48 protein-coding genes (1 of these 48 running past the window's edge) are annotated in these 57,671 nt (G+C 59.6%); 28 read left to right on the top strand and 20 right to left on the bottom strand.

Going from position 1 to position 57,671, the window contains the following annotated elements; translation table 11 throughout:
* The 5 genes in view from H7A77_RS10745 to H7A77_RS10725 are tightly spaced (at most 19 nt apart) and all read right to left on the bottom strand, a layout consistent with a single transcriptional unit that may run on beyond the window.
* Window positions 1-45: the 5' portion of a hypothetical protein gene (locus tag H7A77_RS10745; protein ID WP_046898354.1), read on the bottom strand. It extends 408 nt beyond the left edge of the window; 45 of the gene's 453 nt are visible here — the first part of the coding sequence; the start codon lies at window positions 43-45; the stop codon falls past the left edge of the window.
* A 1-nt stretch (window position 46) separates the two neighbouring features.
* Window positions 47-1,429, bottom strand: coding sequence for a DUF3131 domain-containing protein (locus H7A77_RS10740; RefSeq protein ID WP_182074159.1), 1,383 nt, complete (start codon window positions 1,427-1,429; stop codon window positions 47-49).
* Complete coding sequence (locus H7A77_RS10735) at window positions 1,414-2,982, bottom strand: DUF3131 domain-containing protein (protein ID WP_182074158.1); 1,569 nt, start codon at window positions 2,980-2,982, stop codon at window positions 1,414-1,416. Before H7A77_RS10735 ends, H7A77_RS10740 begins: the two co-directional genes overlap by 16 nt.
* Before the next feature lie 19 nt (window positions 2,983-3,001).
* Entirely contained in the window at window positions 3,002-4,366 is a 1,365-nt protein-coding gene (locus tag H7A77_RS10730) for a DUF3131 domain-containing protein (protein WP_182074157.1), read from the bottom strand.
* A gap of 2 nt (window positions 4,367-4,368) precedes the next feature.
* Window positions 4,369-6,201, bottom strand: a complete 1,833-nt coding sequence (locus H7A77_RS10725) for a glycosyltransferase (protein WP_182074156.1) — start codon at window positions 6,199-6,201, stop codon at window positions 4,369-4,371.
* Window positions 6,202-6,508: 307 nt separating this feature from the next.
* Here H7A77_RS10725 and opgC point away from each other — a divergent pair, with 307 nt between their 5' ends.
* Window positions 6,509-7,711 carry an OpgC domain-containing protein gene (opgC, locus tag H7A77_RS10720; RefSeq protein ID WP_142075542.1) on the top strand — a complete coding sequence of 401 codons (1,203 nt, stop codon included), beginning with the start codon at window positions 6,509-6,511 and terminating at the stop codon, window positions 7,709-7,711.
* A 53-nt stretch (window positions 7,712-7,764) separates the two neighbouring features.
* Here opgC and H7A77_RS10715 read toward each other — a convergent pair whose 3' ends face one another.
* Complete coding sequence (locus H7A77_RS10715; RefSeq protein ID WP_182074155.1) at window positions 7,765-8,634, bottom strand: LysR substrate-binding domain-containing protein; 870 nt, start codon at window positions 8,632-8,634, stop codon at window positions 7,765-7,767.
* Between the two features lie 181 nt (window positions 8,635-8,815).
* On the opposite strand from H7A77_RS10715, the gene H7A77_RS10710 reads away from it, so the two are divergent.
* The 5 genes from H7A77_RS10710 to H7A77_RS10690 all read left to right on the top strand — a co-directional run bounded on the left by H7A77_RS10710 (window position 8,816) and on the right by H7A77_RS10690 (window position 15,298).
* On the top strand, window positions 8,816-9,988 hold the full coding sequence (locus H7A77_RS10710) for a nitrate/nitrite transporter (protein ID WP_255443860.1): 1,173 nt from the start codon (window positions 8,816-8,818) through the stop codon (window positions 9,986-9,988).
* Window positions 9,989-10,005: 17 nt separating this feature from the next.
* Window positions 10,006-11,976, top strand: a complete 1,971-nt coding sequence (locus H7A77_RS25705) for an FAD-dependent oxidoreductase (RefSeq protein ID WP_182074154.1) — start codon at window positions 10,006-10,008, stop codon at window positions 11,974-11,976.
* A gap of 233 nt (window positions 11,977-12,209) precedes the next feature.
* Window positions 12,210-12,527 carry a cupin domain-containing protein gene (locus tag H7A77_RS10700; RefSeq protein WP_033643078.1) on the top strand — a complete coding sequence of 106 codons (318 nt, stop codon included), beginning with the start codon at window positions 12,210-12,212 and terminating at the stop codon, window positions 12,525-12,527.
* Between the two features lie 357 nt (window positions 12,528-12,884).
* Complete coding sequence (locus H7A77_RS10695) at window positions 12,885-13,676, top strand: helix-turn-helix domain-containing protein (protein WP_033643079.1); 792 nt, start codon at window positions 12,885-12,887, stop codon at window positions 13,674-13,676.
* 86 nt (window positions 13,677-13,762) lie between these two features.
* On the top strand, window positions 13,763-15,298 hold the full coding sequence (locus H7A77_RS10690; protein ID WP_182074153.1) for a phospholipase D family protein: 1,536 nt from the start codon (window positions 13,763-13,765) through the stop codon (window positions 15,296-15,298).
* Here H7A77_RS10690 and H7A77_RS10685 read toward each other — a convergent pair.
* Both H7A77_RS10685 and H7A77_RS10680 read right to left on the bottom strand, forming a co-directional pair.
* On the bottom strand, window positions 15,279-15,635 hold the full coding sequence (locus H7A77_RS10685; protein ID WP_182074152.1) for a thioredoxin family protein: 357 nt from the start codon (window positions 15,633-15,635) through the stop codon (window positions 15,279-15,281). The two genes, H7A77_RS10690 and H7A77_RS10685, sit on opposite strands and share 20 nt — an antisense overlap.
* Window positions 15,632-16,048: an MAPEG family protein gene (locus tag H7A77_RS10680; protein ID WP_232091360.1), complete on the bottom strand. Its 417-nt coding sequence runs from the start codon at window positions 16,046-16,048 to the stop codon at window positions 15,632-15,634. The genes H7A77_RS10685 and H7A77_RS10680 overlap by 4 nt, the downstream gene beginning before the upstream one ends.
* Before the next feature lie 192 nt (window positions 16,049-16,240).
* On the opposite strand from H7A77_RS10680, the gene H7A77_RS10675 reads away from it, so the two are divergent.
* Window positions 16,241-16,555 carry a helix-turn-helix transcriptional regulator gene (locus tag H7A77_RS10675; RefSeq protein ID WP_042784504.1) on the top strand — a complete coding sequence of 105 codons (315 nt, stop codon included), beginning with the start codon at window positions 16,241-16,243 and terminating at the stop codon, window positions 16,553-16,555.
* A 24-nt stretch (window positions 16,556-16,579) separates the two neighbouring features.
* Here the strand turns inward: H7A77_RS10675 and H7A77_RS10670 are convergent, their stop codons facing one another.
* Both H7A77_RS10670 and H7A77_RS10665 read right to left on the bottom strand, forming a co-directional pair.
* Window positions 16,580-17,965 carry an MmgE/PrpD family protein gene (locus H7A77_RS10670; protein WP_182074151.1) on the bottom strand — a complete coding sequence of 462 codons (1,386 nt, stop codon included), beginning with the start codon at window positions 17,963-17,965 and terminating at the stop codon, window positions 16,580-16,582.
* A 2-nt stretch (window positions 17,966-17,967) separates the two neighbouring features.
* On the bottom strand, window positions 17,968-19,509 hold the full coding sequence (locus H7A77_RS10665) for an MFS transporter (RefSeq protein ID WP_227711507.1): 1,542 nt from the start codon (window positions 19,507-19,509) through the stop codon (window positions 17,968-17,970).
* A 178-nt stretch (window positions 19,510-19,687) separates the two neighbouring features.
* On the opposite strand from H7A77_RS10665, the gene H7A77_RS10660 reads away from it, so the two are divergent.
* Window positions 19,688-20,296 (top strand): TetR/AcrR family transcriptional regulator, encoded by a 609-nt coding sequence (locus H7A77_RS10660; protein ID WP_033643085.1) that lies wholly within the window; start codon window positions 19,688-19,690, stop codon window positions 20,294-20,296.
* 4 nt (window positions 20,297-20,300) lie between these two features.
* Here H7A77_RS10660 and H7A77_RS10655 read toward each other — a convergent pair whose 3' ends face one another.
* Window positions 20,301-21,440 (bottom strand): ABC transporter substrate-binding protein, encoded by a 1,140-nt coding sequence (locus tag H7A77_RS10655; RefSeq protein ID WP_182074150.1) that lies wholly within the window; start codon window positions 21,438-21,440, stop codon window positions 20,301-20,303.
* Window positions 21,440-23,581 carry a TonB-dependent siderophore receptor gene (locus H7A77_RS10650; protein ID WP_182074149.1) on the bottom strand — a complete coding sequence of 714 codons (2,142 nt, stop codon included), beginning with the start codon at window positions 23,579-23,581 and terminating at the stop codon, window positions 21,440-21,442. The genes H7A77_RS10655 and H7A77_RS10650 overlap by 1 nt, the downstream gene beginning before the upstream one ends.
* A gap of 137 nt (window positions 23,582-23,718) precedes the next feature.
* Between H7A77_RS10650 and H7A77_RS10645 the strand changes: the two genes are divergently transcribed.
* The 11 genes from H7A77_RS10645 (at window position 23,719) to H7A77_RS10595 (ending at window position 34,609) form a co-directional block, all read left to right on the top strand.
* Entirely contained in the window at window positions 23,719-23,943 is a 225-nt protein-coding gene (locus H7A77_RS10645; protein ID WP_033643087.1) for a hypothetical protein, read from the top strand.
* Between the two features lie 300 nt (window positions 23,944-24,243).
* The gene (locus H7A77_RS10640; RefSeq protein ID WP_182074148.1) at window positions 24,244-25,848 is read left to right on the top strand and encodes an AMP-binding protein; all 1,605 of its coding nucleotides are present in this window, start codon (window positions 24,244-24,246) and stop codon (window positions 25,846-25,848) included.
* Complete coding sequence (locus H7A77_RS10635; RefSeq protein ID WP_033643089.1) at window positions 25,845-26,573, top strand: thioesterase II family protein; 729 nt, start codon at window positions 25,845-25,847, stop codon at window positions 26,571-26,573. Before H7A77_RS10640 ends, H7A77_RS10635 begins: the two co-directional genes overlap by 4 nt.
* Window positions 26,574-26,615: 42 nt before the next feature.
* A complete protein-coding gene (locus H7A77_RS10630; protein ID WP_182074147.1) occupies window positions 26,616-27,644 on the top strand; it encodes a PLP-dependent cysteine synthase family protein in 1,029 nt (342 codons plus the stop codon).
* Window positions 27,645-27,666: 22 nt separating this feature from the next.
* Window positions 27,667-28,224 carry a hypothetical protein gene (locus H7A77_RS10625; RefSeq protein WP_050440105.1) on the top strand — a complete coding sequence of 186 codons (558 nt, stop codon included), beginning with the start codon at window positions 27,667-27,669 and terminating at the stop codon, window positions 28,222-28,224.
* Between the two features lie 40 nt (window positions 28,225-28,264).
* On the top strand, window positions 28,265-29,440 hold the full coding sequence (locus tag H7A77_RS10620) for an FAD-binding oxidoreductase (protein WP_033650390.1): 1,176 nt from the start codon (window positions 28,265-28,267) through the stop codon (window positions 29,438-29,440).
* 13 nt (window positions 29,441-29,453) lie between these two features.
* Window positions 29,454-32,333 (top strand): type I polyketide synthase, encoded by a 2,880-nt coding sequence (locus H7A77_RS10615; RefSeq protein ID WP_182074146.1) that lies wholly within the window; start codon window positions 29,454-29,456, stop codon window positions 32,331-32,333.
* Between the two features lie 16 nt (window positions 32,334-32,349).
* Window positions 32,350-33,171 (top strand): Glu/Leu/Phe/Val dehydrogenase, encoded by an 822-nt coding sequence (locus tag H7A77_RS10610; RefSeq protein ID WP_182074145.1) that lies wholly within the window; start codon window positions 32,350-32,352, stop codon window positions 33,169-33,171.
* Between the two features lie 44 nt (window positions 33,172-33,215).
* Complete coding sequence (locus H7A77_RS10605) at window positions 33,216-33,428, top strand: hypothetical protein (RefSeq protein ID WP_182074144.1); 213 nt, start codon at window positions 33,216-33,218, stop codon at window positions 33,426-33,428.
* Window positions 33,429-33,832: 404 nt separating this feature from the next.
* Entirely contained in the window at window positions 33,833-34,213 is a 381-nt protein-coding gene (locus tag H7A77_RS10600) for a DUF4440 domain-containing protein (RefSeq protein ID WP_182074189.1), read from the top strand.
* 6 nt (window positions 34,214-34,219) lie between these two features.
* Complete coding sequence (locus H7A77_RS10595; protein ID WP_182074143.1) at window positions 34,220-34,609, top strand: hypothetical protein; 390 nt, start codon at window positions 34,220-34,222, stop codon at window positions 34,607-34,609.
* Window positions 34,610-34,849: 240 nt separating this feature from the next.
* Here H7A77_RS10595 and H7A77_RS10590 read toward each other — a convergent pair whose 3' ends face one another.
* On the bottom strand, window positions 34,850-35,065 hold the full coding sequence (locus tag H7A77_RS10590) for a hypothetical protein (protein WP_072627643.1): 216 nt from the start codon (window positions 35,063-35,065) through the stop codon (window positions 34,850-34,852).
* A gap of 24 nt (window positions 35,066-35,089) precedes the next feature.
* On the opposite strand from H7A77_RS10590, the gene H7A77_RS10585 reads away from it, so the two are divergent.
* A complete protein-coding gene (locus H7A77_RS10585; protein WP_182074142.1) occupies window positions 35,090-35,467 on the top strand; it encodes a VOC family protein in 378 nt (125 codons plus the stop codon).
* Between the two features lie 81 nt (window positions 35,468-35,548).
* Here H7A77_RS10585 and H7A77_RS10580 read toward each other — a convergent pair whose 3' ends face one another.
* Window positions 35,549-36,007, bottom strand: coding sequence for a YbaK/EbsC family protein (locus tag H7A77_RS10580; protein ID WP_182074141.1), 459 nt, complete (start codon window positions 36,005-36,007; stop codon window positions 35,549-35,551).
* Window positions 36,008-36,175: 168 nt separating this feature from the next.
* Between H7A77_RS10580 and H7A77_RS10575 the strand changes: the two genes are divergently transcribed.
* Together H7A77_RS10575 and H7A77_RS10570 are read left to right on the top strand one after the other, a co-directional pair.
* Window positions 36,176-36,601 carry a DUF2231 domain-containing protein gene (locus H7A77_RS10575; protein WP_033650381.1) on the top strand — a complete coding sequence of 142 codons (426 nt, stop codon included), beginning with the start codon at window positions 36,176-36,178 and terminating at the stop codon, window positions 36,599-36,601.
* 10 nt (window positions 36,602-36,611) lie between these two features.
* Complete coding sequence (locus tag H7A77_RS10570; protein ID WP_147837931.1) at window positions 36,612-37,913, top strand: sorbosone dehydrogenase family protein; 1,302 nt, start codon at window positions 36,612-36,614, stop codon at window positions 37,911-37,913.
* Window positions 37,914-37,952: 39 nt separating this feature from the next.
* On the opposite strand, the gene H7A77_RS10565 is transcribed toward H7A77_RS10570, so the two are convergent.
* Entirely contained in the window at window positions 37,953-38,561 is a 609-nt protein-coding gene (locus H7A77_RS10565) for a class I SAM-dependent methyltransferase (protein WP_182074140.1), read from the bottom strand.
* 228 nt (window positions 38,562-38,789) lie between these two features.
* Here H7A77_RS10565 and H7A77_RS10560 point away from each other — a divergent pair, with 228 nt between their 5' ends.
* The 4 genes from H7A77_RS10560 to H7A77_RS10545 all read left to right on the top strand — a co-directional run bounded on the left by H7A77_RS10560 (window position 38,790) and on the right by H7A77_RS10545 (window position 42,395).
* Entirely contained in the window at window positions 38,790-39,197 is a 408-nt protein-coding gene (locus tag H7A77_RS10560; protein WP_072627642.1) for a DUF2946 domain-containing protein, read from the top strand.
* Between the two features lie 223 nt (window positions 39,198-39,420).
* A complete protein-coding gene (locus H7A77_RS10555; protein WP_182074139.1) occupies window positions 39,421-41,487 on the top strand; it encodes a TonB-dependent copper receptor in 2,067 nt (688 codons plus the stop codon).
* Between the two features lie 141 nt (window positions 41,488-41,628).
* Window positions 41,629-41,790, top strand: coding sequence for a hypothetical protein (locus tag H7A77_RS10550; protein ID WP_182074138.1), 162 nt, complete (start codon window positions 41,629-41,631; stop codon window positions 41,788-41,790).
* A gap of 125 nt (window positions 41,791-41,915) precedes the next feature.
* A complete protein-coding gene (locus tag H7A77_RS10545) occupies window positions 41,916-42,395 on the top strand; it encodes a GNAT family N-acetyltransferase (RefSeq protein ID WP_072627640.1) in 480 nt (159 codons plus the stop codon).
* 101 nt (window positions 42,396-42,496) lie between these two features.
* Here the strand turns inward: H7A77_RS10545 and H7A77_RS10540 are convergent, their stop codons facing one another.
* On the bottom strand, window positions 42,497-43,051 hold the full coding sequence (locus H7A77_RS10540) for an NAD(P)H-dependent oxidoreductase (RefSeq protein ID WP_108680746.1): 555 nt from the start codon (window positions 43,049-43,051) through the stop codon (window positions 42,497-42,499).
* Window positions 43,052-43,152: 101 nt separating this feature from the next.
* Between H7A77_RS10540 and H7A77_RS10535 the strand changes: the two genes are divergently transcribed.
* Window positions 43,153-43,512, top strand: coding sequence for a helix-turn-helix domain-containing protein (locus H7A77_RS10535; protein ID WP_182074137.1), 360 nt, complete (start codon window positions 43,153-43,155; stop codon window positions 43,510-43,512).
* A gap of 4 nt (window positions 43,513-43,516) precedes the next feature.
* Here H7A77_RS10535 and entS read toward each other — a convergent pair whose 3' ends face one another.
* From entS to fes, 4 genes are read right to left on the bottom strand one after another with little or no spacing between them, the layout of a single operon-like run.
* Window positions 43,517-44,800, bottom strand: a complete 1,284-nt coding sequence (gene entS, locus H7A77_RS10530; protein ID WP_033640276.1) for an enterobactin transporter EntS — start codon at window positions 44,798-44,800, stop codon at window positions 43,517-43,519.
* A gap of 58 nt (window positions 44,801-44,858) precedes the next feature.
* Window positions 44,859-53,369, bottom strand: a complete 8,511-nt coding sequence (locus H7A77_RS10525; RefSeq protein WP_182074136.1) for a non-ribosomal peptide synthetase — start codon at window positions 53,367-53,369, stop codon at window positions 44,859-44,861.
* Between the two features lie 51 nt (window positions 53,370-53,420).
* Entirely contained in the window at window positions 53,421-53,645 is a 225-nt protein-coding gene (locus tag H7A77_RS10520; RefSeq protein ID WP_033643114.1) for an MbtH family protein, read from the bottom strand.
* A 29-nt stretch (window positions 53,646-53,674) separates the two neighbouring features.
* Entirely contained in the window at window positions 53,675-54,982 is a 1,308-nt protein-coding gene (fes, locus tag H7A77_RS10515) for an enterochelin esterase (RefSeq protein ID WP_240290470.1), read from the bottom strand.
* A 202-nt stretch (window positions 54,983-55,184) separates the two neighbouring features.
* On the opposite strand from fes, the gene H7A77_RS10510 reads away from it, so the two are divergent.
* Window positions 55,185-57,374: a TonB-dependent siderophore receptor gene (locus H7A77_RS10510; RefSeq protein ID WP_182074135.1), complete on the top strand. Its 2,190-nt coding sequence runs from the start codon at window positions 55,185-55,187 to the stop codon at window positions 57,372-57,374.
* Window positions 57,375-57,671 lie beyond the last annotated feature (297 nt).

Below are 57,671 nucleotides of genomic sequence, written 5' to 3'. Positions count from 1 at the left end.
GCGGCTGTAGCTGTTATTGAACAGCTCTTCATAGTTAATCCCCATGTCATTCTCCTTTCGCACTGGGGAGCGGATGACGCTCCTGCGGCAGACAGTGACGAGGCCAGTTGAAAACGTCTTGCATGCGAGCGCCGAGGTAGCCGTCGTTGAGCGGCGCCTGCAGCAGCGGGCCGCGATTCTGTTTGAACAACAGCGCCTCCAGCACGACGGTGTTGGTGGTGAGCGTGAAGGTGGTGTTATAGCCGCCGTTCGCTTCATAGCGGCCTTCGAACCAGCCGCGTTTGTCATCCTGATGCAGCCGCCCCAGTTGCATGAGCGCGTCGGTGTAGCGGGTATCCCACAGCACCCACAGACCGAAAATGGCGCGGGTCGAAAGCAGCGCCAGCTCGGGGGCGTAGCGGCCGTCGTCTGTGAGGGTATTCCAGGTGTAACCATTGGCGAACAGGCTGTCATATATCTCCCACGGCGCCGTGCTGCGTGAATATTGCGCCCGCGCAGTGAGGATTTTCTCCCGGTGCCAGCGCATTTCCTGCGCCTGGTAAAGACGTTGGGCTCGTTGCGCCATGCTGACGTCGGCCGCATCGCCGGCATTGGGCGCCGGCCATCCCATCTCGATCCCGGTCAGCAGATACGGCGTGCTTTCGATGCCGGCGGGGGTGCCGGTGAGGCGCGGATCGCGGGCCGTCACGGCGATGGGCTCACCATAGACGATAGCCGTTTTGAACGGCGCCATTCGGGGGGACGAGCGTTGAAACCCCCACAGTCGGAAAGCCGCGCTGTTGTAGTCGGCATAGCCGACGTCGCTGGCTGTGGCACTGCGCCAAGCGCCGTTTTGCTCTCGTCCGTCGAGCGGCTGACCGTCTTGGGTCAGCAGGTTGCAGAAGTTCCAGCGCAGCGCGATTCGTTCGAGAAAGGTGCGATATTCGGGGAAGCTTTGCGCCGTGAAACGCATGCCGGTGAGCAGACGGGCCATGCCTTGCGCTTCGCTGACGGCGCCGCCGTTCTGGCTGAACGCGCCGCTGGCGGCGTCATACAGCGCACCTGGCGCGCCAATGCGGGTTACCGGTAAACGATCGAGCGTCGTCAGCAGTGCCGCCAAACGGGCGTCGAATTCCCGTTGCGGGAGCAGGTTCAAACGCCGCGCGGCGGTCAGCGCGATCAGGCTGTCGCCAATGTTCCACAGCGAGACCACCGGATAACGATCTTTGCCGTTCACCAAACCGGAGCCGGGCTGCGTGTTGTTCTGCACGTAGCGCCAGGCGACGTCGGCCCATTGCCGTTGCTCTTCGGTCAACGCGCCGTCGCGAGGCTGTTGCCGCCAACGCTCCCACAGGGCGCCGGCGCTGTCGGGGCGCGCCATGACGCCCAGCAACACGACCAGCGCAAGGGCGATGACGACGGAGGCGATCAGCGTTAGGGTTTTAAGCATGATGTCGCTACCGGGGGCAGTTTCACGGGCGCGTCATTTTGACACTGCGGGCATTTGCAGGCTTTGCAGGATGGCGCGTTGCGCAGTGCGATCCCCGTTTGTTGGCACCAGCTCTTCAGGTTAGCGTCAGGCGTGATAAAGGGGCGGTTAAACGGCGTGTTTTTGTCGTCAAACACGTTCACCAGCGTTTTATCCCACAGCGCCGGCGCGTATTTGCCGTCGCTCTGGTCATTGGTATTGAATTTCAACAGGCGCCCCTGTTTTTTAAACAGCAGGGCTTCGAGCATGATGCCATTGTTGTTGGCGGTGAATTCACGGATCGGGCCGGCGCCGTTTTCATACAACCCTTCATAGAAGCCTTTGTCTTTTTCGCCGGCATTCTCAATCACGTCGAGTAGCCGATCGGTATACGGAGATTGCCACAGGCTCCACATGCCGAGCGCCGCTTTGAGCGAGATGGCGGCGGTATCGGGCACATACTCGCCCTTATCCGTGATGGTGTTCCAGTCAAACCCGTCGGAATAGACGGTGTCGTACACGAAGTACGGCGCGCGGTCGAGCTGATGTTCGGAACGCGCCGTCAGGCGGCCGGTAATCTGGTAGCGATTCTCCTGCGCCTGATAGACGCGATTGGCGAAGTCTTGCATCCAGGGATGGCTGTGTTTAGCGAGGTCGGCGCTGCGATCGTCGCTGGTGTTCCAGCCCATCTCCAGCCCGTGCAGCACATAGGGTTCGGTGGCCACATAGTTATGCTGACTGGTGGTGCGCGGATCGCGTGAATCATAGGGCACCAGAACACAATAAATGTCCGCCAACTGGTAAGGCTCCGCGCGGGCGGCCTGGCAGGTGGAGAACCCCCACAGCTGGAAACCGCTGGCGGCGTACTCTTCATAACCCAGCCGGCCTTCTTGGACGTAAACCGGCTGTTTATTGGCATCCAGATTGGCGCCATACAGCGTGCCGCAGTCGTCGATGATATGACTGAAATCCCAACGCAGCACGACGTTATCGACGTCGTTGGCAAATTCGGGATAGCGCTCTTTGATGATTTTCAACCACAGCAGCATTCTGCCGATGTCGATGGATGAAAAGCCGATCTCGCCGGGCTTGTTGAGGTAGTCGACCTTTTGCGCCGTGATGGTGTTGTACGCTTTGTTGGGCATCTGATTTTGGAACAGCGGCACGGTATTGAGCGTGGCGAGAAACTTGATCAGACGCTGATCGAACTGTTCCTTGTCGATGATGCCGAGTTCACGCGCGGCCGTCAGCGCGGCCAGATAGGAGGCGCTATCCCACATGGTGGTCGAGGGATAGTTGTTGACGGCGTTGACCAAACCGGTCGCCGGTTGATAGTTGGTGACGAAATATTGCCAGGCCTTGACCGCCATCGCCTGTTCACGCGCCGTCAGGTCGCCGTGGCGCTGAGGGTAGGCGGCGGCGGGCAACTGGGTGTCGCCCACGGCCGCGGGCGACATCAGCAGCAGTAGCAGGCAACCGCACAGCACGCGCCTAACTAGCGTGATAAACGGCCTGGTGAAATAATGATGAGGCATAGTGGCTCCTTATAACTGATTACGGCCGTTGATCGTCGGCAAGATTCGCGGCGGGCGCGGAGGCGCAGTTTTGGCAAAACAGCGGACCTTGCGCGATGTAGACCAGGCTTTCCAATATCAGGGCATTGGTATTGGCGCCGATCACCCGACTCTGCTGCCCATTGGCGGCGATGATGCCGTCATACCAGCCGCGTCCCGGCTCGAACAGGACGCCGGCGCGCTGCCGCATTTCGTCACTCCACGACGTACGAAACAGCGCGTACCAACCGAATGCCGACTTGGTCGACAGCTGCAGCGCCGCCTCTTTGATTTCCGCACGCGACTTGTCGATCTGCGCCGGGAATCGACTGATGACCGCGTCGTCGATAAAACGCGGCAATTGCTCTTCATTGTCGGTATTCACATAGGCGTCACCGCCGCGGCTGCGATAGCGGCTTTCCTGTACTTTCATCACTCGCCAGCTGATTTCCGCCGACCGGATGTCGAACCCGACCTCCAGACCGGTCAGTAAATAGGGCATGGTAGTGACGACCGGGTGATCGACCTTGCCGATTTTGGCCAGGCTGTCGTAGGGAATACGCAGGCCGTCAATGCTGATGGTGCGGGCTGATGGCGGTTGGGTGCCGAGAACGATGCCGGCCAGAGGGCTGACGCGGCGCAGTCCGTGGGCGGCGTAAAGCTGGTAACCATAGCTGTCACGGTTGCTTTGAGTGACGAGCAGCCATTTTTTTGCCGCCCGGAAATTCAGCGGCTGTCGCTGCTCCTGCTGCATGAACAGGGCGTCGAACTGCCAGGGGGCGATTAAACGGGCGATCGCGCCGGTCTGTTCCGGGTACAGCCAGGCGACGATATCCAGCGCCATCAACAGACGGCTGAGGTCGACGGCAGACCAATCGGATTGGCTTTCGTTTTGGCTCAGGCTATTCAGCCTGATAGGGCGCTGAGTATGGTAATACAGCGACGGCAACTGACCGTCGGCCAGCGGTAACGAAGACAACGCTGTCAAAACGGCATTCACGCGCGCATTCAGCTCGTCCTGCGTAATGATCCCGAGGCGTTGTGCGCTGATCGTCGCCATCAGATAACTGCCGGTGTCCCACATGGTGGTGTAAGGCTGGTTGTCGATGGCATTCGCCAGCCCGCTGGATTGGGTGTTGTTGACAAAATATTGCCAGGCGATGCGCGCCCAGACGGCCTCGTCGAAGGTCAGCGCACGTGGCGCGGGCAGCGTGGGGAAATCGGCGCTCAGCGTCAACTCGGCGCTTTCCGCCGGGGCGGGGGGCATCTTCATCTCAACATACACTACGACGCTGAAGGCCAGCAGGAAGCCGAGGATGACCGCAATATAGCTGCGCGCCTGCAACAGTGAGTGTTTCCACGCCATGTCTATCCGGCCTCCTGCTGTTCGGAAGGGGGCTCCGACTCAGGGCGCCACAGCGCGGCGAACACCATCGGCAACATGGCCATCACGTTTACGCCGCCCCAAAAGATATTGATCACATAGCCGGCCGGATCGTCCACCTTGCCGAGATACAGCTGCGCGCCGCCCCATAACAGCCCCAACAGCGTTAGGGCGATAATGGCCAACTGCGGTTTGACCAGCGTCAGAAAGTTGCCTTGCTGGCGCTCTTTGGGCGTAACGTGGAACTTGATCTTTTCACCGCGCAGCACCGTATCCAGCGCGCGCAGATTCATCGAGAAAAGCGAAAGGTAGGACGCCTTTCCGTCCCAGGCAGAGATCCCCCAGGTGCCGAACATGAAAGCCAGCTCAGACAGCAGGAAAAACGGTAAAAAGTGCAGGTAAAAGGGCAACGAGTAAGCGGATACCGGCGGAATGCCGGTAAACAGATAGATCAACGGCGAGATCAGGAACACCGTATTCCACAGGCAGGCAAGATATGACCAGAACGTGGTGCCGTACATCAGCTTTTGCGCCAGACTCAGCCTGAAGTTTTTCGCGCTGAAGACTGCATCATGCAGCGCAATGTCCAGCGATCCCGCCGCATATTTGAAACGCTGAATCATCCAGGTCAACAAATCCTGCGGCGACAGCATTTTCGATTCCACCTCGGGATGCATGACGGAACGCCAGCGTCGCTCGGGATCGCCGTGCAGCACGATCGAGGTGTAAATATCTTCCGATACGTGGAATTTATACGGCGTCAATTCGGTATCGAACGCAATCTGGGGTTTCATCGCCCGGCCAAGATCGTCGCGCAGGCCGGCATCCGTGACGTCGCGGGTATAGCGATCGATTTCATTTTCGACGGCGCGCGCATAGCTGCGCAATGCGCTCTGCATGATAGCCTCGCGCCGATGAATTGACGCCGCGCCGCAACAGAAGGCGGCGTTGGCCGCATTGCGGCGGCGCAATATCACGTCGTAAAACATCTTGGGATCGTTGAAAAAGGGATCTTGGCCGACGGTGAGGGGCCCAACCACCCCTTCAAACGCGCGCCCGACGACATAGCCCGGCTGCCCCAGCTTGTCCTTCAACCAGTGCGGCAAACGCTTTCCGGCGGGCAGATCGTAAAACCATTGCGGCGTTTGCACCCAGGCCACCAGGGGATCGCGAAAATAACCCAGCGTGTCGGTCAAGATGGACGGGAATACACGGGTATCGGCATCGCAGATGACGATAAAATCCCCGTCCGTGTGTTCCAGTCCATTGCGCAGATTGCCGGCCTTAAAACCGATGTTGTTCTCGCGCGACAGATAATTTACGCCTTCTTGTTCGGCGACGCGTCGCATCTCGGGGCGTTTGCCGTCGTCCAGCACGTGAATGCGGTAGTCCAGCGGGAAGGGATAGGTGACTCGTTTGGCATCCTGAATCGACAACCGGACCAGTTCGGTATCTTCGGAATAAGTGGCGATAAACAGGTCGACTTTGACCGGGCGCGGTGCGATCGCCTCATCCGAATCGAGACATTGACGGATGTCGCGCGGCGGGGGGCGGCGTTTGACATCGCGCACTTGCCACAGGTTGATGGTAAACAGAATTGTGCCGCAATAGGCCAGGGTTTCCGCTATCACCAAAGGAACGGCATACCATAAGGCGTCATAATTGAGTGACGCCATCCAACGCCAGCGAATGTAATTGGCGCCGACCAACAGAGCGGCCACGGCGAGGATTTGCCAAAGGAACTCTATTGCCCGCGAGGTTTTTAGCGGTGCAGGGGGGCTCCTTTTTTCAAAAGATGAAAAATAAAAATGCGCCATGCATTTCATTCCCGGCAAGGAGGTCATGATATAGATAGAGAGTTTAGTTAAGCATGGAAGATTAGCAAGATGGTGGATTTAAAATTAAACAGACATTCTGTTGTTTTTTATATGATTGCAATAATGAGGATTTCCTCATCAAAAAATACGTGATGTGCGGATAAATTTATTTTTTCATCTAAAATTCCTATACGCCCGCTTAAGGCAAAAATGATTAGTAAGTTATATATTTTAATTTAAATTAATTACAAATTAAATAAAACCACATGGCGCTGTCTTTTGAACCGATTTATCATGAGATAACCGAATGAATTTACAGCAAGTTAGTGAATCTTCTACGGCAACGCTTCACTATGTCGCCATTGGGAAACGTGATTTGCGTATCGACATGCTGCGCGGCATCGCGCTGGTGATGATGGTGGTGGCGCACGTAGAGGTGATGTCGGTTTTGAATGTTTTTACCTGGGAGCGGTTCGGTTTGACTACCGGCGCTGAAGGTTTTGTTATCTTGTCGGGTTTTATTCTTGGCAATATGAAACGGCGACAGTTACAAACTGAATCCATGTTGACGGTGGCCTATTCGTTGGTGCGGCGCGCGGCTAAACTATATATTGTTAATATCGTTATCATTATAAGTATTTTGCTGCTGCAAATGCTGGATTTTATCGATACCTTTGAAGTGACACATTTCGTTGACCGTTTTTCAGGGGCGGTATATTCGATGTATCCGGTTAATGAACAAGTCAAAGAGGCCTGGTTCAACGAGATTATTTTTTTGCAGATAGGGCCGCATCAAACGCAAATTCTGGGGCTCTATTTTTACCTGCTGTTGTTTAGCCCGCTGTTCCTCTGGCTATTGAATACGGGCAGGGGCGCCGGGCTGTTGGCACTGTCGCTCATCGCTTACGGCTATTACCAAATCAGCGGCATGCCGATGACTTCGGCGGAGTTCGAGTTCGCTTTTCCTTTCCTGGCGTGGCAATTGATCTACATACTTGGCCTGTGCTGCGGATGGTACAAAGAGGAGATCGCGTCGTTGGCCCGCACTCAGGCAGGCAAGATTGCGCGCTATGGCATGGCGGCGGTGGCGCTGATAATGCTGTTCGTCGCGCAAAACCATACCAATCCCTTTATGCCGCCGGCGTTAATGCTGCACGTGATCCCGGCGGCGGAATTCAATGGGTTTTATCAACACCTGGCCGCCAAGAATGCGTTGGGGCCCGTGCGCATTCTGAATGATTTTTGTCTGATCGCCAGCGTCTATTGGCTGCTGACCGTCTGCTGGCGGCCCATCAACAAAGCCATCGGCTGGTTCCTGATCGTGCTTGGGCAAAACTCGTTGTATACCTTCATCATTCACGTCTATCTGGTGCTGTTCATCAGTCAGTTCGTGACCTTCGATCTCTGGACGCAACATTGGCTCTTCAGTACGGCGGTGCATGTGACCGGGCTGCTTGCGCTCTGGGTAATGGCACGTTACGGCCTGTTGAAGAAGATTGTTCCCAACTAATCGAGCCCGAAGAACGCGGTGGCTAAGGCGATAACCGGCCTGGCGCTCCACGGTCAGGCCAGGTAAGTGCGCAGCCAGGCGGCGAATGTTCTCACGACGTCATCGTCCCGGTCGCGCAGCAGCAGAGAATAGACGCCGGTTCGGATGGTCAGCGTCGGGAAAGGCGACACCAGTCGGCCGGACGACAGGTGTTTGGCGCAGAACAAATAAGGCACAACGGCCAGCCCCAGGCCGTCTTCGGCCGCCTGAATGGCGGCGAAGGTATGATCGAGCGTGAGCGGCGGCGGCGAAGCGTCCAGCGCCGTCGGATAAGCATTCAGCCAGCTGCGCCACAAATCTTCCCGGGCGCGGATGCGGATGGCGGTATGCTCGCCAAGCGTGTCCGGCGCAATGACCGGTCTGGCGTGCAAATAGCTCTGGCTGCAGACCAGCAGGCTGTCTTCCTGCAGGAAAGGGATCGCTTTCAGCCCTGAGAAGTGCGCGGGATCGCGTCGGATCGCCACGTCAAACGGCGTATTGCGATCGACGGCGCCGATGCCGGTGGTGATATCAATCGCGACCCCCGGATGACGCTCATTGAATGCCGCCAGCTTCGGCATCAGCCAGTGCATGGTGAACGTCGGCAGGCTGTGCACCACCAGCCGCTGCTGGCCGGCGCTCGCTTTCAGCGCGCTCTCCGCAGCAAACAGTTCGCCGATGACCCGGGACGCGGTGCGGGAAAAGTTCTCACCGGCCTGCGTCAGCCGCACGGATTTGTGTCCGCGATAAAACAGCGTGATCCCCAGCTGTGCTTCGAGACTGCGAATATGGCGGCTGACCGCGCCGGTGGTGAGAAACAGCTCATCCGCAGCGGCGCTGAAGCTGCCGAGACGGGCGGCGGCTTCGAAAGCGGACAGGTGCGGCAGGGAGTGGATTTTTTTCATAGGTTGAGTCTAGCTCAACCAAATGGGGGAAGAAAGATCGTTTGTCAGCCTTTGATTTTGCTCACTATGATGAGGCATCTCCTTCTGATTGCTGAGTTTATGATGCGGATCTTTTGGCTATCGGTCATGCGTGTTAATGGCGTTATTCTCCCCCTGCGGTTGGCAGGGAGGCGGCGCTGAAATGCGGGCTTTTTATCTGCTTTGCGTGAGCCGGGCGGGTCTGTGTCTGGGCACCATGATGTTCGCCGGCGCGCTGCCGACCATCAGGAGCGAGTGGCAGCTCGACGCCGCTTCCGCCGGCACGGTGCAGACGGTGTTCAGCCTGACCAACGCCCTGGCGTTGCTGGTGGCCTCCTGGTGGTGTGATTCGTTGGGCGCCCGCCGGGTTTATCTGCTGTTCTCCTGGCTGGGCGCCGCTGCGTTGATGCTGTTCGCCGTATTTGCCCATTCTTATTTCGGCGCGTTGGTGTTGATGGCCTTCGTCGGTTTGACGCAGGGCGGGGCTTATACACCGGCGCTGCTGTTGGCGATGGGGATGAACGGTCCGGCGCGGCGCGGTTATGCCATCGGCATGGTGCTGGCGGCGAGTTCGTTGGGGTATTTTCTGTCGGTTTTCATCGCCGGTTGGAGCGCCATGCGCTGGGGCGCCGGCGTGGCGTTTTCTCTGTGCGCCGCCGGTGCGTTACTGGGAGCGTTGGCGGGATCGTTGGCCTTGGTCGGTTATCGGGAACCGCAGCCGCGCACGCTGGGGAGGAAGACGAAACGCGAGAGCTACGCTATCACCTATGCGACCCTGCTGTTGCTGATCGGGTATATCGCCCACAGTTGGGAACTGCTCGGCAACTGGGCCTGGGCGCCCAGCCTGGTCAGCGAGGCGTTGAGCGGTTTCTCTCTGGATCCGCTCAGCGCCGGATTGATCGTCGCGGCGGTGATCCACCTGGCTGGCATGATCGCCACGCTGATTGTCGGCACCGTTTCCGACTATTTCAATCGCGCGTCGGTGCTGATGTTTATGGGCGCCGCCGGCGCATTGGGTTCGCTGCTGATGGGAGGGTCGGCGAACTGGGGGCCGGGCTGGACGCTGCTGCTCGTCAGCATCGGTAGTTTCTTTATTCTCGGCGACTCCGGCGTGCTGTCGGCCGCGATGGCGGACAACGTACCGCCGCAACAGCTCGGCAGCGTGATGGGCTGGCGATCGTTGCTGGGGTTCGGCATCGGTTCGTTCGCCCCTTTCTCCTTTGGCGTGGTGATGGATACCACCCACAGTTGGGGCGCGTCTTATGCCGTATTGGCCTGCGGCGGCGGGGTAGCCTGTCTGGCGGCCTGCTTGCTTTGGCGACAACATTTGAAATGAGGTACGGACATCATTAAATGAATGGAACATCATCACGCATTGTTATCGTGGGCGCCGGGATTGTCGGGGCATCGATCGCCTATCATCTCGCGCGTCAGGGGCAGCGCGTTATCGTCGTTGAGCAGACGCATCCCGCGGCGGGGGCCACAGGCAGCTCGTTCGGCTGGATCAGCGAAGGCGTGCCAGAGGGCGCTCCCGACGCGTTTCTGCGGCGCGAGATCGTGGCTGACTGGGTGCGGCTGACGCAGGAGATCCCGGAATTGTGGGTGAATTGGTCCGGCGCGCTCAGCTATGGTCAGGCGCCGGCGACGCAAAACCCCGACAATCGGCGTCTGTCCTCCGCCGAGGTGATGGCGCTGGAGCCGGCGCTCGGGCTGCTCGATAGCCAGGCCTATTTTGCGGCGCGCGATGGCGCGGTCGATCCGCAAGAAGTGACACAGCGGCTGCTCGAACGAGTAGGCGCGTTGGGCGGCGAGTTGCTTCTGGGACGTGCGGTCAGCGGATTTCTGCGCGAGGCCGGTGGTCAGATAACCGGCATCGTTACCGAGGAGGGCGCGATCGCCGCCGAACGGGTAGTGCTCGCCTGCGGTACGGGGATCTCGGCGCTGCTGGACGGCAGCGAATTCTCGTTGCCGATCGAGGCGTCGCCGGCAATTTTGTTGCGCTATCACGCGGCGGCGCAGGCGGTGAACACGCTGATTGCGGGCGACGACATCGAAGTGCGTCATGCGCAAAATGGCGATCTGCTCGCGGCGGAGGATTATCCCGCGGGCGGCGATGTCAAACGCGTGGAAGAGGACGCGCGATCGGCGATTCAAAACCGCCTGCACGGCTCGGCGCCATTGCAACTGCAGGCGTGTTCGGTGGGGCTGCGCCCCAGGCCGCGCGACGGTTATCCCATCCTCGGGCCGCTGGGCGCCACCTGTCTCTATGTGGCGGTGATGCATCCGGCCGTGATGTGCGCTCCGACGTTGGGTCGGCTGGTCAGCGACGAGCTGTTGCACGGCGTTAATCCCGCCATTCCTCACGGTTACCGCCCGGCGCGATTTATTGATGATGGGGGTGAAGGGGGGGATATCATCGCGATTGCCGGTCGGTTCGCGCTGGATACCGCGCAGCCGCCGCTCAGTCTTTATCCCTATGCGCCGGTTTATAAGATAGGGGAGCACGTCCTGAAACGCACCCGTCCGACGTCGGGCGAAGCCCAGGCGCTGGCGGCGTATCTCACCGCGTTGCGTCGTCAGGGCGTTGACGTCGTGGCGCCGACGGCCTGTCCGCAAGAGATAGCGGGCAGTATGTGGGTGGTTTATCCCTTTGTGGCGGGAGAAAAATATGCGGGCCGCGATGAGCAGATTATCGCGGCGGGCAGGCTGTTGGGAAGGATCCACGCGTTATCTTCGGCAGACAATAACGCCGGGCTGGCGGTTTATGACGAGTATGCACTGACTGAAGACGATATCTCGGCGGATCTGGACGAGATCGCCAGTCATGCGGCAAGCCAGGGGCTGACGCTCGACATCGAGGCGCTAAAAACGCGTATGCTGCAGATTGCCGGGCGGCAGACGGCGCTTAGCGCACGGGATCTCCCTTGCGTGGAAACGCCCTATGACTTTAAAGCCGATAATCTGATTTATGTCGCGCAGGATAGGCCAGTGCTGATCGACCCCGATAACGCGCTGTTTTTGCCGCGCGTGTTCGATCTGGCGCTGGTCCTGCTGCTGTTCCACAACGCACTGGACTCGGCGCCCGACCGCGTGTTCACCGTACGGGAATGGCGGCTGTTTTTGACGGGGTACGGTGAGTCTGTCGCGTTGACGGCCGGCGAAGTGCAAAGCTGGCATCAGGCGGTAGAGCATCTGTTTCTCGACGAAGTCCTGTGGCTGATGGCGGACTTTACCGATGGCTGGCGCGATCCTCGGCAAACGGCGCTGTTCTTCTCTCTGATCGGGCTGCTGGATAATCTTTCCGACTACGGATTAACACCGTAATGCGCTCAACGTTGCAGTGGTTTTTTGCGCCGTTGGCTAGGCTCTTATATATTTATTAGCATGCCTGAGGCAGGTTAGGCATGAAGCGGAGGCCGTACAGGCCGCTGCAAGCACGACAGTTAATCCGTTCGCCAAGAGGCTGCGAGACGGTGCTTTCGGTAGGGACAGCCGCCAAACGTTTTTACGGCGACCGAAGGCGGAGCAGCTACTCACAGGTCACGAGGACACTTACCATGCATAAGAGAACACTGGCGTCACTGCATTACGAAAACATGCCTTACGATGGGGTGCGCTTTCATATTTTGAAACGGGAGACGCCGGGCCATACGGCGTTGCTGAAGCTGGATGCGGGCAGCCGACAACCGGCGCGTTTTCATCCGGGATGGGTGAAGCTGATGGTGCTGAGCGGTGAACTGAAGGTTGACGATCAGACGCTGCAACCTCATGAGATGTTAATCATTCCTGCCAATACCGCCTATACGGTAGAGGCCATAACGGAAGTGATTTGTCTGGCGATTTCCGAGCTGGACGGCGCCGAACTGGCCCGTTGACGTATTGACAAGAAGGGATAGCGGAGAGCCTAGGCGCTCTCCCTATCCCTTCAGCATTGAGCCGCCCCCCAGGCTAAGCTACCTGCTGACTAGGCATAAACCTCCTGATTCAATCCACCGCGCTTTCCCTTTCCATCACTTTCGGCCTCCGTCGCCCCCGCAACGTTGCCGCCATTGTGCAGCGCATGCACAATGTCATCGCCCCGTTACCACGCAGAACGATGAAATGTGGGTGTCATAGTGAGTTTATTCGCATAAGGCCCCTGGTGTGGCTTGCGAGAACGTCACTATATGGAGGATCATGCGGCCTCTCTATCAAATAAAAGACATTCGCGTTATCAAAAGGGACAAACGACCATGGGATTCGAAGTCGACAACGCCGAAACGAAACGCATCAACCTGAGCAGCCACGAGAATTCCTCGTTCGAGGTGACAGGGCTGGTGAAACACTATCCGGCAGGCTTTGTCGTTCCTTTCCACTCGCATAAACGTTGCCATTTGCTCTATTCGCAACAGGGAGTGATGGCGGTCGAGGCGGGCAGCGGGCGTTGGATCGTGCCGCCAACCACCGCAGTCTGGCTGCGGCCGGGGGTGGAGCATCAACTGGTCATGCAGAGCAATATCTGCGTTTACGGGATTTTTGTCGATGAATTCACCGCCGCGCGGTTGCCGTTGCGCGACGGCGTTTTGCAGGTGTCACCGCTGCTGCGGGAGCTGATCGCCCAACTGGCGACGCTGGCGCCCGAGGGCGAGGAAACCAAACGCCACGCGCTGCTCAGAGCGCTGTTCCTCGAGGAACTGAGCCTGCAGCCACAGCTGGCGCTGCATCTCCCTTGGCCGATGGAAGCGAGAATGGCCGCCATTTGCCGGCAGTTGGTCATCACGCCGGCCGACGATCGCGGCATTGAGATCTGGGCGGATTCACTGTCGATCAGCGCGAAAACCTTCCAGCGTCACTTTACTCAACAAACCGGCATCACCTTTGGCCAGTGGAAACAGCGTCTGCGGCTGCTGTCGTCCATTCCGCTGCTGTTGGCCGGCCACTCCATCATACACGCCGCTTTCGAAAGCGGTTATGAGAGCCACAGCGCCTATTCGGTGGCGTTTAAAAAACTGTTTGGCGTTTCGCCTTCGCGCTTTACGCTATAGCCGTATTGCAGAGCGCGCTTCTCCTATAGATTGAAGCAACCTAATGACGTATAAAGCAAAGCAGTCAACCTCCGAGGCCGCTTCCCGTGATAAAAATTGTCGTGTACCTGATTATCGCCGTGACGATCGCCATTATTGCGGCAAGAGTCATCTTTCGTTTGCCGGATATTTCGCAGCGTCTGCCGCAGGCGGCCTTGCCGGCGGATCCTGCCGCGCTATTGCCGGCGCGGGCCGCCGAACAGATGGCGGCGCATCCCGGCCTGAGCGGCGTGGTGCCGCTGGTCAGCGGCCACGATGCGTTCGCCAGCCGCCTGGCGTTGGCGCGGATGGCGGAAAGGTCGATCGATGCCCAGTACTATATCTGGCATAACGACACCTCCGGGCAGATCTTGCTGAAAACCCTGTATGACGCGGCCCAACGCGGCGTGCGTGTGCGGCTGCTGCTGGACGATAACGGCGTTGCCATGGATGAGACGCTGGCGGCGCTGAACGCGCAGAAAAACGTCGAGATCCGTCTGTTCAACCCCTCAACCGTGCGCACGCCGAAGTTGGCCGGCTACGCCTTTGACTTTATGCGCATGAACCGGCGCATGCATAACAAGTCTTATATCGTCGACGGCGCTGTGGCGATCATCGGCGGCCGCAACATTGGCGATGAGTATTTCCAGGTCGGCGACGAGAACTATTTCCTCGATCTCGACGTGTTGAGCGTCGGCAACGTGGTGGCGGAAACCGCCGAGGTCTTCGATCGCTACTGGAACAGCGCTTCGGTGTTTGGCGTTGAGCAAATTATCCGGGGCCAGGGCAACCTCTCGGCATTCCTGTCGCAGGCCGCCGCAACCGAAACCAGCGAGCGCGCCCGTAAATTGGCGGTGCAGCTGGAAACCAGTGCGGTGCGCTTTCGCGATGGCGCCGTGCAGCCGGAATTCACCCAGGTAGAGCTGGTGGCCGACGATCCGGCGAAGGGATTGGGCAAAGCGTCGCGCGATCGCTTGATGGTGACGCAGCTGGGCAAGATCATCGGCGGCGTCAGCCGGCAATTGGATCTGGTCTCCGCCTATTTCGTGCCGGGGCGGGAAGGGGCAACCTTCTTTGAATCGCTTGCCAAACAGGGAAAATCCATCCGCGTGCTGACCAACGCGATGAACACCACCGACGTGCTGGTGGTCCACGCCGGCTACGCCAAATACCGGCGTGAGCTGCTGCAGGCGGGCGTCGAGCTGTTCGAGCTGAAGCTGCGCGCCGGGCAACCGACGGGGCGCAAGGAACTCAAGCCGCTGGGGCTGTCCGGTGCGGCGCTGCATGCCAAAACCTTCGCCATCGATGACAAACGGGTGTTTATCGGCTCGTTCAATTTCGATCCGCGCTCGGCGCACCTGAACTGCGAAATGGGATTCTTGATCGACAGCCCGTCGCTGGCGGCCGACACCCGCCAACTGTTTGATGGCCCGCTCGAATACGCCGCCTATCGGCCGGTATTGACGCCCGAAGGCAAAATGGTGTGGAAAGAAGCCTTCGAAGACGGCCACACCGAGGTGCACCAGCAAGAACCCGGCGCCGGCTGGGTAAAACGCATCGTTCTTACCGTGGCCGGCTGGCTGCCTATCGAGTGGATGCTGTAACGCCGGCGAAGGCCGTCGCCACCCGGTGTAACAGCCGTTGCAAGGGAATCTCGCCCGCGATGATTGCGATGAGGCGCGCATCCTCAAACAGGGCGAGGGAGGGCGCGGATTTGATGCCGAACGCAGGGGCGACCGTCGGCGCCTGCGCGACGTCAATGCGGCCGAAGGCGATCTCGTTGGCGTGACAGTGCAGCTGTTCGACGATCCCCTGCATATTCTGACAAGGGCGGCACCAGGAGGCGGAAAAGTAGAGGATGGCCCGCTGCCCCTCGGGTTTGTCTGCGTCATAGAGGAAGCAGGTCACCTCATGGGGCTCTGCCAGGTTCTTGATCGTCATGGCAGGCTCCTGACGATCTCTATCCCCATCCAAATCATCGTGACGATTTGCGTGAAAAAGAAAGCGAAGCGCCAGGTGGCGACTTTCTCCGTCTGCTCGAAACCGATGTGAACCAGACTCTGCGCCATGCGAGCGCCGAGCAGGACCAGAGACAAGACATTCAGCGTCGTGCTTTCCACCTGAAATACGGCTGTCGCTACAACGAGGGCGGTATAAACCGGCAAATTTTCAATGCAGTTGCGATGCGCCGCAATGGCGCGCTGGTAGCCATCGCTGCCCTGCGGTTTGTTCGCTTGCCATTCGCTGACCGTGGCGCGGCCGGTTAAAATTCGGGACCAGCGATAAACGCCGACGGTGCCGAATAGAATCAATAATGTCCAGCCGGCAAACGCCAGCAACACCAGGGTTGGCATATTCATAACGCATTCTCACTTGTCTTGGGAAAGAGCCTGCGGCCTCAGGGAGAGCCGCTCGGCTTGGATACAAGGTTATATTAGAATTATATAAATTAGCAACATCTAATTTAATGGGTGCTAATGTAATGCTGTGCCGGCGCCTGAAAGCCGCTATAATGCGGCTGAATGATGACGGGGCCGTGATTGACCATGAATGCAAAAGCTAAGCAGGATCCCTTTTTGAATGAAGGGGCGATTGAGGCCGCCAGGCTGTTGAAAGCGATAGGCAACGAACACCGTTTGCTGGTGCTTTGCCTGCTATTGAAACACGATGAGATTGCCGTGGGGGAGCTTCAACAGTTGGTGCCGCTCAGCCAATCGGCGCTGTCGCAGCACCTGGCGAAAATGCGCAATGAAGGTCTGGTAACGTACCGACGCGAAGCGCAAACCCTGTTTTACCGTATCGATAACCCAAACGTGGCGAAAGTGATCGCCACGCTCAGAGAGATTTACGCGCCGAAGTGAGGGGGCAGGCGAAGTGCGTCGGGACTAGCGCACTTCTCGCGTTGCGGCCAACAAGGCTTGTAACGAAGGCGCTTCGACCAGATTCTCGATGCAGGCCATCAGTTTTCGCGCATTGAGGCGTAATCCCTCACTGGGGGATTGCGCACAGCAGTGAAGAAATTTCTCACGAATATCCTGCATGTCGGCCGGATTCTCCGGCCAGCCGCGGCCAAACTCGGCCTTGAGCCGCAGCGTATCACCCTGCTCCGGCGTGATGTGTAGTTCGAATCGGTCAAACCTATCGAAGGCATGTTGTTCATGAACTTCGATACGCTGCGCCAGAGCAACGACCGTAGGTTCTGTCGCTGAAGCCGCGCTGAATTCACGTGCGCTGGCCTGGCCGCGCAGCAGCGCATTGGCGATGATGTAACGCGCGCTGAATTGCGCATCGATTTCGGCCGTTTTCTGCGGCTCGTATGGCGCGCCGCAGACCATGCGCATGGTCGGCGAGGCATGCAGAGTGATCTTCGCCCGTGCGGGATCGGGCAACTGCCGATGCGGGCCGTCGTTCAACAGCGCTTCGGTCAGCGCCAGCAGAATGCTGCAGTGCGGGTAGAGTTTGAAACAGGTCGCTTCTTCACCCAGAAAGGCGGTGCCCAAGTGGTGGGTCAGCAATCCCAGGTCGGGTTCGCCCGGGGCATAGAGATTGAAAAATCCGTTCTCGCCGCTCAGGACGCGTTTAGGGCCACTTATTCCAGCCTGCGCCATTAAAACCGCTTCCAGCGCATGGCGAGCCACCAATCCCTGGCTGATACGTACAGCCAGCGTCTTGTCCTGATAGTGTTGGAAGGTGCCGATGCCAAAATCGAAAGCCAGGCCGATAGCGTCGGTAAAGGCGTGCAGGTCCAGGCGCAACAGGCGGGCGGCGATCGCTGCGCCGGAAAACAGGCCGAGGATGTTCGAGTCGAATCCGCGGTAGAAAAAGCCGTTCGCCTGCGCGGCGAGGTTGATGCGTTGAGCGAAGTCTTGCCCAACGGCCAACGCAGCCAAGGTGTCGAGGCCGGAAGCACCCGACAGTTCCGCAGCCGCCAAGGCCACAGGAATATCCGAGGAGCTGGGGTGCCAGCCAGGAGAAAGCACGTCGCAATAATCGAGCGCGCGAGCGCGTACGGCGTTGACAAACGCCGCCTGAGGCGCGGCGAGCCGTTCTTCGCTGCCGATAATGCTGGCTTCGGCGTTGCCGCTCCAGCGTCTGGCCAGCGACAGCGCCGCGTCAACGCCGCTTTGATCGTAGCCGGCGGCGAGACAGCCAAGATTATCCATGAGCCGTTTACACTGGAATGCCAGGACGGCGGGGGGAATCATGCACGCATCTACCTGCGAAGCGAAAGCGATCAATTCTTCGATCGGGTCGACCGATAATTTTGTCATGTTCATTCCTCGTTCAGTCGTTCAGGTGACTTGTTCAGCACGGCGTTTCCGGCCTGAGGATGCAGACGGAAACGCGGATGCAGCATGATCAGCAGCCACACGGTCATCACGATGCTGAGTAATCCGGCACACAGCATGGCGATCCCGAAACCATCGGCGAAGGCGCTGTGCGTCAGCGCTTGCATGCGGCTCGCGCTCAATGCATCAACGGCCGTTTGCTGTTGTTCGATGACCGCCGTCCGGGCGATTGCGGCGGCCTGTTCCACGCCTTGCGTTTGCAAAGCCGCAGTCAAGGTGGTCACCGCTTTCATGCTCATCAGCGTGCCCAACAAGGCGATGCCCAGCGTCATGCCGGTTTGTCGCAGCGCGTTCATCGTTGCCGACGCCATCCCGGAACGTTGCGGCGCGACGGTGCGCATCACCAAAGCGCTTGTCGCCGGCATGGACAGCCCCATGCCGAAACCGAGCAGGGCCAAATAGAGCGCCACCAGAGCGTAAGGCGAATCGGCGTGCAGCTGCGTCAGCAACAGCAGGGCAACGCCCATCAGGCCATAACCGACGATCATCAGCGAGTTCACGCTCAGTTTGGCGGACAGGCGGCCAAAACCGGAAGCGGCCAGCGCCATGGCGAGAAATTCCGGCGCCATGCGCCAACCGGTGTCGGCGGGGCTCCAGCCCTGGGCCTGTTGCAGAAATAGCGAGACGAAGAAGACGCTGCTGTAAGCGGAAAAACCGAGTACAAAAGAGGCGAGGTTATAGCCGCTAAAATCGGCGTTGCGAAACAGGCTCAGCTGCAGCAAGGGGCGTTTGACCCGCGTTTCCACCCAGAGAAACAGCGCAAACAGCGCCAGGGCGGCGTACAACGGAAAACGCGATTGCACACTGTGCCAACCGAATTCTCCGGCGGCAATCAGCCCGTAGGTCAGCGCGCCAAGCCACAAGATGCTCAACCCTTGCCCCAGCGGGTCAAGCGCAGCGTGCTCAGGATGCGAGCTTTCTCTCAGCCCCCAACCGCCCAATATCAACGCGACGATCCCGACCGGAATGTTGATCCAGAATATGCCTGGCCAACCGGTGGTATGCACCAGCAAGCCGCCCAAAACCGGGCCAATCACCAGCGAAAGGGCATTGACCGAAGACCAGATCCCGATCGCGCGGGTGCGCAACTGTTCCTCCGGAAAAGCATGAGTCAATAACGACAATGCCCCAGGGATAACGGCTGCGCCGGCGATCCCTTGTATCACCCGGCCCGTCAGCAGCATGCCGAGAGAGGAGGCGAATGCGCAAACGATCGAACCGACGGTAAACAATGCAACGCCGTACAGCCAAATACGCTTGCGGCCAAATCTGTCGCCCAGCGGACCGGAGGAAAGGATTAACGCGGAAAGGCAAAGGGCATAGGCGTCAACGACCCACTGCAGGCCCGACATGTCGGTTTGTAGCGATTCCAGCATCGTGGGCAGCGCCACATTGACAATGCTGATATCAAGCGACGCCATAAATGTACCCAGACAGATGGCGGCAACGAGCGAAATCCTGCGCATACCGGACATAGTGGGGCTCCTTATTGAGATGGGGGTGATAGTGAAAACTATTCTCATCCTATATTATGACTGACCGTCGGTCAATGGAGCGTAAATATTGATTTCACTGAGATAGGTCGGCTGGTCAATGGCAACAACATTGGTTACGATGGCCGCTGGACTCCTAGTGGATGTTGATATGAAGACAAAAGAGAAGATGAAAGAAACACAGCCTCGAACCAAACCGGCGGAAGTGCGCTTGGATGAATTGATGGATGCGGCGCAGAAGCTGTTTATCGAAAAAGGGTTTGAAGCGACCACCATCAGCGATATCGTCCGCGACGCCAACGTCGCCAAAGGGACCTTCTACCACTATTTCCCGTCCAAAAATGAAATGTTGTCCGCTTTACGTATACGTTTCACCAATCACTTTATCGAGAAAATTCAGCTGGCTATCGATGAATGTGCGCCGGATGACTGGTTGGCGCGTCTGAGAGCCTGGTGTGATGCCGGCGTGGCGACCTATTTTGAAGGCATGGAACTGCACGATGCGTTGTATCACGATCATCATTATCATACCCGAGGCAATCAGGATCGTGATGCCGTGCTGGAGCAGATCCTGACGATTTTAAACGATGGCGCAGCGGCGGGCGCCTGGCGTCTGGAGAATCCGCATCTGACCGCCATCTTGATGTATCACGGCATGCATGGTGCCGTGGATGACGTTATGGTCAACCCCGACGCCGACCGCCAAGGGCTGGGGCCTGCGCTGGCGCAGGAATTCATGCGTTTGCTGGGATGTCGCTGATCGTTTACGGCGCCGCCTTGAGCGACACCCAGTAACCGGGCTGATACGGAATGGGAAGAAAGCGGGCGAAGAGTTCAGTAAAAGTCGCTTCGGGATCAACGCCGGCAAACAGCGACGGATGGAACCAAGTGGCCAGACGTTCGATCGCAACGAAATTAAAAGGGTGATCGTAGAACGGGTGCCAGATGGCGTACGCCTGTCCGTTCTTTGCCGCGGCCAGGGTGCGATAAGCCGAGCGTCGCATCAATTTTTCCAGCCGCGTTTTTGCCAGCGTCAAATCTGCGCCTGGCCCAAGGTTGATCCAGTCACCGTGGGGCGAGTAATGACTCCAGTTGCTGCCGGTCACGACGATTTTATCGGGCCGGGAAGCGATCACCGTTTCCTGACTCAATGCGCCGTAAACGCCGTGAATATGCGTCTGAGCCAAATTGAATCCTCCTGCGCTATCCACCATCTCGCCGTAGTTGCCATTGCCCCAAGACAGGCAGCAATCCTCGTATAATCCGGCGGCGCGCTCCATCATTATGCGTGGGCGCGGCGGAGCCCGTTTCATCAGCGTGTCGCGGATCGTATCGAGATGACGCTGGCGGAAGCGAATCAGGCTATGTGCACTTTGCGGATTATCAAACAGCTGCCCCATGATGGCGATGCTTCTGGCGCTGTTGTTCATCAGGCCGATGCTCATATCGACAAACACCACGGGGATGTTAGCCGCCGTAAGCTTAGCCATCAGGCCGCTCGTTTCCAGCACAGAACGCGTATTCGCGTTGAGCAACATGGCTTCGGGCCGCAAGGCGATCAACCTTTCCAGATCGAATTGCATTTGCTGCACGCCGGCGAAGGCCGGCAGCTTGGCCAGTTCGGGAAAATAGCGCAGATACAGCCGGTAGCTGTCCAGGTCGGCGGTGCGGAAATTGTCTCGCCAACCCACCAGTTTTTCCATCGGCGCGCGTGGGTTGAGCGCCGCGACGGTATAAAACAGGTTGCCTTCCGCCAGGAAAATACGCCGCAGAGGATAGCGTAAAGTCACCGTACGCCCGACGATATCGGTCACGATCTGTGTATCAGCCTGGGCGCGCAGAGAGCGTGAAGGCGAAGAAAGTGCCAGCAAAGCGGCCGCCTGAAGAAAACGTCGTCTGTGCATCAGAAATACCAGCTTATCGAACCGATGATGCGGCGTTCGATGCCGATGCTGCAGTAAGGCGCACTGGTGCAACTTGCGATGTAAGATTTGTTGGTCAGGTTGTTGACCGTCAATCCCAGCTCCAGATTATACAGACGAGGATCCCAGGCACCCGGCGTATAGCGAACGGTCATATCGCCGAGCCAAACGGCGGGCACTTTGAAGGTGTTGGCGCCATCTCCCCAACTGGCCCCCAGGTAGCGGGTACCGCCACCGATCAGCAGCCCCTGCAGCGGCCCTTTAGTAAAGCGATAGTCCAGCCACATCGAGCCGGTCTGCGCCGGAACCCCCACCGGATGTTTCCCCTGCGTGCTATCGTTAGCCTCCGTCACGACGTTGTTGACCCAGGCATAGGACAGCATCAGATTAAGGTTATCGGTCACCGCCGCCCGTGATTCCAGCTCCACGCCGCGAGAACGCACTTCACCCGTTTGGGTGTAATAACTGGGATTAAGGGGATCGATGGTGTTCACATCGCGCTGCGTCAGTTGGTAGACCGCCAGGCTGGTCATCGTTGCGCTGCCGGGTGGCTGCAGTTTCATCCCCATCTCATACTGAGTGGAATGGGTTGGCTTGAACGGCGTGCCTTGAGCGTTTGTGCCGGTCAACGGCTCGAAGGCGGTAGAGACGCTGGCCCACGGCGCCAGGCCATTGTCGAACGGGTAGCTCAACCCGGCGCGATAGCTCCAGGCTGCGTCATTGGTTTGCGTTTGAGTATGGGCCAGATTGTCACTGGTACGCATGCGTGACCAGTCATGACGGCCGCCCAACAACAAATGCCATCCGCGCCAGCTGGCTTCGTCCTGTCCGTATAAGCCCGTGCGCTGGAAGCGTTGCGTTGTCGACGTGCGTGAAACCGGGATAGGTTCGAATGAAGGGCGGTACTGTTCGGACCAGGGATCAAACGTCACGGTTTGCGATCCCCACCAGTCTTTATCCAATTTACCGGCCTGAAAGTCGATCCCGGCCAATCCCTGATGGACGATGGCGCCGGTAACGAATGTCGTCTCGGCCTGGTTATCCATCACGATGCTGTCCGCCTGACTCGGTGCGTCCTGATAAACCGCCGTCAAAAGTCTCTCGTCCGGCGTGATGGCGCGCGTAAAATCGCGCCGCACCGTCGAGTCTACGTGGGAATAGCGCAGGTTTTGCTTTAGGCGCCAGCGATCGTTCAATTCGAATTCAAGCAGCGAGGTCATATCGTATTGCGTACGGCTCGAGTGTTCGTGCGCGGGATCGCTGTAATTTCTATCGGTATCTATCTTGCCGTGCGGATTGGGCAACAGCCCCAAAACCTGGGCGGGAAGGGTGTTGTAATAGCCTGATTGGGGTTCGCGAAGATAGTGAGCCAACACGGTCCAGCGCGTGCGGTCATTGGGTTGCCAGGTGATTGCGGGCGCCAGAAAGAGGCGCTTTTGCCTGGTGTCTTCGATCTGCGAACCGCGCGTGGCCGCCAGGCCATCGAAGCGGTACACCCACTGTTCGTCATCGGTCAGCGCGCCGGTGGAATCGAGGCTGAGGGCGTGTGAGCGGTCATTGCCGACATCCCATTTAAGCTGATTCGACTCGGCGGTGGAAGGGCGTCGGGAAATCATATTAATAACGCCGCCGGCGCCCCCCTGGCCGTATAACGAGGATGAAGGGCCATGCAAGACTTCAACGCTTTGCACTCCCCAGGTTTCAATTTGCGGTCCCCAAATGCCGGTATTGCCGATGACGCGCAATCCATCCAGGTAGTAGTCGGCCTCAAAACCGCGCATTTTGGCGAAGTCCACGCCGCTGGAAAAGGCGCCGAAACGTTCCACGGCAACGCCGGCGCTGTAGCGCAACGCCTGGCTAACCGTGTCGGCCGACTGCACGTCCATTTGCTGGCGATTGACCACCGAGACAAATTGCGGCACATCGACCAACGGTGACCGGGTTTTGGTCGCCACCGTCGCTTGCTGTGCGGCATAACCCTGTAGGGCATTGTCTGAGGATGAACCCTCTGCGACCACCCAGATCGACTCTTCATCGGCCGCCAGGGTCAGGCAGGGCATCATGCCCAGCAACAACGGGCAAAGATAAGCCTTCCGCAGGCGAAATCCGTTGAATTTATTCAAAAAAAATCCCTCTTTAAGTAAGAGTCTCGCTGCGAGGGCGGGAGTCTGGTCATCTCAGGCAAGCGTTAAAATACTCATTGACCGACTGACGGTCAATATGAATAATTATCAATACCATTTAACGATTGGATAACATTATGAAGACTCTGGATGATTTGTTGGCGCTGTTGGCTGAGGTGGGGGTACCTGAAGATGTGCTGCAAGAGGCGGATGGCAGCTGGCAGTTGCGTCAAGATTTAGCACTCAGCTCGGCGGAAACGGTGGCATTGCAAGCCCTGCTGAAAGCCCGCTGTGTTAACGCGCCATCGCTGTGGGGAGGGCGAGACTATTCATTAGAACAGCTTATTTCTGAAATGTCATAAGCAAGTATAAAAAAAGTATTATTTATAATGTGTTGTTTATAAAGGAGATTAAAACGACATGATAGGGGTGAAACATAAGATCTACAAATAATTAACACCAAGGTAATTGACTGACGGTCGGTCATAGTGTTTGATGTCGGCCAGAAAATGAAGTGTTTTTGAGTCCGTTTTGCTTTTCATTCTGAGCCAATACAGAAGTGATGGCGCCGCCTGACCGAGGTGCCGAAAGCTGTTTGTTTAACGAATTGTGATTGAGAAAGATAACAGTCAAACAGTGAGTTAACTCATTATGGAGTCGCTATGGTTAGTGTTGAGGATTCGATCAACCAACGTTTATTGCTGGCCCTTCAAAAACATGGACAGCGTCCGGCGCTTTTTGAACACGGGGAGGTTTACACTTACGACTGGCTGAACGGTGCGGTGGCTTCAGCCGCTTTGAAGCTGTGTCAATTGGGCGTGGTGAAGGGCGATCGGATCGCCTATCAATTGCGCAACACCCGTGAAGCGGTTGTCATCATGCTCTCTTCGTTGATGCTCGGTGCGATCCCAGTGCCGATATTACCCTCTTATCGAGAAAAAGAGCTGAGGCACATTCTGCATCTGACGGCGCCAAAAGTATTTGCCCTGCAGCGAGGTTCCCGTCGCTATAACCCACTTGCCGCTTTGCAGACGCTGTTGGCCGAAGGTCTCAATATCGATGTGATATTGGTCGAAGACTACGATGACGCCGGGCACGACACTCGTTACCTAAATCTGCAACATTTCTGTTCGCCTTTGACGCCCGCGCCGCCACTTCACGCCGCCACCATGACGCCCTCAGATACCGCCGTCATGCTGCTCTCGAGCGGCACCACCGGTTTACCTAAAGCGATTGCCCGTAAAAATGGCGGCTACAGCTATATGATCGAGTGCGGCTGTGACGTGTTTGCTTTAGACAGCCATTCGGTCTATTTCGCCGCGATGCCGGTTTCGCATGGGTTTGTCATCAATTGCCCCGGTATACTCGGTACGCTTTCCCGCGGCGGCGCCGTTGCGCTCGCCGACGCCCCGTCGGCGGAAACGGCGTTGGACGTGATCGAGCAATGCGGCGTGACACACACCACGCTGGTGCCTGCGTTGCTGTCTCAATGGAGCGAACTGCAGCGGCAAACCCCGCGCGACCTGACGTCTTTGTGGCATGTTCAGGTGGGTGGCGCCAGGGTGACGCCTGAGCTAGCGGCCTCCGCCTCCCGCAACCTCGGCATTACCCTGCAGCAGTGCTATGGCATGAGTGAAGGGCTGCTGTGTTTTAACTCGATTGACGATGATGACACTCTGCGATTCAGCTCTCAGGGCCGGCCGTTGAGCCCGCATGATGAAGTGCTGATCGTCGACGAAAACGGCCGTCCTTTGCCCGTGGGCAAATCAGGCGAACTGATCACCCGCGGCCCTTATACGCTCACCGAGTATTACCAAAATCCCCAGGCTAATCGTAGCGCGTTTACCGCGGACGGCTTCTACCGTACCGGCGACCTGGCGCACGTCGATGCCGCGGGCAACATTTTCATCGACGGCCGCGTAAACGACTCGATCAACCGCGGGGGAGAGAAATTCAGTCCCAATGAGATAGAGGAGTTGGCTGAACAGCATCCTGCCGTGGTGCGAGCCGCCTGCGTTGGTATGCCGGACGATCTCTACGGTGAGGTGCCTTGTCTGTTTGTCACCAGCACGGATACCACTCTGACTCTCAGCGCATTGCGCCGCTTCTTTGAGAAAGAAGGGCTGGCGGCGTTCAAGGCGCCGGAGCGGCTGATTGTCATCGATACCATTCCGATGAAAGGGATCGGCAAGATAGATCGCGTGACGTTGCGCGACATGCTGCGCCAGGAACAGACGGTCAAAAATACGGCGGGGTTGAACTCATGACGCCATTGCGCACGTCTCTCGGTTGCGTGGTGAGGCTCAGCCGCCCATGCAGTTCACCGGTCAGCAAACAATTGGTCGTATTTCCACATGCCGGCGGCGGCGTTGCGTTCTACCAGCACTGGCGTGATCTGCTGCCGGACGAGGTGGATCTGTTCATCGTGCAGTATCCCGGGCGAGAAGACGCGCAAGACGCGCCGGCTTGGGAAACGGCGCAGCGAGCCATTACGCGCTGCGTTGATGCGCTGCATTCTTCGCTGGGCATCGCGCCGGTGGTGATTTTCGGTCATAGCATGGGCGCGCTGTTTGCCCTGCAGGTTGCCGCGGCGTTACAAGCGTCGCGTTTTAACATCGACGCCGTGTTGTCGGCCCAGCGCGCCCCCTCTGAACTGAAAATACTTCAACAGGAAAGCCTGCGGCAAGAGGTGTTGGGCGACATCCTGACATTCAGTGAAAGCAGCGGCGCACTGTCGCTGGATGAGATCACTCGCCCGCTTGTCACCCGCTTGATACAGCAAGATCTACAGCTGTTGGGCGCGCTCAGCGCAGAACCTTTGCCCGACATGCAGCCACGCATTTTGGGCGGCGATAACGATCCGTTGGTTAGCCGCGCCGCGCTGTCGCTGTGGGAAAAAGAACTCCCCGGCAGCCGGGTGCAATTCCTCGCGGGCGATCACTTTTATTTCGCGCAGGACACCGCTGCGTTTCTCCGCCAGCTGCTCCGGTAACGCTGGCTTATTTGTCAACGTATGGCTTTAAAGGAACCTCTGATGAATTTTGAGCTGTTTAACCCACAGGATTGCGCACCGGATACGGAGAAAGCCTTCGCTCTGTTCCCCCAGTTGAAAAAATTCTATGCGACGTTAGGCAATACCCCGCTGGTTGAAGTGCCGTCGCCAAAGGGAAAGGCGTCGATTTACGCCAAGTTTGAGTTTGAGAATCCGTTTGGCTCGGTGAAAGACCGCACCGCGTTCGGTCTGTTTTGCGATGCCATCAATCAACACGACTTCGCCGCCGGTGAATTGAAGTTGCTCGATTCCTCGGGGGGCAATATGGCGAAAGCCCTGGCCAAACTCGGCAATATGTGCGGGATAGCGGTGCAAGTGGTGATCCCGGATTCGTCTCCGCAACCGCTTATCGACACGTTAAAAGCCGATAAAGCCATCGTTACTCTGGTCGATCGCAATCAGTTCCTGCTCGGCGTCATTGCACGCAGCCAGCAGATTGCGTATGAAGATGGCAGTTGGACGCTGCTTTCTCAGCATCTTAACCTGGTCAACACCGCCGTACATCAGCATGCGACGGGCGCAGAGATTCGCCGGCAGCTGGAGGGTGAGCGCATCGACGGTTGGGTATCGGCGGTAGGGACCGGCGGGACCTTGTCGGGGGTGGCCGCCGCGTTGCGTCAGGATAACCCACAGCTGATCGTGTGGGGCAGCACGCCGCGCGAACTGCCTTACGGTACGCTGTCTGCGCCGAACGGTGAACCTAAATTTGCCGGAGCCGGCGGGTTGGGCTTCGGTTTCCGTCAGCCTTTCATCAGTAAGTTGATGCCGCAGGAACCGCCTTTCAATCCGGTTTCCTATCGGGAAGCGCTCAGCGCGATGCACGAGTTCCATCAGTTGACCGGCGTTAAAATCGGCGCATCTTCCGCTGCCAACTGGAAAACGGCCTGTAAGCTGGCAGAAACGCTGAGTGCGGATCAACGGGTTGTCACACTCTTTGCCGACGCCGGTTCCGATATCGATCGAGAAAAAGGGCGCGAGTGGTTCAAACAATCTGAAGCCTTGACCGTTTAACAACGTCTAAAAGGAATATTTCATGGAAATTATACAGGGCAATAATAATGTATTGTCTGAGCTGATCGCGCTTGGCGATTATGTTCGCCAGTTAATAAGTTCAGGTAAAGAGGCCAACGATATTGAGCATATTTTGGCGACGAAAGACGGCTATAACAATGCCACCGTGCTTTCCGTTATCGAAATGGCAAATATTACCTTTAAAGCAAAAGCAGATAATGTCCCTAACGTTGGCGATGCCAATTCACATATCGATCGGTTGGTGGATAAGCAGGGGCATGATATCGGCACGATGAAGGGCCAGGGGTGGAAAATCGCCTCACTGCCGGACGACAGCGTGGTTTCCTGGTACCACGAGACGGCCGAGACGCCGCTGGGGCGAATCGAAACCGCCGGCATTTGGAATTCCAGTGCGATTTGGGCGGGGCAATGGCAATCGTTGTTCGCCGCCGGCGTTAGCGGGGATGTCATGGGGAAGATCGGCGTTCGTCAGCTCTATCAGGATATTCCGCGAGAAAAATATCTGACGCTGATCGTCCTGTTGCCGCTGGATCAGATTAAAAGTTTAATTAAAAAATAATTTTATCAAACACACACAATATCCATTACGAGGGATAGGTATGCACACGTCGGTACACTGGGATGTCATTATTATTGGCGCTGGCCCCATCGGGCTGGCCACCGCATGGAATTATGCGCGAGAGCATCGCGACCATAAGGTTTTGGTCCTGGAACAACATGCGCTATTTACGCAACTGGCCGGCACCAGCGGGGAGGAGCGCCATTGGCGTTTGCAATATTCGGAGCTGGAAATATTCCGCCTTACCCTGGAGGCCGACAAATTGTGGCGGCAGCTGGAACAACAGGCGGACAGAAAACTGATCCACCGCATTGGCAGCCTATGGTTCGGCGATGCGGATGTCTGGACCAATGAGGGGCAAATCCGCCAAACCATGCTTTCAATGGATGAAATGAGGTTGCCTTATGAACGTCTGACGATGCGTGAAATCGAACGGCGCTATGGTTTCACCGGCTTGGACAGCAACTATGAAGGTTTCTTGCAGCAAGACGGCGGCGTGATCGACGTTAAAGGCACCCTGGCGTCGCTTTACTCGCTGGCCAGCGAAGCCGGCGTGGAGTTCCAGTTCCAGCAATGTGTGAAGGCCGTGGAGCCCGATGCTCGGGGCGCAACGGTGCTGACGACGCAAAACCGTTATCGCGCCCGTAAAGTCCTGGTTGCCAGTGGGCCGGGCAGCAAGAAACTGCTGCGCCAGTTGGATATTGAACTTGCGCTTTCTACCTATGAGATGGCCTGCATCAGCATGCTGCGCAGCCAGCGCCTGGGAGCCAACGATCCCTTCTGGTTTGCTTTCCAACCGCCGGTGGAGAGCGACAGCAACCTGTTTTATGGCTTCCCGCCCAACCCTTGGTCCGTCAATGGGTTTGATCGGCTGGGGACCGATTTCGAAGTGGATCCGATCACCGAAGCCAATGCGCCTGGCTATAGGGCAAACCCGCAGCACGTGGAGCGCGCGTTGGAGTTTGCCCGCCGGCATATGCCGTTCCTCGAACCGGATAAACAGCATTCCGCTGCAAGCTGTCTGGCCGTGTTGCCCACCGATCCGGCGCGCCAATTCTATCTCGACAGCGCCAAGGGCCGCTGCCACGGCGGCGAACATCTGGTGGTCTCGGCAGGGGGATGGGCGTTCAAATTTACGCCTCTGATGGGGCAAATTTGCGCCGATCTGCTGGCGGAACGAGAGCCCCGTTGGGACATCAGCGCATTGCGTTTCTGAGCGGAGAACCTTCATGCAGCAGGTGAACAGCAATGAACGGGATATCGCCCTGGTTGGCATGGCCTGCCGTTTCCCGGGCGCCGAGGACATCGAAAGCTGGTGGCATAATTTGATCAACGGTGTCGAATCCCTGGTTCGCGTCGATAACGATCGGGATGATGCCGTCGACAAGGGATATATTCCCGTCGCCGCGCCTGTGGCCGGCGACATATCTCGCTTTGATGCAGGATTCTTCGGTATTAGCGCGCGCGATGCGCTGCTGATGGATCCCCAGCAGCGGCTCTTTTTGGAATGCGCCTGGCACGCGCTGGAAAGCGCCGGTGTGACACCGGGGGAACTTGAGGATACCGGGCTGTTCGCCGGCTGTAGCAGCTCTGACTATTTACGTCAGGCGCAAGGATCCGAGCTACTCGATAAACTCAATCCTTCGCCGTTCGAGCGGCAAATAATGAGCGATAAAGATTACCTCACCAGCAGGGTGGCCTGGCATCTGGGCATCGGGGGGCCGGTGTGCAACGTGCAAGCCGCCTGCGCCACTTCGCTGGTGGCGGTATACGAAGCGGTCCACGCCTTGCGCAGCGGCCGTTGCAACCTGGCGTTAGCAGGCGCTTGTACCCTAAGGATCCCGCAAAACGACGGCTATTTTGCGCAGCAAGGCATGGTGTTTTCCACCGATGGGCACTGCCGGCCATTTTCCGCAGATGCCAGCGGTACGGTATTCGGCAGCGGCGTCGGTGTGGTGGTGTTGAAGCGCCTGAGTGATGCGCTGGCGGCCGGCGATAACGTCGTCGCGGTGATCAAAGGCGTGGCGATGAATAATGACGGCGCGCGCAAAGTCAGTTTTACCACCACCAGTTTGCATGGCCAGCAACGCCTGCTGCGCCAGGCGATGGACGATGCCCGGTTGACGCCTGAGGATTTTCGCGCCATCGAAGCCCACGGTACGGGCACTCTGGCCGGCGATCCCATCGAATTCGAGGCGCTGAACGGCGTTTTCCGAGAGCATACGGCACGACGGGGGTTCTGCGCCATCGGCGCAGTCAAGGCTAACGTCGGGCACCTGGAAACCTGCGCCGGCATGGCGGGATTGATTAAGGCCGCCCTGCAAATTCAGCATGGCTGGCTCACGCCGCAGATCAACGTTGGCTCACCGAATCCGGAAATGGCATTGGCGGAGAGTCCGTTTGAGTTTATCTGTTCCGCTCAACGGTGGGATCGCGAGGATCCGCGCCAGGCCATCGGCGTCAGCGCATTCGGTATTGGCGGTACGAATGCGCATGTCGTACTGGCGAGGCCGCCTGTCACGCCGCCGGCGCGAACAGCGGTCTCATTGTCCTCCACCGTCGTACCGATCAGCGCACAGTCAGAACAGGCCTGGCATCGGCTGGTAAAACGCTATCTGCAGCGACCGCACGGCGAAAACGACGAACGCTTGGCCTGGAGCGCGCAAAGCGGAAGAAAGTCGCTGCGCTATCGCGGCACCTTGCAGATAGACGATCGGGGCGCGTTGAGCGTGAAAGAAAACATGATGGATACGGGGAAAGGGCGCTTGTCGATAGTTTTCCAATTCCCTGGCCAGGGAAGCCAGTTTATCGGTATGGCCAGCGATTTGATGGCGCAGGACGCGACCTTCAGAAAACTGATGAACGACAAACTGCAGATAGTGCAAACGCAAGCCGCACTGGATCTCTCGGCGTTATTTACCGGAGAGGCCGCGCCCGAGTCGATTAACGATACCGCGTTGACGCAGCCCGCGCTGATCGCCGTCGAAATCTCCGTGGCCGAACTGCTGATGCATTACGGCGTCGAGCCGGATTGGGTCATTGGGCACAGCCTCGGCGAAATTGCGGCGGCCTGGGCCGCTGGGGTGTTCTCGGTGCAAGAGGCGCTGGTTTTCGCCGCTCATCGTGGGCGTCTGATGGCCGGGTTGCCGTCCGGGATGATGTTGGCGGTAGAGCTGAGCGTTCAACAGGTTCAGCCCTGGTTGAGTCATCAGCTATCGCTGGCGGCAGAAAACAGTGATGACGGCTGCGTGCTGTCCGGCACCGCTGAAGCCATTCGCGCTTGCGAACGTCAGATGCGAGACCGAGGCGTGCGATGCAAAGCCTTGAATGTTTCACATGCGTTTCATTCGACCCTGATGGATCCCATTCTTGACGAGCTGGCCAATATTGCGCCGCCGCCGCGTGAATCGGCGACGGGGGTACGTTACGTCTCCGCCTTGCTGGCGACCGAAGTCGAATGTTCGGCGCTTGACGGCCGATATTGGGCGCGTCATGCCCGTGAACCTGTCAATTACCACCGCGCCTTGCAGCAGCTACCGCAGCGCGGCAAGACGTTGTTTATCGAAGTTGGGCCGGGTTCGACGCTCACGGCGTTGGTTGCACAGCTAAAATCCGCCGGTTCTGTGACCGCGGTGCGAACCTTGCCGCGTCGCGACGAAGCGCAGAATGAAGGCGCCGTATGGATCCAGGCGCTGCAAAAAATCTGGCGCGCCAGCGTCAACGTTAACTGGCGCCGCCTGTGGCAACTGCCGCCTTCGCGCATCGCATTGCCGATGTATCCCTTCGATCCGGCGCACTGGTGGTTGGGCGAACGGGACAGGCAGGGGCCGCAAGCCGAGCGAACGCCGGCAGCAACAAGTCAGTCAGATCCTCAGATGGCGCGTATCTGGCGCGTTTGGGGGGATGTGACCGGCGTGAACCCCGATTCTAACCACTGTGACTTTTTTGACGCCGGCGGACAGTCGCTGATGGCGCTGCGCCTGCTGGCGATGTTGGAGCAAGAGTTTGGCAAGGCAATAGGGATGGCCGATTTTCTTAAGCGGCCTACGCCGTGGGGCATTAAACAACAGTTGGACCAGGCTGGAGCATTCGAGCAAGATTCTCATTAAAACAGGATGGCAAATTATGTCAGTTAACAATGAATTGCTGAATACACATAACCAATACCAGATAGAAACGGTCGTAATCGATGACGAAACGTCATTCACCCTGGCTTACTCGTCGCAGATCAAGCTGCTACCGGCTAATGGCGGTATCCGTTGGCGAAACTATGCGTCCCGGCAGCAGCAGGAAGAGGAGGCGATCATGCTGGCGCAGCGCATGTCGCTGAAGCACGGGCTGTACAATACCGGCTTCAGCGGCGGCAAAATCGTGGTGAACAGCAAACGTTCTCCCCAAGAGCAACCGGCAGTGCTTGAAGCGATAGGCGCTCTGCTCAATCGCTATGGCGGCACCATGTTTACGGGATGCGATATCAATACCGGCAATAGAGAGATGGACTATCTGCGGCAGTTTACGCCGTGGATCCTGAATGCCATGGACAGCCCACAAGTCGATACATCGGTGGCAACCGGCTACGGCGTCTGGAGTTCGATGAAAAAAGTGTTGACGCTGAGGCTCAATCATTTGCCTCGCGCGCGCATTGCCATTCACGGTATGGGCAAGGTCGGCACTGAAGTGGCGAAACAAAGCCTGCTGTTCGGTTGTGAGGTGACGGCCTATGACATCAACCCCGCAGCGCAATTTCCTGCGGGGGTGCGCCGCGTGAGCGAAGAGGAACTTTGGGCGCAACCCAGCGAGGTGCTGTGCATCGCGTCAATGTCCAACGTATTGAATGCACAAAATATTGAACAGCTGAATACCCGCTGGGTGGTGAGCAGCGCCAACTCACCGTTTAATACGCCACAGGCTGAACAGCGGCTGTTGGCGCGCGGTATTCACTATTGATGGATGATGAGTTCGGGCGTATTGGTGCGGCAAGTGGAGAGTCGGTGCCGGATATATTGAAAATCCTCGGCGTTGCACCGCATCACCGGTGTGCGGACGGCGATCAGGTTTATCTACGCAACTACGGCGAACGCATGCTGATGCGAGGCGGCGCCTGGTATTCCGGTGCGGGTGCCGGGCTGAGAACGCTGTGCCTGAGCCATGGCGCAGGGCATGCCAGTGCGACGGTGGGCGCCCGGCCGGTATGGTGTTTGTAAGCGGTTGGCAATTCACTGGGCGGCGCTTTTTACGTGACAATGTCACTATTTAGGTTTGATGAGAGCGCATCGAGATAAAAAGAAAAAACTCTATAAAAGAGAAAGTGTTACCTCCAGAGGCCCCATGGCAAACAGGCGGACGATGAGCCGTTGCCGCTGCGTGAAAGTATGCATGGGCGGATACAACATGGCATGGATTACACGCCGCTATTTCAATTTTTGCTCGGTAAAGTAGGCCAACCCTGGAATGAAGTACACAGTGAAGCGATTAGTCGGTTGGATAAAGAAGCGCCTATTTGAGAAGGAATCCTGGGAATAGTCAGGTTTCACGGGAGTCATTCTGGTGTAGATTGACTGCCGAAGTTTACCAGATTTCACGTAGCGCGATCAAAAAGGAGGGCATTTTGACGCATTCTGCAAAGTTGTTTAGCCAAATCCAGACGCTTGAGGTTGAACTGCATCAGCCATCGGTGCGACGCGATCCGCAGCGCGTCGCGGCATTGCTGCATGAAGACTTTGAAGAGATTGCTCGCTCAGGTCTGCGTTATGACAAACGCCAGACCGTTGCGGCGCTGGAAATGGAAACTGAGCATCCGCAGATTGTTGCCGAAGGTTTTACGCTGGCGAAAATCAGTGAAGGCGCCGTGTTGCTGACGTATAAGAGTTTTCAACGCAACGCGCAGGGCGACGCCATTCGTTGCACAGAACGGTCGTCGATTTGGATGCTGACGGAAAAGGCCGGTTGGCAGATGCGGTTTCATCAGGGCACACCGACCGAGGATTAAACTGAGGTGCTGAAACTGAACGGGCTGATGATGGGCTTAAACATAAAAAAGGTTAGCAGCCTGATAAGGCTTGAAGGTGAGGTGAGAAAGGACGGCCAGGCTAACGGCGGTGCGTATCCAATAATGCAATTTAACATAATATACATTATGCGCACCCATGTGGTTATACGTGGATTCTGGCGTCCTGGCTTGATCATAGGTTTTCTCCTGTGGCCAACCATTTCAACGCCCGTTGCTCATACCGTTGAACGAATTCGTTTTTCAGCTGGTCTTAAGCCGTCGAGTTTTCGCTGCAGGCTTCATTGCCATTGCCGCTTATTGCTGAGCGACACCATGATGTTTGCGCAAAAATCTCTGAACACCCAATGCCTGTCGCCTGTTCACTTCCTGCAGTAAATGCATGCATGTGAGGCATGCGCTTGCCGCTTCCCAGGATTTCGGTACCTGGCGTTCCAACGCCGCTTAACCTCCCAGCAAAATTATCAATCGTTGGTTTGGCCGCCAGCCAACTCTGCCGATGTGATGGACAGCCGTTAACACGCCAGCCAATATCTCGCGAAGTTTCAGCTTTATCACGTTCCACCCACTGAGGATCATAGATAAATGCGTTCTGCCATTAATGATGACCGGGCATGCTTATGTCGATGCATCTCTGCGGATATTGAGGCGAAATCCCCCCGCTTTTTTGATCGCGCTACGTGAAATCTGATAAAACATGGCTACTGCGATACTGCAGATTTCACCAAAACGCGCCATAAAAATGAACAACTTCTGCCTGCCAAATGCGTACTGGCGTTCGTCTTCACCGTTTCCGGTGGCCTTCATGGCGTTGGCTATACTGAATGGGAACATTCTTCCACACTCCAGGACATCCCCATGTTTGACCATGTGAAATTTGGCGTCAGCGACTTTGCTCTGAGCAAAGCGTTTTTCCTTAATGCGCTGGCGCCGCTGGGCGTAAAGATCGTTGCCGAAGGTGACCCCGATTATGGCGTTGAGCTGTGTCCCGATCGGGGTAACGTGTCATTATGCCTGTTTCAGACCGATGAAAAACCGGCGCATCTGCACCTGGCATTTACCGCAAGCAGCCGTGAACAGGTCGATGCGTTCTATCACGCCGCGTTAAGCGCCGGCGGCAAAGACAATGGCGCGCCCGGTTTACGCCCCAATTATCATGCCCACTACTATGCGGCGTTTGTCATTGGTCCGGATGGCCATAATATCGAGGCGGTTTGCCACAACGCGAACGACTAGTTTTTCTCTTTTAAAACAGAAAATTACAAGAGGTAAAGACTCTAAATTTAACATAATGCATAGTGACGGTGTCACTATTAGTTACCCCGTCACGTCAATCCACTCCGCTCCCGTGATGCCGGCCAGCCGCTGTGGCGCAATTCTCACGCCAGAGTTATCGCTGCCGCCTGCCGGAAGCACTTCATCGAAAGCGCGCAGGCTATGATCGCAGTAGATCCTCACCGCCTCCGGTGCGGCAAAGGGACAAACGCCGCCGGGCGGATAGCCGGTTAATGCTTCAACCTCTTCCGCCGGCAGCATACGCGCCTTCACGCCGAAGAATTGCTTGTACTTCTTGTTGTCGATTCTGGCAGTTCCCGCCATCACCAGCAGCACCACATCGCCGTTAACGCGAAACGAAAGCGTCTTGGCGATCTGCCCGCTCTTCACGCCAAAGGCTTCTGCCGCCAGCGCCACCGTTGCGGTGTTCTTTGCCAGCACCGTCACCGTCGTCTCCGGTGCGTGCTCGGCCAGAAAACGCTGAACGCGTTCTATGCTCATGCCCTGCCTCCTGATATTGCTAAACCATTGATAATGCCGAAGTGATGGTTTCGGTTTTAACATCGCATGCTAAAAATGAGAATCAAAATTGTTCAAATCGCTGGATCTGAACAAAGCTTTAAGGGGCCAATGGCCTTTTTACCCATCATTTTTCATGGAGATGCCTGCATGACCACGCAAACGACAGCAAGGCCCTCAGCGGCCGCAGTGGCCGTCTATGAATGGCTCAACCCGATACCTTACGGATTTTTCACCGCGGCGCTGATTTTCGACATCATTTATGCCTGTACCGCTAATATTCAGTGGGTCAATGGCGCAAGTTGGCTAATTGCCATCGGCCTGATTTTTGCCATCATTCCCCGCCTGATTAACCTGGTACAGGTATGGTTCGGCAGCGCTCGGCTGCGGGGATCGTCGGTCAAACTCCATTTCTGGCTGAATTTGCTGGCCATCGTTCTCGCCATTATCAACGCTTTCGTGCATAGCCGGGATGCGTATGCCGTGGTGCCCCAAGGCCTGGTGCTGTCTGCGATCGTGGTCGCGCTGCTCAGCCTGGCGAATATTCTGCTGGCCCTTGGCGCCCGCGCAAAATAAGGAGGTTTTCATGAAGCTCTCATCTCTGGCGCTCACCCTTTCCGCCGTTTTGGCCTTGGCCGGCTGCGATAACAGCGCCGTCATTTCGCCAGAGCAACAAATGGGCCCGGACCCGACGTTGCCGGCGGCGCAAGACTTTCTGATGCCGCCGATGCAGGTGCCTAAGGGCGTTGGCTGGCAACAAGATCAGACGCCGAAAGTGGCGGAAGGCTTGAAAATCGATAAGGTGGCAGACGATTTGCTTCATCCGCGTCAGTTGCTCACGCTGCCCAATGGCGATGTGTTGGTCGTGGAGGCCAACGGGCCGGGCACGGAAGCGGTGAGCACGCCCAAGCAGCTGATCGCCGGCCTGGTGAAAGGCCAGTCCGGTAAAGGCGGCAAAGGGGGCAATCGCATCACCCTGCTGCGCCCGACCGCCGGCGGCAACTGGGAAAAGCACGTCTTCCTCGAGGGGCTCGATTCCCCGTTCGGCGTCCAGCTGATTGGCAATACGCTGTACGTGGCCAATACCGGCAATATCATGCAGTACGCCTATCAGCCAGGCGAAACGCGCATCAGCGATCCGGGCAAAGAACTGGCCGATCTGCCGGACACCATCAACCATCACTGGACCAAGGCCCTGCTGGCCAGCCCGGACGGGAAAAAGCTGTATGTCGGCGTCGGTTCCAACAGCAACATCACCGAAAACGGCCTGGCCGTAGAGTACCGGCGCGCCGCCGTGCTGGAAGTGGACACCGCCTCCGGCGCCAGCCGCATCTTCGCCAGCGGCCTGCGCAACCCGACCGGGCTGCAGTGGGAGCCGCAAAGCGGCAAGCTGTGGGCGATTGTCAACGAGCGTGACGAAATCGGCGCCGATCTGGTGCCGGATTACCTGACCTCGGTGCAAGACGGCGGTTTCTACGGCTGGCCTTACAGCTATTTCGGCCAGCACGTCGATCGACGGGTACAGCCGCCGCGGCCGGATCGGGTGGCGAAAGCCATCAAGCCGGATTACGCGCTCAGCTCGCACGTCGCGCCGCTGGGGCTGCTGTTCTACACCGCGAGCGCTCTGCCGGCCGACTATCACGGCGGCGCTTTTATCAGCGAGCACGGCAGTTGGGATCGCTCGCCGCTGAACGGCTATCGGGTCAGCTATGTGGCGTTTGAGCAAGGCAAACCGGTCGGCAAGCTCAAGGCCGTGGTGACAGGTTTTGTCTCCGATGATGAGAAGGAACTCTATGGCGCCCCTGTGGGGCTGGCTGTCGATAAGACCGGCGCTTTGCTGGTTGCGGATGACGTCGGCAACACTGTCTGGCGCGTCAGCGCGAAGTAAGGTTACGGGCGGGTTCCCATGAACTCGCCCGTGACATTGTCACTCACTCCTCAGCGCCAGCCAGATCGTTCTTCCCCCGCAGGCGGGATCTTCCACGATATGGTCGACCACGCGGAAGCCGTTCTCCTGCAATAAACGCCTATACTCTTCCGGCGCCAGGCTGGCGTGAAACAACGGCTGGCCTTCGAAGCTGCCGATCGCCACGCCGTCTGCAGGGCCGCTGGTGAACATCAGTGCGGCATGCGGATTGGCATGCCGTCTGAACAGCGGAAACATGCGGCGCTGATCGTCGCGCGCCAGATGAAAGAAACTGTCCCAGGCCAGCAGGCCGTCGAACCGGGTCGCCAAATCCAGCTGGCGCATATCCATTTGCCGCCACTCCTGCTGTGGAAAACGCTGCCGGCAGCGCGCGATCATCGCCTGCGCACCGTCGATGCCGGTCACCCGATGCCCCTGTTCGATAAAATAGGCGGCGATCGGCGCGCCATTGCCGCAGCCGAGATCCAGCAGCTGCGCGTTGGCCGGGGTAAGCTGCAAAAAGCGGTCGAGCCACGGCCGTTCAAACAGCGTGGTAGGTCTGAGGCGTTCCCAGGCGGCGGCATGTTCGTCATAAAGCGGAATAATCGTGCTCGCCAGTTTTTCCGTCATTAATATTGTCCCCGTCACGTTATTGGCGCAAAAAAATAGCCGTTGGTCAGAATTAAAGCGCTCATTCGATAATATATTCATCAACAGACCGTTGACCAGAAATAAAAGGTTTTAACATTTCGACATAAACCAGTACAATTCCCTCCCCTGTGTTAACCCTTTTTTAGGTTGATTGTGTCGTTAATTCAGCCCCCTGCATCACGTAACCGGGCCGCCGCCTGGTTAGGGATGTTCGCCATTCTGATGTTGTTCATTGCGCCGGTGGTCTCGCGATCCCTGGAGCATGCGCGCGCCGGAAGTGCTGAAACGACCGTCATGGCGGACTGCGGCATGGCGATGCCGAAGCCGATGCATCATGAGATGCATTCGCCGCCGGCCGCGCCGGAAAAGGCCGCATCGCCGATGATGCAGCACGGCGGCGGCCACCACAACATGGCGATGATGATGGACGACAGCGCCTGCGGCTACTGCGTGCTGTTGCTGCACGCGCCGCTGCTGGACGTGAGCCACGCCCCGCTGTTCTGGTCTCAATCTCTGGCCTCGCGCCCGCCGCCGACTCATTATCTCGTTCCCCTGTTTGCCCACGTCGTTCATACCGAATTACAGCCGCGCGCGCCGCCCGTCTCTTTCCTCTGATTTAACAATACCCCATTGCCGTTTCTGTATTGCCGTTGATCGTTTCAACATGGCGGAATTAATACGCCCAATGGTTATGCATTGAGACGACATTATTAGCCCGGTTATTTCCACGTTGAGGGAATTAACCCCCGTATTTTCCGATGGTGATTTTCGCCAGGTATCCCCACGCCTGAATAAATCGCCGGAGAATAATGGAAAAAAGTTAGCTTAAGGAAAGATGATGTTTAAACCCGCTTATAAAAAGAACGCCGTCACCCGCGCAATCACCACCGCCATGCCGCTGTTCCTGCTGGCCGGCCACGCGGCGCAGGCGCATCAGCACCCTACCGACGCACAGGTTAATGATGGCGACGTGATCACCGTCACCGCACCGCTCTACTCTCCGCTGACCATCGTGACATCACCGAAAACCCCGCGTCAGCCGGTGCCCGCCAGCGACGGTTCGGACTATCTGAAAACCATTCCCGGTTTTTCGCAGATCCGCAACGGCGGCACCAACGGCGATCCGGTATTTCGCGGCATGTTCGGTTCGCGGCTGAAAATTCTCACTGACGGTTCGGAGATGCTCGGCGCCTGCCCATCGAGAATGGATGCGCCCACCTCTTACATCTCGCCGGAAAGCTTCGATCTGCTGACCATCACCAAAGGGCCGCAGACGGTGCTGTGGGGGCCGGGTTCGTCGGCGGGCACGGTGCGTTTCGAACGTGAACGTCCGCGCTTCGACAAACCGGGCATCAAGGGCAACGCCAGCGTGCTGACCGGCTCCAATGGCCGCTGGGACGAGAATATCGACGCCAGCCTCGGCGCCGAACAAGGTTACCTGCGGGTGATGGCCAACAAGTCGCGCGCCAACGATTACCAGGACGGAACGAATACGCGCGTGCCATCGCGCTGGGACAAGTGGAACGGCGATCTGGCGCTCGGCTGGACGCCGGATGCCGACACGCTGCTGGAAGTGACGATGGGGCGCGGCAACGGCGAAGCGCGCTATGCCGGCCGCAGCATGGACGGTTCGCAGTTCAAACGCGAAAGCCTGGGCATGCGGGTGGAGAAATCCAACATCGGCGAGGTGCTGGATAAGTTGGAAGCGCAGGTCTACTACAACTACGCCAACCACGTGATGGACAACGTGACCCTGCGTTCGCCGGGCAGCGGCGGCATGGGCGGCCACGGTGGGCATGGCGGCATGAGCATGGGGGGCCACGGCGGGCACATGATGTCTTCCGGCATGACGATGCAGCTCGATCGCCGCACCGTCGGCGGCCGCGTGATGGGCACCTGGCAGTGGCAGGACGTGAAGCTTGAAAGCGGCCTGGACACGCAGACCAATACCCACCGCAGCATGAGCCGCGGCAGCTGGGAAAAAGACGCCCAGTTCAACAGCTACGGCGCCTTCGGCGAGCTGACATGGTCCACCAGCGAGCAGGATAAGCTGATCGGCGGCGCGCGTCTCGATCGCACCCTGGTGGAGAACTTCCGCAGCGGCCGCGATGTGGAACGTTCAGACACCCTGCCGAGCGGCTTTATGCGCCTGGAGCATACGCTGGCCGAGCTGCCGCTGATGCTGTATGCCGGCGTCGGCTATACCGAGCGCTTCCCGGATTACTGGGAGCTGTTCTCGCCGAAGCTGGGTCCGAACGGCAGCAAGGATCCGTTCTCCAGCGTCAAGAGCGAGAAAACCACGCAACTCGACATCGGCGCGCAGTACAACGGCAAGCGCTTCAACGGCTGGGTCTCCGCGTATGTGGGCCGCGTCGATGATTTCATCCTGTTCAAATACGATCCGCACAATGCGCGTCTCAGCCAGGCCGATAACGTCAACGCCAACATTATGGGCGGCGAAATGGGCATGGGTTATCAACTGAGCGAGCACTGGAAAACCGACGCCAGCCTGGCCTACTCCTGGGGGAAAAACACCAGCAACGGTCGCCCGCTGCCGCAGATCCCGCCGCTGGAGGCACGCTTGGGGCTGACCTATGAGTACGGCGACTGGAGCGGCACCGGCCTATGGCGTCTGGTCAGCAGCCAACACCGCGTGGCGATCAACGAAGGCAACGTAGTAGGCAAAGACTTTGCCGAAAGCGCCGGCTTCGGCGTGCTCTCCGCCAACGCCGCCTACAAGGTGAATAAAAACGTCAAGCTGAGCGCCGGTCTGGATAATATCCTGAACAAGACCTACAGCGAGCACCTCAACCTGGCGGGCAACAGCGCCTTCGGCTATTCGGCCAACAGCGCGGTGAATGAACCGGGCCGCACCCTGTGGGCTAAGGTTAACGTCACCTTCTAAGCCGTTCACCGGGCGATGGGCAACCGTCGCCCGGTTACGCGATATGCGATCCGGTTCTTAGGATATGAGTTTTAAGTTTTTCCCATTCGGTTTAGCGGCGATTACTATCACTCTCAACGTAATCAACGATCCGGAGGGAATATGCAAAAGCTCACTCGTTTTCTGGCCCTGCTCGGCGAGCTGATGATTGAAAAAGCCGAAGACGCCGCGCCGCAGGCTGCTCAGCCTGACGATCGCGACGACGCGCTGCCACCGCGCCTCGAGCGTGGCGTTGCGCTGGCCGACCGCTTCCTGTTCATGTAATTCCCGCGCTGTTTTTTGTCCCGCACGTTCCGGTATTTCATTACCGGACGCCTGCGTCTATCTTCTTTCGATGGTTCCAGCAGATTCCTTACGCCTGAAACCCCTGTGGAGGAGATAGCAACGCAATGAAGATCAGAACGATAACCCCGCAAGACGCTGAAGCGCTGACGCAGTTATTGAATGAGGTGATCAGAGCCGGCGGCACGACCGCGATAGAAACGCCCCTCACCCCAGCCGAGTTCAGCGAATGGTTCATCAGCGGCGACAATGCGCTGAGTTGCCAGGTCGCGGAGGTGGATGGCGTGTTGGTGGGCTTTCAGTCGCTGAGCGTTGACGATGCACTGCCGCCCGATACCGCAGATATTGCCACCTTTTCCCGCCTGTCGCCGAAGGTACGTGGCGTTGGCAGCGCGCTGTTTCCCGTCACGTTAGCGGCAGCGAAGTCGCACGGTTTCAAGCACATCAACGCCACCATCCGGGCGGATAACGTGGGCGGTCTCGCCTATTATCAAAAAATGGGCTTTCGCGATTACGATCGTCTGCTGCAGGTGCCGCTCAGCGATGGCACGCCGGTCGACAGAATCAAAAAGCGCTTTTCCGTTTAATCAGCTGCCCCTGAAAGCGCATCTCGCGCCGGGGCAAGACGGTTTCGGCGTTCACATCGAGTGACCGGATGCGCACTCCCTGGCGCATCCGGGGAGTCTCGTTAATTCAGAGCGGCGAGAAATGCCCGATAGCCCTGCGCGCTGCTGTCCAACTCGTGCTGCTGAACCTGCTCTGCCGTCCCGTCCGAAGCGGCTTCCTTGCCGTAAAAGGCAAAGAACGAAGCATAGTCGGCCCGCACGTAATCGGCGGTCACTTCAAACGGCCGGAAGATCTCCTCCAGCGAGTAGCGATAACGCCCTTCTCGCGCGTAATCTTCTGCGCGCACGCCCGCCGTGACCGCCAGCGCCAGTTTCTTGTTCTGCATCTTATAGCCGCTGCGAGAACCGTAGGCCCAGCCGTAGGTGAGCACGTCGTCCAGCCATTTTTTCAGCAGCGGCGGGCTGCTGAACCAGTAAATCGGGAACTGCAGCACGATGTTGTCATGCGCTTCAATCAACTGCTGTTCTTTGGCGACGTCGATCCGCCAGTCCGGATAGGCCTGATGCAGTTCGTGCACGGTATACAGCGCCGGATAGCGCCGCAGTTCCTCCAGCCAACGTTTGTTGACCACCGAGTTCGCCATATCGGGATGTGTCACTACCACCAACGTTTTCATACTGATCTCTCCAGTCAGGTGTTTCGACGCATCTTAGGGTATGCTGACAGAATGTAAAATACGCACACTCACGACACATACTTACCCTGGAGAAAGTGTAAATGACCGCCGAATCCCACTGCAGCCCTACGGGCATCAGCCTTGAAGACACCGGTTATGGCTACACCCTGTCGGTGATCAACGGTAAATACAAAATGATTATTCTCTACTGGCTGGCGTTGTATAAGCCGGTATTGCGCTTCAACGAACTGCAGCGCTGCATCGGCACCATTTCGTATAAGACGCTGAGCTCGACGTTGAAAGAGCTGGAAAAAGACCGTCTGGTGGTGAGAAAGGAGTATCCGCAGCTCCCGCCCAAGGTGGAGTACAGCCTGTCCGAGCGCGGGCGTTCGCTGATCCCGGTGATCGACATGATGTGCGACTGGGGGGAGCGGCACCGGCCGGAACAGCCGGCGCCGTGAGGGGTCAGTTGTCCGCCGCCGCTGAGGTTGCCGGAGCCGGCTCATCGTGCTCGACCAACGCGTCCGCCGGCCGGCACTGGCGCAGCGTGCGCACGCTGAAGGCCACCAGCACGCCGAGCACTGCGGCGAATGCGCCAAACGACAGCACGCTCATCAATGGGGTGAACACCCTGCCCAGTACGCCGAGCCCCAGCGCGCCGATCGAATCGCCGGTCACGTCCTGCGCGGTGCCGAGGCTGTTCACCCGCCCCAGCAGATGATCCGGCGTATTGCTCTGGATCAGCATGAACTGCAAGAGCGAGGCGATGGCATTGGCGTAGCCGTAACACACCAGCGCCAGCAGCGCCGGCGCCAGATGGCTGAACAGCCCCAGTGACGCGATGGCGGTGAACGCGACGATAGCGGCGATCAGGATCAGCACCCCAGGGCGAGAGAAACGCCCCACCCAGCCGCTGGTCAGCGCGCCCAGCATCGCACCGAGCGGCACTGCGGAGTACATCAGGCCGATAGAGGACGCGCCGACGTGGTAAGCGTCCTGCGCCAACGCCGGGAACAGCACCCTGACGGCGCCGACGATGCTCATCAGCATCCCCAGCAGCACCACCGAGCCGACCACCTTATTGCGCCAGACAAACTGGAAGCCGCTGGCGAGCGCGCGCAGCGGGTGTTCCGGCTCCTGCTGCTGCGGCAGCAGCGTCGGCAAGCGCACCAGCGGGACCAGGGTGCCCAGCGTCCCTGCCGCCGCGACGGCGAAAGCGAGACCGACGCCGCCGAACACGATGATGATCCCCCCCAGCGCCGGCGCCAGGATCGCGCCGATGCGCACCGTCACCATGCTCAAGGCCCCCGCCGCCGCCAGGTTTTCGCGCCCGACCAGCAGCGGGATCACCGCCATCAGCGCCGTCATGCCGAGCGCGCCGAAGAACCCGTCCCAGGCAGCCAGCAGGTAGAGCGCCCACAGCGACGGGGCCGGCGCGAAGGCGTTCAGACTCAGGGCGACAAAGCCCAGCCCGCAGGTGCCGCGCGCGAACAGGATCAGCTTGCGGCGATCGTAGCGATCGGCGAGCACCCCGCCCAACATCAGGCCGATAAACATGCCTACGCCGTCCAGCGCCACCGCCACGCCCACCTGCAACGTGGAGCCGGTCATCGCCTGGATCTGAATCGGCACCCCCACTGCCAGCATGCCGAGTGAAAACACCGACAGCATGCGGGCGCAGAAAATCGCACGAAAATGCGCATTGCTTCTCAGCAAACTGAAATCAAGAAAAAAAGAAGGTCTGGCCATAGTGTCCTGCATATCATGTTTTAGTACGGGCCGTGGCGCACGCCCCGGCCCGGTTGCGTTATACCAACCCGTATTGCCGCGTCAGCAGCGAATGCAATAGCGGCCCTAGCGTCTCCAGCGAGGCCGGCGACAGAATGTCCGCGTGCTCGCAACCTTGGTGATGACAGATCAGCCGATCCAGATACGGCGCCCACACGGCGTTGATGTCCATCAATGGCGGCAGCGTCCGATCGGCGACAAACAGCGTCGCCGTGCCGTGGAAACGCTGACTGCGCGCCTGAGAAAGAAGGCGCACCGCGTCACGATAGTTGGCGACGATGCTGTCGAACATCGCCGCCTTCTCCGCCATCAGCGTCGGATCGCCATGATCTTCCGCCATAAACTCGGCCTGTTCCTGCGCCACCTCCTTCTGCGCCTCTTCCTCGGTGGGGCCGGTCCAGTCCTGGCCTTCCGGCGGATAGGTATCCAGCATGCCGAGGAACGCCACCTCTTCACCCTGCTGCTGCAGACGCGCGGCCATCGAATGCGCCAGCGTGCCGCCGAGCGAATAGCCCAGCAGGTAGTAAGGCCCCTGCGGCTGCAGGCGGCGCAGAGTGGCGAGATGACGATCGACCATCTGCTCAATGTCCTCACAGGTGGCGATGACGCCGTCCGGTCTTGGCGACTGCAGACCGATGATCGGGTAACTCCCCGGCAGATACCGGCTCAGCCCCGAGTACTGCCAGGCGAAACCGGAAGCCGGATGCAGGCAGAACAGCGCCGGGCCTTGGCCCGCCCGCAGCTGCAGGCACTCGCCGACGCCGCGGCTCTCGGCCGAGCCGGCGGCCTGCGCGTCATCGAGCAGGTGCGCCATTTTCTCCAGACTGCGGGCGAACATGATCTGCCCGACGCTCAGCGGCCGGGTGACGCGCCGACGCAGCTCCGCCGCCAGGCGCATCGCCAGCAGCGAGTGGCCGCCCAACGCGAAGAAGTCGTCGTCGGCATACACCGTCTCGCGCCCCAGCAGTTCGCTGAACAGCGCCGCCAGCAGGCGCTCGCTGTCGCTGTGCGGCACGCGGCCGCTCTGCGGGCTCAGCTGCGGCCGAGGCAACGCCTTGCGATCCAGCTTGCCGCTGGCGCTGAGCGGGAAGCTGTCGGTCATGACATAGCTGACCGGCATCATGTGCGCCGGCAAACGCGCCTCCAGCGCCTGATGCAGGACGGCGGTATCCAGCGTCACGCCCGGCTGGGCGATCAGCCAGGCAACCAACTGCCGCATATCGGCGCCGCCCAGCCCCGTCGCGCCCTCACCCAGTTCGATGGCGTGCACCGCCGCCTGCGCTACTCCCGGCTGCGCCAGCAGCGCCTGTTCGATTTCGCCCAGTTCGATGCGCTGGCCGCGGATCTTCAACTGATCGTCGCTGCGCCCCAAATACTCGACGCTGCCGTCTTCCAGCCAGCGGGCGATATCGCCGGTGCGATACATGCGCGCCCCGTTGCCGGCGGGATCGGCGACAAACCGCTGCGCCGTCAATCCCGGCCGATGCAGATAGCCGTCGGCCAGCTGAATGCCGCGCAGGTAGAGATCGCCGGCGCAGCCGACGGGCACCGGCCGCAGCATGGCGTCGAGAATGCTCAGTTGGGTGTTCCAGACCGGTTTGCCGATCGGCACGCCGGCGCCGCTCACCGCCGCCAATGCCTCGCCGGACGCCGGTTGATAGGTGACATCGACCGCCGCCTCCGTCGGGCCATACAGGTTATGCAGCGGCGCGGCGACCAACGCCTGGTAGCGGGATGCCAGTTCACACGACAACGCCTCACCGCTGCAGAACACGCGTTTCAGGCTGGCGGCGGCGCGCTGCGGCGCACGTTCGTTCAGCGCCTCAACCCAGATAGCCAACATAGACGGAACGAAATGCAGCGTGGTTACGCCATAGTCGTCGATCAATGTCGTCAGCGCCTGCGGATCGCGGTGCGCCTCCGGCGGCGCCATCACCAGGCGCGCGCCGACCATCAGCGGCCAGAAGAACTCCCAGACGGAAACGTCGAAGCTGCACGGCGTTTTCTGCAATACCACGTCCTGCGCATCGAGCGAATACTCATGCTGCATCCAGAACAGACGGTTGACGATCGCCCGGTGGTTCACCACCACCCCTTTCGGCCGCCCGGTAGAGCCCGAGGTATACAGGACGTAGGCGGGATAATCGCCGTTCCCCGCCGGTGCGCGCTGCATCGGTTCGCGCCCGCTGTCGTCCAGCGCATCGAACCGCAACGTCGGCGCCAGCGCGGCAAAACGGGCATCCAAGGCGCTCTCGGTGATAATCAGCCGTGGCTTGGCGTCTGCCACCATGTAGGCCAGACGCTCATCCGGGTAACCGGTATCCAGCGGCAGCCAGGCGGCGCCGGTTTGCACAATCGCCGTCAGCGCCAGGCTGAGGCGCACGGAACGCGGCAACGCCACCGCGACGATATCGCCCGGCTGAATGCCCGCCGCCGTCAGCTGTTCGGCCAACAGCGCGGCCTGGCGCTGCATGTCACGGTAGCTGAGGGTGTGCCCGGCATCCTGCAACGCGATGCGTTCCGGCGTGCGCCGCGCTTGATCGGCGATCGCCTGATGCAAGGTGGTGTCCGCTACCGCCTGGGCGGTGCGGTTGACCGCCGCGATCAACGCCTGTTCCTGCGGGGTTTGCAATTGCCAGCGCGGCAACGGCAGATCCGGTTGCGCAATCCATTGTTGCAGCAGCGCCATCAGCCGCGCGGCGAAGCGTTCAGGCTGCGGCACCGAGTCACGGTACTCCATCAGCAGACGCAGACGCTCGCCCGGCAGCACCAGCAACGTCAGCGGATAGTGGGTATAGCCTTTGTTGCGGATGGCGTCGCAGCGCAGGGAACCTGTGCCGCCGAGCAAGGCGTCGTTGTCCGGGTAGTTCTCCACCACCAACAGCGTATCGAACAGCGTGCCCGCGCCGGCCAGGTGCTGGATCTCACCCAATCCCAAATCGTCGTGCTCCAGCAGTTCAATCTGCCGGTGTTGCAGAGCGGTCAGCTGTTCCGTCAACGGCCGGCCGTTTTCCAGCCGTACGCGTACCGGCAGCGTGTTGCTGAACAGGCCAACGTGCTCTTCCACGCCGTCGATCTGGCCAAACCGCCCGGAAACCGGCGAGCCGAACACCACGTCCTGATGGCCGCAACAGCCGGCCAGCTGCAGCGCCCAGATGCCCTGCATCACGGTATTGAGCGTCAGCCCGCGTTCGCGGCACAGGGTCAGCAAACGCTGTTCCTCCGCCGGCGGCAGCGTCATTTCCAGCTCAAACACGCGGTCGTCCTGCGTCTCGCCAAACAGCAGCGTTGGCCGTACGTCCTGCAGCGTCTCGCGCCAGATGCGGCGCGAGGCGTCGGCATCCCGCGCGGCCAGGCGGCGCACGATATCGGCATAGTTCGAACGCAGCGGCGGCAACGCCGTTATCCCTTCACGCAATGCGAGCATCAGATCGTTGAGCACCACCGGCGTCGACCAGCCATCGACGATCAGGTGGTGGGCATTGAGGAACAGCGTGTAGCGTTCGCTCTCGCCGTGTTTGACCCACAGCGCATGCAGCATCGCGCCCGGCTGGTTAAACAGATCGCGCCGCAGTTCTTCCTGCTCCAGCTCATTCAGCGCCTGCATTTCTTGTTCGGCGGACAGCGGCGGCAGCCTGTGGCTGTCCAGCGGCCAATGGCTTTCCTGCGGTATCAGCTGCAGCGGTTCGCCCTCGCGGTTGAACCGGGCGGCCAGCTGCGGATGGCGGCGGATCACCGCATCCAGCGCCTGCTGGAGCCGTGGCGCGTCCAGTTCGCCGCAGAGGCTCAGGCGCGTCAGCGAGTTATAACTGCCGCCCTGCTGCGCCGTCTGGGCATGGAACAGCAAGCCGTGCTGCAAGGGCAACAGCGGCAGCGCATCGGCCAACGGCCCATACTCCCGCTCCCAGGCGCGCAGCGTTTCATCGTCGGCGCCCGGCTGGGCGATCTCGGCCGCCGTCAACGTTGCCGCTGCGCGTTCGGGATGCCGTTCAGCAAACTCGCACAGCGCACGCACGGCCTGCTCGATGCCCCTATGCAGCGCCTCGATGTCGCTCGCGCTGAAGATGGCCTCCAGCCAGCTCCAGTTGATCGCCAGACACGCGCCGTCGCGCCGCTCTTCGACAAAGATGTTCACTTCCAGCCCGTAACACAGCGCCTGCTGCGTATCCTGCGCCACGGCGAAGGCGTCGCGGAAACGGGTCCGGCTGCGCTGCGGCGTCCAGTGTCCCTCATCCTGGCCGAAGCGCCCGAGGTAGTTGAACAAAATCTCCGGCGCATTGCGCTGCGCCAGCGCGGCCAGTTCGTCACGCTGCGGATGTAAATAGCGCAGTTGACCATAGCCGATGCCGCGATCGGCCACCGCGCGCGTCACCCGTTTCACCGCGCGCACGGCCTCGTGGTGTTCGGCGTCATGCAGTTCGATGCACAGCGGGTACTCCGCCGTCAGCCAGCCGACGGTGCGCGCCAGATCGAGGCTATCGTCCAGTTCGGCGCGGCCGTGCGACTCCAGCGAAAAGCGCAGCGAAGCGGCCTGGAAATGACGCCGGCAGGCCAGCGCCAGCGCGCACAGCATGATCTCTTCGACCTGAGCGCGGTATCCCTGCGGCAAGGCGCCCAGCAGCGCGGCGGTCAGCCGGCTGTCGAGCAGCGTGCGCCGTTCGCTCACCGAAGCGAGACGATCGGTCTGCGGATCCAGCGCGCGTTGCCCCAAGCGCGGCACGCCGTCCGCCAGCATATGCCGCCAGAACGGCAGCTCGGTTTCCCGGCGTTCGGCGTCGGCCCGTAAACGCGCGGACCACTCATAGAGCGAGGTTTCCTCCGGCGGCAGCGCGATCGGCTGCCCCTGCATGGCGCTGTCGGCCGCTTGCCGCAGTTCGTCGAGCAGGATGCGCCAGGAAACGCCGTCAACCACCAGGTGGTGGATCGCCAGCACCAGCCCGAGGCTCTGCCCGTCACGCTGCAACAAGATGGCCTGCATCATGCTGCCCTCGGCCGGATTGAGGCGCGCCAGCGCGGCATCAAACGCCTGTTCCGCCGCGGTTTCCAGATCGCCGGATACGGGATGACGCTGCATCAATTCACCGGCGGCGGCGGTTTCAACCACCAACTGGCCGTCGCGGATCCGCGCGCCCAGCGCCGGGTGTGCCGTACGCAGCTGTTCCAACGCATAACGCAGCTGTGCCGGTTGCAATTCGGCAGGCACGCGCAGGAAAACGCCGTGCGCGAAGAGACGATGCATGTCGCCCGTCTCGGCAAACCAGTGCAGGATCGGCAGCCCGTCGATCGGGCCTTGCTGCACGCTGCGCGCGGCCTGAGATCCAACGGCCAGCGGCTGCATCGCCTGCGCCATGCGCGCGGGGGTGTGCAGCGCGAAGATCTCACGCGGCCGCAGCAGATACCCGTTGCGCCGCAGGGCGGTGCCCAGCCCCATCGCCGAGATGCTGTCGCCGCCGAGCGCGAAGAAATCGTCGTCGGCACCGACGCGCTCCATCCCCAACAGCTGCGCCATGGCGCGGCAAATCAGCCTTTCCTGCTCGGTGGCCGGCTCGCGCAGGCTTTGCGCCAGCGTCTCCTGCGGTTTGGGCAGCGCCTGACGGTCAATCTTGCCGTTAACGTTAAGCGGCAGCTCCGGCATCACCACCAGGATCGCCGGCACCATGTAATCCGGCAGACGCTGCGCCAACTGCGCCAGCAGCTCGCTCTGCAGCGCGGGTGAGGCGCGCCGCGCGTCATCCTGCACCGAGCAGTAACCGATCAGGCGATAGGTAGCGCCGATCGGCTCGGCGATCACCACCGCCCGCCCCACGTCCGGCAAGGCAGCCAGCGCGCTCTCCACTTCACCCAGCTCGACGCGGAAGCCGCGCACCTTGATTTGGTGATCGGTACGGCCAATGAACACCAGCTGGCCGTCCGCGCTCCAACGCATCAGATCGCCGCTGCGGTACATCACCTCGCCGTCGGCGAACGGATTGGCGACAAAGCGCGCCGCCGTCAGATCCGGGCGGCGCAGGTAACCGCGCGCGATGCCCTTGCCTGAAATGTACAGTTCCCCCGCCGCGCCGATCGGCACCGGCTGCAGGCGACTGTCGAGCAGCCAGACTTCGGTATTGGCCAGGGGGCGCCCGATCACCGGCTGGTCTGCGGCCGTGACCGGCGCGCCGAGGGTATCGACGGTGTATTCGGACGGGCCGTAATAGTTATGGATCTCGACTTCCGGATGCTGCCGCATCAGGTTCCACAGCGTCGGCGTCGCCGCCTCGCCGCCGATCATCACAAACGCCGGCAGCGGAAACTGTCCCTTCAGCAGGCCGCAATCCACCAACTGCGAGAGGAACGACGGCGTGATATCCAGCAGATCGATCGGGGTCTGTTGGGTCTGTTCGAGCAACGCCCAGGGGTCGCGGCGCAGCTCTTCATCGAAGATAACCAGTTCGCTGCCCATCATCATGCAGAACAGCGGCTCCCAGGAGGAGTCGAAAGAGAACGAAGCGGTATGCCCGGCGCGCAGACGCCGCCCGCGGCGAGCCTGGAATTTTTCAATCGCCGGGCCGAATAGAGAGGCCTGATGCGACAAGAACAGGTTCAGCAGCCCGCGGTGCGTGGACATCACGCCTTTGGGTTTGCCGGTCGAACCGGAGGTGTAAATCATGTAGGCCAGATGCGCCTCGTTCAGCGGCACGCGCCGCTCTTCGTCCGATATCGGCGCGGCCTCGGCGGCCGCGCAGCGCGCCCGGCATTGCGCCTCATCGAGGCACATGATCTGCGGCAGATCCGGCATGTTGGCCCGCGTGTCGCTGTGGGTCAGCAGCATCACCGGCCGCGCGTCGTCGCACATCAGCGCCAGACGTTCACGCGGATAATCCAGATCGAGCGGCATATAGGCTGCGCCGCTGGCCAACACGCCAAACAGCGCGACCAGCGTGTCCACCGAGCGCGGAATGCCGATGGCGACCACGTCTTCGGCGCCGATGCCGCTTTCGATCAGCACGCGCCCCAGTTGCATCACCCGTTCACTGAGTTGACGGTAGCTGAGGCGCACATCGCCGCAGGTCACCGCCAACGCCTCGGGCTGTCGCTCAACCTGACGCTGGAAAGCGTCCATGATCGACACCATGCCCGCCGGCGGCGTCAGCTCAGCGCCGCGCCCCCAGGCCGCGAGTTGGCGCAGCTCCCCTTCGCTGACCAGCGCCAGTTGACCGTTCGGCTGATGCGGCCGCCGCGCCAGTTGCTGCAGCCAATGGCCAATGCGCTCCGCATGGCCTTGCAAGGTGCGCGGCGCGTATTTGGCCGGGTTGGCCACCAACGACAGCGTCAGCACGCCGCTTCGAAAACCGATCTCAAACTCGAGGTCGTCGACCGGCCCCATCGCCAGCGTATGGGTAACGGCCGCTTGACCGTCGAAGGACAAGGCGCTGTGGTAAACCTTGACGTTGACCACCGGGCCGTACAGCTCCTGATGGCCGCCGACCAGGCCGAGATCGCGTTTGATCTGCTCCGCCTCATAGCGTTGATGGCGCCGCACCTGTTTGATTTGCGCCGCGGTGGCCTGGCAGACGTCCGCCAGCGACATCTCCGGCGTCACGTTCAGCAGCAGCGGCAGCACGTTAACCACCGGGCCGATCGCCGCCAGCGCCTGCGAGCCCATGCGGCGCATGAAAGGAAAACCGATGGAGAGCCGGGTTTCGCCGCTCATGCGCGCCAGATACATCGCCAGCGCCGCCGTGACGATATCGGCCGGTTGCAACGACTGCAGCGCCGCATCGCGCAGCGCTTCGTCAAACAGCGACTCCGGCAGCACCAGCGCCTGTTTGAGCGGCCGAGCGCCCGGTTCGACCTCGCGGTTTTCCGTCGCCAATGACAGCGGCGACGGCAGATCACGCAGATGCTGCCGCCAGAATTCGGCCGCCCGCTGGCGTGCGGGTGACGTTTGCCATTGCTGAAACTCTTCCACCACCTTGCCGAACGGGGTAAACGGCGAGGCCGCCGGCGACAGCCCGTGGCGCAGCGCGCGGTAGATATCGGCGATCCGGCGGGTGATGGCCTCGAAGCTGAAGCCGTCCAGGGTCAGATGATGAAAGCGCTGGTACCAGAACCAGCGATCGGCGCTGATGCGGATCACCGCATGGCGATAGAGCGGGCGCTCGCCGTCCGCGGGCAGATCCTGCGCCAGATCGTCGTGCATCAGCGCCAGCGCCGCCTGCTCGGCGTCTGGCCGCGCGCTGAAGTCAAACCACTCCGGCGCCAGCACCCGCGCGGGATCCGCGTTCAGCGGTAAACGTTGCACCGGCTGGCCGTCTTGCGCCTCAAAGAAGCGCGCCTGAACCGTATCCGCCTCCGCCAGCCCCTGGCGAATCGCGCGCTCCAGCGCCGAACGATCGATATCGCCGTGCAGTTCGGTGTAGTGCGCCACGGCGAAGCTGTTGCGCCGCAGCGCGATTTGGTCGGCAATCCAGATCCCCGGTTGCGCCGCAACCAGCGGATAATCCCGATACTCGACCTGAGTATCCGGCAAAGAAAGCGTTTCTGACATGGTGTCTGTCCTTTTCCTCAAACGGAATGTAGCGATGTGGCTGTGCGGCGATTAACGCGGCGCATCCGCCGCTTTCAACGACGCCGGCCGCATGTCCTGCCAGTGCGCTTCGATATAGTCGATACATTCACCGCGCGACGCTGGCCCCATCAACACGCGCCATCCCGGCGGCGTATCGGCAAACTGCGGCCACAGCGAGTACTGCTGTTGCGCGTTGACCAACACGGAGAAACGGAGACTTTCGTCATCGAACGGGTTTTGTTGTTCCTGAGTCATTTGCCTTACCTGTCTGTCAAAATGTGGAATTACTTCATTGCGGAAAGCAGCTGGCGCACGCCGTCCACCAGACCGCCGCGCCAGCAGAGCGCGTCATGTCCGCCGGAATACACGCGGTAGTCGGCACGGTGTCCGGCCGCCGTCAGCGCCTGGTGCATCTGGCGATTAACGAATTCGATGTCCGCCTCCCGATCGCCGGCTTGCTGAATCACGGTGAGCGTCGGCGCGGTCGCGCCGCGCTGCCGAACCTGGCGTATCAACCAGCCTTCCTCCAACTCGTGGCGTTTTTCGAACTGGGTAACGAATTGCACCGTGGGCCACCAGAAGGAGCCGGACTGGCTCAGCACATGGCCGAAGCGCTCGGGCCAGTGCAGGCCGGCGTATAACGCCGCCAGCCCGCCGTAGCTCTGGCCGGCGACCACGGTGCGCGCCCCCTCTTCGCTGAACGGTTCGCGCCGCTGCGCCTGCGGCAGCAATTCGTCGATCACCGCCTGCCAAAAGGCGGCGTTGCAAGGCAGCTCGTTTTCCCGGTGTTCGCCATCGATCGCATCGATCAGCAGCCAGCACGCGGGCGGCAGATGCCCTTTTGCGGTCTCGTTCTCAATCACCGGCAGCAATGCGTGCCTTTCGATCCAGTTCTGGCCGTCGAGCAGCAGCACCAGCGGGCGGTTGGCGTTGTCCGCCGCCTCGCCGCCGGCATACAGCCACACGCGCCGCCGGGTGCCCAGCCGTTCGCTGTGCCAGTGAAAAAGCTGTAGCCGCGCTTCATCCAACGGCCGATCGGCGGCCTGCCAGGCGCTTTGGTCGTCCGCGTCCGGCCCCTGAGCCAGGGAAACGGCGCGCGGGCGATAAGCCGGCCCCAGCGAGGTGCGATTCAGCGGATCGGCGATCGCCAACGGGAACAGCGATACCCACCAGGCGCGCTGCTGGCGATCGCGCAACGTTTCGTCGTCGCTGAAGACGGGAGGAAGATCCCGCGCTGTAATCGGGATCAGGCTGTAACTGCCGCGCCAGCGGCGATCGACAACGGCCGCGCCGTACCAAACGTCGGTGCCGGGGAGCCTTTTCAGGCTGCTGGGGGACGTGCTGTGATGGTCGGTAATGCCGTTGATATCGGCATAGACGCGGCATATCGGCGAGAGCCGCTCGTCGCCGGCAGGATCGCGCCATAGCCAGGTCATTCTGACGTGCTGTTCATCGTGCGCGTCGACGACAGGCGTGCTATGAGCGGCAACCTTCTGCCACCATGCGGGTTGCCCCGCCGCCGCCTCACGCAGCCAGTGCGCCGCCAATCCCTCATGGCCGTGTTCTGGCCTCTTTTCCGGCAAAAACTCCATAGCGCCCCTTACATAACGTGCGTGACTTTTACAAAACCTGACAATCGTATTGATACTCATTATCATTTTCAATACTATTTGTCGGATTTTTGCCGTCGTGCAAACGCGACGTCTCCGCGTCGACGAGGGAAAGCGTATTCATCGGCATTGCGGGGTTTATCAGGGTGGCATTACACACAAAAGTAGGCATGCAGGAGAGATAATGAATATTAGAAACAAAGGGATAGAAAACGATAGCGTAGAGGCGATGTCCGCCAACCGGCTGTTGCTGGGGGCGACGCTGGCGCTACTGCCCTTCGCGCAAAACGCTTTTGCCGCGGCGGACGAGACGATGGTGGTGACCGCCGACGCGCAGAGCAGCGTGACCGCGCCCGTCAAAGGGATCGTCGCCAAAGAGAGCGCCGCCGGCACCAAAACCGCCGCTCCGCTGAGCAAAACCCCGCAGTCCATCTCGGTGGTGACGCGCGAGCAAATGAACGACCAGGAACCGGCGTCGGTCGCCGACGCCTTGAACTACACCAGCGGGGTGATCACCACCTATCGCGGCAATTCCAACCGCAATGACGAAGTGATCAGCCGCGGCTTCCGCTACGCGCCCAAGCTGCTCGACGGCCTGCACTTTGGCCTCTCGAGCCAAAACGGCGGCGCCGGGCAGATCGATCCCTGGTTGCTGGAGCGCGTGGAAATGGTGCACGGCCCGGCCGGCGTGCTTTACGGCCAGGTCAGCCCCGGCGGCGTGGTGGTGATGACCAGCAAACGCCCTACCGCCCAGAGCATTCACGAAGTTAAATTCAGCACCGGCAACCGTCATCTGGCGGAAACGGCGTTCGACTTCGGCGGCAAACTCAACGACGACAACACCCTGTTCTATCGCCTGAACGGTATCGCCAGAACCGAACATGAGTTTGTCAAAGACAGCAAGCAGCAACGGGTGGCCATCGCCCCGGCCTTCACCTGGCTGCCGAACGAAGACACCAGTTTTACGCTGCTGACCAGCTACCAGAACGATCCGAAAGCCGGATCGCGCAACTTCCTGCCGCGCGCCGGCACGCTGTTCCCGACCAGCGCGGGCTATGTGCCCTATGACTTCAACATCAGCGAACCCAGCTTCAACAAGTCGCGGCGCGAGCAGGCGTCGATCGGCTACAGCCTCGAGCACAACTTCAGCGATGCGCTGTCGTTTACCCAGAACCTGCGTTTCACCCACCGTGATGAGGACTATAAATATCTGGTTTATAACGTAAACTCGAAGGTCAACGACCACACCGTCACCCGCATGGCGCAGCATGAAACGCAGATGACCAACGAGTTTGGCGTGGATAACCAGCTGAAGGGCCTGTTCGACACCGGCGAGGTGAAGCACACGGTGCTGGGCGGATTGGATTACCGCTACAGCCATATCGATTCGAAGATGTATCGCGATCGCGGCAACGATTACCCGATCGACTGGGCCAACCCGGTTCGCCCCAGCATCGATGGCAGCACGCTGGCGCTGGCTTCCAGCGATTTGAAGACGCTGAATCAGGTCGGGGTGTATCTGCAGGACCAGCTGGCGTGGAATAACTGGAACCTGCTGCTGTCCGGCCGTCAGGACTGGTCGCAGGTCAACACCCGCGATCGCACCAGCGGCGGCAAAGAGCAGACCTACAATGATGCCCAGTTCACCGGCCGTGCGGGCCTGCTCTACGCCTTCGACAACGGCATTTCGCCGTACGTCAGCTACAGCACCTCGTTCGATCCTAACCTGTACCCGAGCGCGCCGGGCGCCGACCCGCTCAAGCCGACCACCGGCAAACAAACCGAGGTGGGCGTGAAGTACCAGATCCCGGGCGGCAACACCCTGCTGACCCTTTCCTGGTTCGACATCACCCAACGCAATGTGGCGTCTTACAACCGTCTCACCTCCGCCTACGAGCAGATCGGTGAGGTGAAATCCAAAGGGATTGAGGCGGAAGTGCACGCTCAGCCGACGCCGGAGATCAAGCTGATCGCCGCCTACACCTACACCGACGTGGTGACCAAAGACTCCAACTCGGCGGACGAAATCGGCCACAGCCCGGCGGGCATTCCGCGCCACGCGGCGTCCGCCTGGGGCAGCTACAGCTTCCTGAGCGGCGCGCTCAACGGCCTGACCGTCGGCAGCGGCGTGCGTTACATCGGCGATGCGCCGGCCGACGCCACCGGCCAGTACGACGTGCCGCACTACACGCTGTACGACGCCATGGTGAAATATGATCTCGGCCAGGCCTCGCCGGCGCTGCGCGGTGCGGCGCTGCAGCTCAACGTGCAGAACCTGACGGACAAGAAATACGTTTCATCCTGCAGCGGCGAGTACGCCTGCTTCTACGGCAGCGGCCGCAGCGTCATCGCTTCAGTGAACTACCGCTGGTAACGAAAAGGGGCGGCCAGCGCCGTAATGCTTGTCAGTTAGCGTTTTTCTGAAGGTATTGGTGACGTATTTCGGTCGATAAATGTGAGATGCACCATGAAACTCATGCGCCTCGACCGAGCAAGACGGCGTTGTCAGGGGCAACCGGCCAGGGAAGGCCGGTTGAGGCGAGACTACAGGGACGTTTGTCGCAGCCGACCCGCCCGACAATGCAGACGCGGCGAGGGTATCCGCATAGCGGACAGACGGTGTTAAGCGAAGGCGCGGGTGGAGGGGCCGCGCCTTCGGCCCCTCCAATTG

This window comes from Serratia sp. ME47, assembly GCF_903970925.1.
Lineage (GTDB): Bacteria > Pseudomonadota > Gammaproteobacteria > Enterobacterales > Enterobacteriaceae > Serratia > Serratia ureilytica.
Note: the sequence above shows the minus strand (reverse complement) of the source record. Positions and strands in the feature narration are given on the sequence as shown.

Coding starts and splice junctions, on each gene's coding strand:
- H7A77_RS10740 (WP_182074159.1), bottom strand. CDS start 1,429: ATGCTTAAAACCCTAACGCTGATCGCCTCCGTCGTCATCGCCCTTGCG.
- H7A77_RS10735 (WP_182074158.1), bottom strand. CDS start 2,982: ATGCCTCATCATTATTTCACCAGGCCGTTTATCACGCTAGTTAGGCGC.
- H7A77_RS10730 (WP_182074157.1), bottom strand. CDS start 4,366: ATGGCGTGGAAACACTCACTGTTGCAGGCGCGCAGCTATATTGCGGTC.
- H7A77_RS10725 (WP_182074156.1), bottom strand. CDS start 6,201: ATGGCGCATTTTTATTTTTCATCTTTTGAAAAAAGGAGCCCCCCTGCA.
- opgC (WP_142075542.1), top strand. CDS start 6,509: ATGAATTTACAGCAAGTTAGTGAATCTTCTACGGCAACGCTTCACTAT.
- H7A77_RS10715 (WP_182074155.1), bottom strand. CDS start 8,634: ATGAAAAAAATCCACTCCCTGCCGCACCTGTCCGCTTTCGAAGCCGCC.
- H7A77_RS10710 (WP_255443860.1), top strand. CDS start 8,816: ATGCGGGCTTTTTATCTGCTTTGCGTGAGCCGGGCGGGTCTGTGTCTG.
- H7A77_RS25705 (WP_182074154.1), top strand. CDS start 10,006: ATGAATGGAACATCATCACGCATTGTTATCGTGGGCGCCGGGATTGTC.
- H7A77_RS10700 (WP_033643078.1), top strand. CDS start 12,210: ATGCATAAGAGAACACTGGCGTCACTGCATTACGAAAACATGCCTTAC.
- H7A77_RS10695 (WP_033643079.1), top strand. CDS start 12,885: ATGGGATTCGAAGTCGACAACGCCGAAACGAAACGCATCAACCTGAGC.
- H7A77_RS10685 (WP_182074152.1), bottom strand. CDS start 15,635: ATGACGATCAAGAACCTGGCAGAGCCCCATGAGGTGACCTGCTTCCTC.
- H7A77_RS10680 (WP_232091360.1), bottom strand. CDS start 16,048: ATGCCAACCCTGGTGTTGCTGGCGTTTGCCGGCTGGACATTATTGATT.
- H7A77_RS10675 (WP_042784504.1), top strand. CDS start 16,241: ATGAATGCAAAAGCTAAGCAGGATCCCTTTTTGAATGAAGGGGCGATT.
- H7A77_RS10670 (WP_182074151.1), bottom strand. CDS start 17,965: ATGACAAAATTATCGGTCGACCCGATCGAAGAATTGATCGCTTTCGCT.
- H7A77_RS10665 (WP_227711507.1), bottom strand. CDS start 19,509: ATGCGCAGGATTTCGCTCGTTGCCGCCATCTGTCTGGGTACATTTATG.
- H7A77_RS10660 (WP_033643085.1), top strand. CDS start 19,688: ATGAAGACAAAAGAGAAGATGAAAGAAACACAGCCTCGAACCAAACCG.
- H7A77_RS10655 (WP_182074150.1), bottom strand. CDS start 21,440: ATGCACAGACGACGTTTTCTTCAGGCGGCCGCTTTGCTGGCACTTTCT.
- H7A77_RS10645 (WP_033643087.1), top strand. CDS start 23,719: ATGAAGACTCTGGATGATTTGTTGGCGCTGTTGGCTGAGGTGGGGGTA.
- H7A77_RS10640 (WP_182074148.1), top strand. CDS start 24,244: ATGGTTAGTGTTGAGGATTCGATCAACCAACGTTTATTGCTGGCCCTT.
- H7A77_RS10635 (WP_033643089.1), top strand. CDS start 25,845: ATGACGCCATTGCGCACGTCTCTCGGTTGCGTGGTGAGGCTCAGCCGC.
- H7A77_RS10630 (WP_182074147.1), top strand. CDS start 26,616: ATGAATTTTGAGCTGTTTAACCCACAGGATTGCGCACCGGATACGGAG.
- H7A77_RS10625 (WP_050440105.1), top strand. CDS start 27,667: ATGGAAATTATACAGGGCAATAATAATGTATTGTCTGAGCTGATCGCG.
- H7A77_RS10620 (WP_033650390.1), top strand. CDS start 28,265: ATGCACACGTCGGTACACTGGGATGTCATTATTATTGGCGCTGGCCCC.
- H7A77_RS10615 (WP_182074146.1), top strand. CDS start 29,454: ATGCAGCAGGTGAACAGCAATGAACGGGATATCGCCCTGGTTGGCATG.
- H7A77_RS10610 (WP_182074145.1), top strand. CDS start 32,350: ATGTCAGTTAACAATGAATTGCTGAATACACATAACCAATACCAGATA.
- H7A77_RS10590 (WP_072627643.1), bottom strand. CDS start 35,065: ATGTTCCCATTCAGTATAGCCAACGCCATGAAGGCCACCGGAAACGGT.
- H7A77_RS10585 (WP_182074142.1), top strand. CDS start 35,090: ATGTTTGACCATGTGAAATTTGGCGTCAGCGACTTTGCTCTGAGCAAA.
- H7A77_RS10580 (WP_182074141.1), bottom strand. CDS start 36,007: ATGAGCATAGAACGCGTTCAGCGTTTTCTGGCCGAGCACGCACCGGAG.
- H7A77_RS10575 (WP_033650381.1), top strand. CDS start 36,176: ATGACCACGCAAACGACAGCAAGGCCCTCAGCGGCCGCAGTGGCCGTC.
- H7A77_RS10570 (WP_147837931.1), top strand. CDS start 36,612: ATGAAGCTCTCATCTCTGGCGCTCACCCTTTCCGCCGTTTTGGCCTTG.
- H7A77_RS10565 (WP_182074140.1), bottom strand. CDS start 38,561: ATGACGGAAAAACTGGCGAGCACGATTATTCCGCTTTATGACGAACAT.
- H7A77_RS10560 (WP_072627642.1), top strand. CDS start 38,790: ATGTTCGCCATTCTGATGTTGTTCATTGCGCCGGTGGTCTCGCGATCC.
- H7A77_RS10555 (WP_182074139.1), top strand. CDS start 39,421: ATGTTTAAACCCGCTTATAAAAAGAACGCCGTCACCCGCGCAATCACC.
- H7A77_RS10550 (WP_182074138.1), top strand. CDS start 41,629: ATGCAAAAGCTCACTCGTTTTCTGGCCCTGCTCGGCGAGCTGATGATT.
- H7A77_RS10545 (WP_072627640.1), top strand. CDS start 41,916: ATGAAGATCAGAACGATAACCCCGCAAGACGCTGAAGCGCTGACGCAG.
- H7A77_RS10540 (WP_108680746.1), bottom strand. CDS start 43,051: ATGAAAACGTTGGTGGTAGTGACACATCCCGATATGGCGAACTCGGTG.
- H7A77_RS10535 (WP_182074137.1), top strand. CDS start 43,153: ATGACCGCCGAATCCCACTGCAGCCCTACGGGCATCAGCCTTGAAGAC.
- entS (WP_033640276.1), bottom strand. CDS start 44,800: ATGGCCAGACCTTCTTTTTTTCTTGATTTCAGTTTGCTGAGAAGCAAT.
- H7A77_RS10525 (WP_182074136.1), bottom strand. CDS start 53,369: ATGTCAGAAACGCTTTCTTTGCCGGATACTCAGGTCGAGTATCGGGAT.
- H7A77_RS10520 (WP_033643114.1), bottom strand. CDS start 53,645: ATGACTCAGGAACAACAAAACCCGTTCGATGACGAAAGTCTCCGTTTC.
- fes (WP_240290470.1), bottom strand. CDS start 54,982: ATGGAGTTTTTGCCGGAAAAGAGGCCAGAACACGGCCATGAGGGATTG.
- H7A77_RS10510 (WP_182074135.1), top strand. CDS start 55,185: ATGAATATTAGAAACAAAGGGATAGAAAACGATAGCGTAGAGGCGATG.